The sequence below is a fragment of the Methylomonas sp. HW2-6 genome, assembly GCF_052474525.1.
In genome coordinates, this window is sequence record NZ_CP184122.1 from 114,115 (window position 1) to 171,785 (window position 57,671).

The window sequence follows — 57,671 nt, forward strand, 5'->3', positions numbered from 1 at the left end:
TGGTCGGCTTCAACGGTTGCCACGGAAGAAAGGATTACTATTGCCGCATCGCCTGATTGGAGTGCCGATTGCTGTAAATAGGGTTGAGCTTCCTGTATTAAGTGAACTGTGCTCATGAGATCTGTTGAATAGCCCATTTGCCAGTCCTGTTCGCTGAAGCCGATGGCAAACGCGCTGGGATTGGCAATGATGATATCAATGCCGCCCATGGTTTCGGCTGAGTCGGCGATCCATTGTTTGAGTGCTTTGGAATCCGATACATCCAAGCAGCTTGCGTCTACCGGATAGCCTTGCTGCTGAAAATCCGTAGCTACCTGCTTAAGGCGTTGCGGATTGCGGGCGCAGAGACAAACTGTTGCCCCTTCGGCAACCATTGCCTGCACAATCGCCAGTCCTATACCACGCGTTCCCCCCGTTACCAGTACTCTTTTATTTTTCAATTCAAGTTTCATGCTAAATTCCTAACCTCACTAAATCCCCTCGCTGTAGGGTGTGCGAAGTTTAAGACGGGGGAGTTTGTCAAACCATGCCTGAAAATCCTGAAGTTTTGTCCGATTGGCCGTATTGATGGATGCGCTGGAAGTCCTGCTGCCTAAGCTACAGATAGAAAAAGCTGTTTATACCCGAGTAGAGGGGCATTCGCCCTGGGGGATTGATTTAAAAGCCTACCCGCATACCAAGTTTGGCATTGTGATCCAGGGTTGCTGCTACATAGACCTTAAGGATGGTTCCTTGCCGGTAAAACTTGAACGGGGGTTCTGTTATTTATTGCCGCGTGGCAATGCGTTCCGGGTTCGTTCATCGGCAGACGGCACGACCGACAAATTCGAGGATTTGCTGGTGAATTTGCAAGGTAGAGTGTTGCGCTGTGGTCAGGATGGCGACCAAACCATCGTGCTGGGTGGACAATTCGTTTTTGCGCTTGAGCGTTATCCTTTAGCACTCGATTTACTGCCTCCGTTGATTTGTTTTCAGGTCACCGACTCGGAGTTGATTGCCCTACAGGCCACATTGTCATTGATGGAACAGGAAATCCGCTCGCAAACTCTTGGCACTCAGGCCATGCTGAATTCGCTGGCCGACATTTTTTTCGTGCAAACATTGCGCGCCTATTTGTCGGGGTCTAGCGACCGTCAAACCGGATGGGCAGGTTTGTTAAGTGATGAGCGATTGGGCAAGGCGTTGCGGTGCATGCATCAGCAGATTGGCAAGCCCTGGACGATAGCCGCGTTGGCAGCACAAAGCGGCATGTCCCGCTCGGTATTTACTCAGCAGTTTAAGCAAAAACTGAGCATTGCCCCCATGGCTTATCTCAAACTCATCCGGATGAATCTAGCAAAAGAGCTGCTGCAACAATCGTCTGCTTTGGGGATTGCTCAAATCGCCGTCAAAGTCGGCTACGAATCCGAAGTAGCTTTCAATAAGGCTTTCAAACGGGAAATCGGTACTCCACCTGCTGCCTGGCGAGCGAAAAATAGTGATCGTTGATTTACGCAATTAAGCACTAGCTTGCCTCTGCAAAGTGCTAGCTAAATCAGCTCTTATCAATCCATAGCAACATAGCAATTAGGTTTACCGTTTCATTGCGCCCAATCCACCATATTATCGAAGACCAAGGTATATGACTGGTAACGAATCAATCTCTGTCATAGAATCACATTAGGTGACAGACCGCAAAGGGTCGCCTTGTGACTGCCAGCTATTGAGATTGATCGGTCGAAAGCCGTTATTGAATTCCATTACCCGGAGGTTCCCTTTAGCGAAATTCCTAGCCTAGAATGCAAAAAGCCATTTTTTCCAAAGATATCGGAATTAACACTCCGAATCATTTTGGCGTGATTGAGATCGATATTTTCTCGAATTGGACCGGTAGCTTTTTACCCACTTCCTTACCAAGTTCAATAACAAGAAGTGGAATGTTGGGAAATCGATTCCGAAATCGGTTGATTGAGTATTCCGTGCAAGTCGAACAACAATTGATCTCCGTTACTAAGGTGACAGAAGCGAGGTCGTCAGGGCGCTTTAGGTGTTGCGAATGCCAAATAGCTCGTTCGCGCTGACTTTCGAGAACCGATTTATAGAAAGTGTTTATAGGGAGATTACCGCTAAATGCATTCTGGCGGATGCCGGGAGTTGCAAAGAGATAATTGAGCAGCTTCGGTTCGGTATGGAACTGCGCCATTCCATCGCAGCCAAAAAACTCTGTTTTCGGCATGAAAGCATACAAATTCGGTATCAAGTTCAATCCGAGCCTGATCGATTCTGGAATTGCGCTGTCATTAGAATATGCTGTAAGCACATCTATGGTGTTGTCTTTGAAACGTATTAGCGCTAGGCAGATGTTATGTCCCTCGGCGTCATAATTGACTTTATAGCTCAACGCGCGATTTAACTCGGCGCGTTTCAAAGCAATTGCCATCTCGGCATCTTTTCGACCCCATTCTGCCATTGCCAATTCTCCCCGTCCAAATTTCCGCTACTCTAGCATTATTGTCTCTGGTGCCGCTGACTTTGGCAAAATAAAGATGGTATGACCTTCCAGGTGGGGGGAGTGCTTAAAATCATGGGCGACCTCTTCAAACAAAAAACCTGTTTATCACAAGCCTGATCCCCAAACCCGCTGGCAAAGTGCATTTTAAAAGCATTTAGCCAGCGGGTTTTAATTTGCGTTTTGTGCACAATAGCCACCAACACAGGAGGCTAGCATGGAACCTACCAAGATCCCCCGCTTTATCGATGATCCACCTATTCTGTTGATTTGGACCGCCCACGACTTGGTCATTGTGGTGGCCATGATGCTGCTTGGCATCTTCATCGATCATCTGTTGTATTGCTTGATCGCATCGTACTTCGTGATCAAGTTCATCCGCCGATTCACCGATAACCGGCCGAACGGCTTTTTGGTACACGCAGCTTATTGGGTCGGTTTACTCCCAACCAACGCGATATCGGTCCCTAACCCCTATATCAGGAAGTACTACCAATGAAGCTGAGTGTATTTTTACAGTCGTGGGGTTTTGTCCAAGCGGAAAACCGCCTACACAGGATTTTGTTGATCGGTTTGCTCGCAACCAACGTCATCACGGCGTTCGCCGCGTTACGAACGGAACGGACAGTGATCATGATCCCACCCAATCTTACTGAGAAGGTCGAGATTTCCCGGCAGGAGGCGTCTGCCCAAACCAAGGAAGCGTGGGGTCTATTTCTAGCGCAATTACTTGGCAACGTAACCCCCAACACACTGGATTTCGTAGGCAACGCAATATCCCCATTACTGTCATCGGAGATCCATCGCGAAATAATCAATGCAATGAACGATCAGATCAGTGCTTTGAAGATTGACAAAATATCGACGTCTTTTACGCCGAATCAAGTTTATTTCGAAAAGGAAACCAACAAAGTGTTCGTGACCGGCCAGCTCATAACCAAAGGTCCAAACGATAAACCCGAATCATCCTTTCGCACTTACGAGTTTCAAATCGCGATTGTTAACTACAACCCGGTGGTGAACGACCTCGACGTCTATCAAGGGGAACCGAAAACCAAAGAGTTTTTAGAAATGCAAAAGCAAATGGAGGCTTCCACACATGCAAATCCGTAAATGCGCGTTAATGATTGGCCTGTTTGGGGCAGCTTGTTGTGTCGTCGCCGAACCTCAGTCGGTAGACTTGTTAGCGGTTCCAGCCGATGTATTGAAAACCGGTCAATCCCAGGAAACAGCGCCTACCGGTACCGGCGGCATCGCCCCGCAAACCATCAAAGTATCGGCTGGGATCAATGAGATTATCACGGTGGCGCAAAACCACCTGAATCGAATTGTGACGCCGTTTCCCAGTCCTAGGGTAAGAACGGTCAGTCGCGCCGAAACGCAAGTGGAGGGCAATGTGGTCTATGTCGCCAGCAATAGCGAAGATCCGGTCACTCTATACATAACGCCGGGCGAGAACGAATCGCTTGCCATATCGCTGACGCTGGCGCCGAAACTGATTCCGCCCCGTGAGATTCGGCTTGAACTCGCCGGCGTCGAATATTCTCGCCTGACTCAGACGCAACCGGCAGCCAAAAAAAGCGGTAACGTCGACGATACGGTTCAACAAGAGCATGTCGCGCAACTGAAAGCCACCCTGAGAGAACTGGCGTTAATGCAAAGCCCCAATGGATTCAGTGGCCGCCCGGTATCGGCGAACGAAACCGTTTATTGCGACCAGCAGGGCATTCAGACTACCGTCGGCCAAGCCTTTGATGGACGCAATACGACGATCTTAATTGCAAAAACGGTCAATACCACCCCTCAGCGCATCGAACTCGACGAGCGTTCTTGTATTGGTCAGGGAACCGGGCTTAGCGACATTGTGGCGGTGGCGGCCTGGCCAGATGTGTGGCTGGAACCCGGACAATCGACCGAGTTGTTTGTGGTAGTGAAGCAACGAGGCCTCGCCGAAGAACAGATCAGACCGTCGGTCTTGCGATAAGGGCGGATTATGAAGAACACGCTACTTGAAAAATGGGACGCGCTCAATCCTACGTATCAACGAGTAATTGTCGTCACTACGATTGTTGCGACGCTGATGGTGGCAATCAGTTTGATGTTGGGCGACGCCCCGCCGCCGGTACAAAATGCCTCCAAAAAGGACGTTGCCCGGCATATCTTCACCGATGCAGATCCCAGGTCTTTAGGAATCGACGGTCTTGGGGCGCAAATTCGCAAACTCCAGGAGGATCAACATGCAATACGCTCTCTGCTGGACGGCGTAGTCGCCCAAAATAATCAATATCAAGCGTCCGATCAGCAACGGATCAAACAATTGGCCGATCAAACTGGTCAAACCGCTCAAACGCAAATCGAAGCGCTGAAAGCGGAAATCGATCGCTTGAAAACCGAAAACAAAGCGGAACCCTCGGGGGCTCAGACAGTGTTGCCTCCCGATGCCGGCGCAAAGTCCCACTCAGCCAAGGAGCGCGTCACCAATGCCGACAATTTGTTTAATCCGCGGGCCTATCAAGACCCGGCGGCGATGCCTGTTGATCCGATTGCATCGAACCCGGCGCGGGACTCGGAGCGAAATGCTCTGCAAATCCGAGTGATCAAGCAAGCTGCCAGCACCGATCCTGAAACCAAGAAAAAGGTCGAAGTCGCGGAGACCAAAAAAGCCGAACAAGAAAGCGTCCTCATCCCGGCAGGCAGTATTTTATCGGGCAACCTGTTGAACGGTATGGATGCCCCAACCGGGAGTAGCGCACAGAAAAACCCATTTCCGGTGTTAGTGCGCTTAAAAGCCGACGCCATCCTGCCGAACCGGTATACGGCCGACGTCAAAGAGTGTTTCGTGGTCAGCTCAGGATTCGGCGACTTGAGTTCGGAACGCGCCTACATTCGGGCGGAATCCATTTCCTGTGTACGCCAGGATGGCGGTGTTATCGAAGTGCCCTTGGATGCGTATGCGGTGGGCGAAGACGGCAAGGTTGGTATTCGCGGCCGCTTCGTCAACAAGCAAGGCGCTTTACTGCGCAATGCGCTGTTGGCCGGCTTTCTGCGCGGATTCTCGGATATGTTTGGTCGGACGCAAACCCAGGTGCTGGCGTTAGCTGGACCCGCTGGCGTGGCGACAACCCCGTTTCAACGCTCCTTTAGCCAGGATTCGATAGAGGGAGGGGCTTTACGGGGAACCGGGTACGCCATGGAGCGCTTGGCAAATTATTACATCGACTATGCGGAGAACCTGTTCCCGGTGATCGAGATCGATGTGACCCGCAAGATCAATTTAGTCGTGCAACGCGGCACCAAGTTGCGGTTGCTCGAAAAAAGTTAATCAATGAATGGAGACCCCATGAAATTCCTCCCTGCAATTTTCCTCTTAGTGGTGTCCAGTCTGGCTGTCGCCGGTCAGCCACCAGTGGCAAGTCCTGAAGTCTCGACACCGACCGAGGCCGCATTGTTTGCGAAAGGGGCCATTAACGCGATGAAGGCCTTGCCGATCGATGGCTTCAATATGGTAGAAGCGGGCGGCGAGACCTACTTCATATCCCGCAACGGCCGATTTGCCTTCAAGGGCCAATTAATGGATACCTGGTCGAAAACACCGATTACCCGGATCGAACAAGTCGATTCCGTGATGAATCGGATTCCGCTAGCCGACATGAAACTCAACATCGACGAACTCGGCCCGGTGCTGGTGGGCAAGGGCAAAACCCCGGTTGTGGTATTCGTCGATCCGCAATGCCGCTACTGCAAAAAGTTGCAGCAGCAGCTACCGGCGCTCGCCGATCGTTACACCTTCAAGATTATCCCGATCGCGGTATTGGGACCGGAGTCGACGATTCTGGTCAACAAAATCGAATGTCTGCTCCAAACCAAGGACAAGGAAAAGGCGACTACCGCACTACTCAATCAGGACTACGCCGGGTTGCCGGAACAGCTTCCAGGCAGCTGTGACAAGGAGCCTATGCAGAAAGCGGTGATTACTTCCGCCATCTTGGGATTGACCGCGGTGCCGTTTGTAATTGCCCAGGACGGCCGTACCCACAAAGGCGCCCCGGACGATTTAGCCGGTTGGCTGAATAGCACTCAAAGCGTCTCAACTGCAAAACAATAAGGTGAAACGCATGTTCAGATCAGTTTTGTTGATCGTGTTGGTACCGCTACTCGGTGCTTGTACGCTGATTCCGGATTCGTATGGTTGTAAAGGGATGCCGGATGATCCGATTTGTATTTCCGCCGAACGCGCCTATCAAGTGACCGATAATGCGTTGCCTGCCGGTGAGGGAACTGCACCCAGCGAAGCGACCAAGCCGCAACCAGTGACCCTGACCGGCAGTGGCCGGGAACAATCGCCAATGCCGCATATCGAGGATCCCACCCCGATACGCACGCCATCCGAAGTCATGAGAATCTGGATCGCGCCCTGGGAGGACAAAGACGGCGACTTGAACGTATCCGGTTATGTGTTTACCGAGATAGAGCCGAGACGTTGGATGATCGGCAAGAAATCCGTAACGCAAAATCCGCAATTGCGCGCCCTGCAAGTGGAACAACGTGAACCGCCCAAAAAGGATAAATTCGATCTCGATGGACTGGTGGACGGTAAAAAAATGGGGGGAGGTGGTGGCAAAATGCCGGAAGGATTCGAGTCGCTGTTAAAAGCAAAATCGCCGTTTTAGCAATCGAATAAACCACCAGGCGGTGAGTTAGGCGTTAGGTCGCCAACCGGGCGTTGCCGCGCCCGAGATTTGGGTTTAACGCCTATTTACTCACTTTTCTGAAAGGTATAACCATGAAACAAATGAAAAATCTGGTAAAGATCAAATTGTTGGTCGCCCTTGTCGCCGTGGCGGGAATGTTTCTGTTTTCCTCCGAATCGTTTGCCGGTACCGGTAGTACCGAATTCAACGCCGTGTACACCTTGTTGACCAACTGGATGCAAGGATCGTTGGGCAAATTGATTGCGGCGGCGTTTATCGTCGTCGGGCTGATTGCCGGCGTATTGCGCAATTCCCTGATGGGTTTTGCGGTCGGTGTCGCCGCCGGTCTGGGTTTGTTTACCGCCCCTGGCATCATCAACGCCGTCGTTACCGCGACGTGGTAATCCTATCGATTCCGTAATCGATAGACCGTGATCTGGGTTTGGAATTGCAATCCTTTAAGTGATTGTGATCACACCTTGGATAACGAGGTCCGGCGGGAAACCGCCATCTGACTTTCAGGATGGGTCATGAAAGTGAGTCCTCGGAATAACCAGAATGGCCGGTTAAAGGTCCAGGTTTTTAGCAGCGATGGTACCGAGCTGGTGCCGTGTAATGCGGCAAGAGCCAGAAGGCTTGTCAAAAACAAGAAAGCGAAGGTTCGTACCGTTAACCCTTACTCGATAGAGTTAAACAGAAGCGTAAACCCCGATGCCTAAACAGAGTTACCACAGAATCGACAATTTATTCTCCGTGTTGGCGTTCGATCCCGATAACAATCTGTTCTTGGGAGAAGACGCCAGCTTGGGATTCGGTTTTTTGTGCGAGCCGCTTTTCGGAAACGATCCGTCGATCGCCGATCGCATCAACGTTTTGTTGAACCAGGAATGGCCGATCGACACCTTGCTTCAGGTTGGCCTATGGGCGTCTCCCGATATCGACACAGTGATGGCCACTTTGAAGACGCGCCGAATGGAGCAACAAAATCCGTTGTATCAAGCCTTGGTGGCGTCCAATGTGGACTATCTGCGTGGAGCCACTCAGCATCCGATCGATAAAGCCTTGCCGACACGAGTTAGGCGGTTTCATGTGCTGGTGACTGCGAAGATACCGTTGTCGGGGGCAAAACCCACTCAGAAAGAATTGAGACATGCGTCGGAATTGCGCTTGGCCGCGTTTCAAGCGTTAGCGACGAGTGGATTAAGGCCAAAGACATTGACGGCCGACGTGTATGTGCGTCTGTTGAACACGATGTTGAATTGGCACCCCGAAGCCAGCTGGCACGATCTAGTGGTGCCCGAGTGCGATCCGCGTAAATTGATCCGCGAACAATTATTCGATTTCGATAACGAACTGGCGGTCGATCAGACCGGCGTGACTCTTGGCAGCAAACGGGTGAAAACCTTATCGGTCAAACGGCTGCCGGATCAAGTGTATTTTGGCTCGGCCCTGAGCTATTTGGGGGATCTACTGAGCGGAGCCCGTGGTATTCGCGACAATGTGTTGATCTCCGTCACACTGCATTACCCGGATTCTGAAGCCACACGGATGAAATTGGAGACCAAACGTCAATTCACCGCCAATCAGGCGGTGGGACCGCTATTAAATATCGTCCCGCAGTTAGCGATCCGAAAACACAATTTCGACTTACTCTTCGACGCGCTGAACGATGGTGATCGCCCCATCCGCACTTATTTCGGCATGGTGTTGTTCTGCGATCCTTATGAAGAATCCCAAGCCGTGTCCAATGCGCGCACCTATTACCGGGAGCTGGGTTTTCAGCTGCTCGAAGACCGGTATTTTAGTTTGCCATATTTTCTGAATTGCCTGCCATTGGGCGCGGAACTCAGCCAAGTGCAAGTGAGTAACCGCTATATCACGATGGCAACCCGTCACGCGATTCCGCTGTTGCCGATGTTTGCCGATTGGTCGGGGACTGGCTCGCCGGTACTCAACTTTATTTCGCGCTCAGGACAACTGGTCAATGTCTCGTTATTTGATTCCGGATCGAATTTCAATTGTTGCATCGCCGCGCAATCGGGGTCCGGTAAATCTTTTCTGACCAATGAAATTATCGTCAATTATCTCACCGAAGGGGCGCAGATCTGGGTAATTGACGTCGGCCGTTCCTATCAGAATCTGGCCGATACGCTGGACGGCGAATTCATGGAATTTACGGCTGACAAACAGATTTGCCTGAATCCCTTCGAGTTGGTGCAAAACTGGGAAGACGAAGCCGATGTGGTGGCCGGATTGGTTACCGCGATGGCGGCGCCCACCGAAAAACTCAGCGACTTTCAGACCGCCGGATTAAAGCGGATCTTAAAAGGACTGTGGGATGAAATGGCGCAAAAGATGACCGTCGACGATATCGCTCAGCGGTTGCGGGCTGAATCCGACCAAAGACTGAAGGATGTCGGCGAACAGCTTTTTCCCTTCACGTCGACCGGCGAATATGGCCGGTTCTTCAACGGCGTCAACAATGTTCGGTTTCAGAATAGTTTTACCGTGTTGGAGTTGGAGGAATTGAAGGGGCGCAAACACTTACAACAAGTCGTGTTGCTGCAATTGATCTATCAGATCCAACAGGAAATGTATCTCGGAGAGCGCGATCGGCGCAAGATCGTGATCATCGACGAATCCTGGGATTTATTGAGTATGGGGGACGCAGCGACCTTCATTGAACATGGTTATCGACGGTTCCGAAAATACGGCGGTGCCGCGGTGACGATTACCCAGTCGGTCAACGATTTGTATCGCTCGCCGACCGGCCGAGCCATCGTCGAGAACTCGGCCAATATGTATCTGTTAGGCCAAAAACCGGAAGCGATCGACACCATTAAAAACGAGAATCGTCTGCCGCTCTCCGATGGCGGAATCCAATTGCTCAAATCGGTTCACACTATCCCCGGCGTCTACTCGGAAATTTTCTTTATCACCGAATACGGTCAAGGCATCGCCCGGCTGGTGGTCGATCCCTACAAACGCTTGCTGTATTCGACCAAGGCCGAACACGTCAACGCGATCAAAAATCTGAAACGGCAAGGCTATTCGACCGATGCCGCCATCCGCCATTTATTGCTACAACAGGAAACACGCCATGTCGCTTAAATCATTGATTGCCGTTGTTTTGGCCACCATTGCCGTCAGTGTGTCGTCCAGCTATTGGCTGGTAAGGCATTCGCTATCGACCGAGTTGGAAAAACTGAACTTATTGACGCCGGTGTTCGTGATAGACCGGACCGGGTGGACCCGAAATCTGTCGAAAGACGCCAGTCAAGATACCATCACGCACGCCATGAATGAATGGCAGGCCAAAATCTCGCATTTGGTGGATTCCGGTTTCGTGGTGGTCGATGCGAACATGGTGGTCGGTGCGCCGGAGGATGTCTATGTCGGTGAGTAACCCCCTCGATCAAAAGGTATTTTGGTTTAAAAAAGCCCTCCCGACGCTGATCGCGATTGTGATTTGCGGTGCTTATCTAGAAAATCGGTTTCGCATTGGTATCGACGATCAGAAAGATCGGTGTTTGCCCGGCAATCACCGCTGGTTCGTGGTCGACACCTACGCCAAAGACATTCGCCGAGACGATCTGGTGGCGTTTGCCGCGGATCAACGCATGGCCATGGCGCCCTGGTTTTCGTTTACCCACATTGTGATCAAGATCGCGACCGGTGTGGGTGGCGACACCGTAACGGTCGATACTCAAACCGCGCGAGTGAACGGTAGCGTGGTCTCCGAAGGGTTGGCGTTGGCGGGTAAATTAAAGCAACCGGCCGCCGCGTTTATTCGGACCGAGATTGTCACAGACGGCGAATTGTGGGTGACAGGCACAACCGAGAATAGCTTCGACTCCCGCTATTGGGGCGTGGTGCATCCCGATCAGATTATAGGCAAAGTCTATGCGTTGCCATTTTAAGCCCATAGCGGTGGCGGCGGTATTGATCGGTGGGTCGGTACCAATGGCCGGTGCCGATACCGATTGGTTAGAGCGTTCGAAGGCGTTGATGCAGCACGCTCAAAAAGGACCGCGTCCGGCCTGGTTGGATGCCAATCCGCACGCCGCGAATGCCAAGGCGCTGGCCTTGGAAACCTTAAAGCATGCGCCTTCACCGCAACCCTTCGCCAAGCCGAAGCGTGATCAACGCCGGCATTATGTCCTGTACGCTTCGACGTCCTTGGGTCGGGCCGGCCTGCTCAATCTATTCGAAGCGGCCGCCGGCCGAGACGATGTGTTAGTGGTTTTCAGGGGCATACGCGACGGTCAGCGGGTGCAGGAATTTATTCGCGAAATTCATGGTTTGGCGCAAACGCTGGATGCTCAGAGGGTTCCGTCTATCGAACTGGATCCGACCCGTTTTCAGAATGCCCATATTCAGGTGGTGCCGAGTTTGACGGTGGAGGAGGGCGACCGTGTTCTGGCCAAGGTGGAAGGGGTTACCGATATCGCCTGGTTGGAGGCACAGTTAAAATCGCGTCAGGCGCCGGATGATCGAGTCGTGGATCTGGGCGTACACGGCGATACGCAGGCTATCGCCGAGCTGGATTTGATCGAGGTGATGAAGACGCGAATGGCCGGCATCGATTGGGCAGCTAAGAAACGCGAAGCACAGGCCCATTTCTGGCAAAAAGCCGAACTATTATCGCTCGTGACGGCACGACAAGATCGCGAGCGGTTGATTGATATCACCGTGACGGCGCCAAGAGACGTCGTCACCCCGGCAGGACAGATCATCGTCCGACAAGGGCAGCGCATCAATCCGCTGAGTCAACTGCCTTTTACCCAGCGTCTGGTGGTCTTCGATGCCACGCAACCCGATCAAGTCGCGGCAGCTGAGCGCGAGGGAAAGGCGGTAACAGGCCGTCCGGTGACGTATTTGATTACCGGGTTGGAACGGGACCAAGGATGGCAGGCGTTCAATGCGCTCGAAGAACGGTTGGGACAATCGGTGTTCTTACTCACCGCCGACGTGCGGCAACGTTTTAATCTCGAAGCGGTTCCCAGCGTTGTCGAACAAGACGGCATGCACATCAAAGTTAGAGAAATCGCGGTGGCAGGCCATGACTAAACCAGCGACGTGGTTGCAACTTGTATTGCTGTGTGCGTGTTTGTGTTCTGGCCAGTCACGTGCTGCGGACGCCCTATGTCCGGACGCGGAACTCTGGTCAGGGAAATTGATTACCGATATCTGCTGGGGATGTTTGTTTCCGATTCGGCTGGCCGGCGGTGTGCTGGATTTTCGCGCGCCGCAATCAAAAGGTAGCGGCGATTCATCCGTGGGCGACGATTTGGTTCCGTCGTCCGCCGCCAGTAATGTCTACTGCGTTTGCGACGGCAAAGAGCTTATCCCGGAAGTGGGTATGACCATGGGCTATTGGGGTCCGGCCAGGGTCGTGGAGTTGGTGCCGAATCCTTGGTGCGCGCCGACGCTCGGCGGCACAAAAATCAATCAGTCGAATGTGCGATTGTGGGGTGGTTCGTCGCCTGTTGTATACGACACTGATGAAATAGTCTTCCTCAATTATCACTATTACGCATTCCCGATATACGTCATGCTCGATCTATTCTGGGAAGATCGGTGCTTTGCCGACGGATACAAAGATTTCGATTTGCTGTATGTCTCGGAACTGGATCCGACCTGGAACAATGATGAATTGGCATTCTTCACCAATCCGGAGGTCGTATTATTTGCGAATCCAGTGGCATTGGCGGCGTGTTCGTTCGATGCTATTGCGGCGTCCGCCGGCCGGCCGATTGACGAAATGTTCTGGTGCGCCGGGGCCTGGGGTGGCATCTATCCGTTGTCCGGTCACGCCCATCCCGGTGAAGGCATTGCGCCGCGTCAAAGCAGTTTATTGATGACAAGAGCTACGGCCGCACTGCATCGGCGCGGCCTGGCCCATAGAACCGTTGGCGATGATCACGTCTGCGGCGGGACGATTTCCCCGTTTATTCCGAAATCCCAATACGCTACCACCATGTTTTACCCAGTGGCCGATACCCAGAGCAAACATGCGATTGGCGAAAGTGATTTGCTATGGGGAGCAGGCCATTCTTATCCCGGTTCCGGCGAATACCACGTCTACATATTGTGGCGATGGACTGACTGTTGCATAGGATTTTAAGATGGCTATCGAATTTTCCGAGCGCACATCTACCCGAGCCATTTGCCATTTCTTGATGGTGTTGTTGATTTGGGTGCCGACCCATGCGGTGGTCGCTGACACTATGAGCGAATCAGCCAAAATTGGACAACAAACCGGTGAAAGCGCCGTCAGCGGGTTTGTAATGCCGACACTCAGCGCCGATCAAAAAAGCTTGGTCCTTTTTCCCAATACCGGTAAGGACGTATCGGTCCCAATCAGCGAATTGTATCCGGATTCAGAAACGGGTAACGCCACGACCTTCACCCAGTTGTACGGCAAAAACGCAGCGACCATCAAAGCCGGCAACGACATGCAAACGAGCATGGAAAGCCAAACTAGCCATACCGGCGAAGCGTACCGGACTCTAATCAAGTCGGCGAATCGGGCGCATCCCAATCTATTCGATGATCCCATCTGGGGAACGACGGATTATGTCATGCAGAACCACGATCTGTTCTCGCAATATTTCACCGACTGCAATAAGGAGGTCAAGGCGACACTCACCCCCGGTAAAGGCACGCAACCGGATTACAAAACCTGTCGGCGTAACCCTCCCATTACCAATACCTGCGTCGCCAGTCACGATGTACTGCTAGAGCCGGTCATTCTACCGGCCCAAGGGGAAACCAAAATTGCATCCTGTGGGGACGGATGCGTGGATCTTTGGGTGGGCATTGTGGGTGACAACTACTGGTGCGACGGCGGCTGCGCCCATCCCACTGTGTCCAGCCAATACATCGTGAAGCATCCGGAAGCGATCATTTCCGCGACCATTCTGTATGCCCAATGGGATGACTATATGCGGGTTCATATCAATGACCAGCTGGTCTGGACGGGTTACAACGGCTGGGCACCGTCGCCCAAGTGCGAAATGTCGACCAGTTGGCAGGCCTATCCCAACATCAATGTGACAGAACCTTTTGTCAACGCCCGGAAGAATTCCATCTTGAAATTCAATGCGGAGGCGTTGGTCTCAGGATGCGGCGAAGCCTTTGCGCAAATCCGACTGAAATACGATCCGATGAAAATTATTATTCGGGACGAATGGACCATGAACGACAAGTCCTGCCAGAACCTAATCAAGGCGGCGGACGACGGAATTTGCAAAAGCGTGAAAACCACATGTGATATCAACGCCGGGATCAAGATCGGCGACAAATATTGCATGGCCATCACCACCTCGGTGGGGCAAATGTGGGTGTGCGAACCGAATTTCAAAGACGCACCTTTCAAAAATATTCCGGAAACCTGCACCAAAGCGACCATGAGCGCGACGTGCAATTCCAACGATATTCCGTGTTGGACAAAGCCGGACGGAACCCGACAGTGTGTCAGCGATATTGAAGCGCAGGTGCCGGAGACCTGCGCAACCCTGGAAGCGCGCGGCTGTGCCTTCGTCCGATCCGAGTGCGTCGACGGGACGATTGGCGCTAGCGGAAAGTGCTGGCTGTATCAGGATACCTATGATTGCGGAAAGGAATTCGGCGTGATAAAGGCGACGGCGTCCGTGAAACCGGACTGCGGCGAAACGGTACGCTGTATGGGCGAAGATTGTGTTGATATTACCCGAACACAAAGCCAGGATTTTACCAATGCCTTGGCCGCGTTGAATTCGGCACAACAAGCGGCGATGGATAAAACCTGTAGCGACCCGAAAGATGTGACCACCTGCAAGGTCTTCGAGGGCAAGGGAGGGTCATGCAAAGTAGTCAATCTGACCAGTGAAATCGATTGCTGTAAATCGCCGACCTCCATCGGCATCGGCGAGTACATCGATCTGATGTACAAGGTCAGCAAAACCCACAACATTATCATGCGCTTGGATGATACCAACCCGATCCGCGGGGCATGGCAAAAATTAAGTGACCCTTTGATCGATGCCGGTGAGGCGGTTTATACCCCCATTAAAACGGCCTGGGACAACGTATTGGCCGAACTCGATTCCGTCGTCGATAACATTGGCTCCGAGTGCACGGCCAGCTTTACCAAAACCGCGTATTTGGATGTGGTCAGTTCATTGCGGAATACAGCCATGGAAAAAATGGTGTCCTGGACAGCCGATGTGTTCGGGCCGGAGGCCGCAAATGCTTTATTCAGCGCGGCCGGCAGTCAAGGGACTACCTCAGCGGTGGATGCGGCCGGTAATTTACAAGGTACCGGTGCTGAACTCCAGTTGGGGGGAGGGGCGGCTTATATCGGGACGATGCTCAACGTCATCATGATCGCCTATGCCATCTATCAAATTCTGAACATGGTCGTGCAAATGATCTACAAGTGCGAGCAGAAAGAATACGAATTGATGGCCAAAAACGCCGTGAAAGCCTGTAGTTTTGTCGGACAGTACTGCGGCTCCAAGATACTGGGGATGTGCGTTCAACAGAACTACGCCTATTGTTGTTTCAACTCGCCGTTGGCCAGAATACTGCAGGAACAAATCCGGCCGCAATTAGGCAAGGACTTCGGACCGCCTAAGTCGCCCCAGTGCGAAGGCATTGCAATCAGCGAACTGCAAAAAGTCGATTGGAGCAAGGTTCATCTGGACGAATGGATTGGTATTCTCACCAGTACCGGGCGCTTACCGACGGCGCAAACCCCGGAAAAACTCAATTTGGACGTGTTGACCGGCGCCAGTTCCGATTTGAATTATAAGGGCGACCGTCGCAATACGGCGGACCGCAATGTGCTGCGGTTGCAAGGCATCGACATGAACCAGACCCGGCAAGACGCGGAGGAACAAGGCTGGTCCATGGGTCCAGGTCTCGCTCCGTCTAAACCTTAAGGAAAACTGCCATGACATCAACCATCGTTCGCTCGCTAGCCGCCGCCATCGCGTTGTCCTTGACGGCGTGCGCTCCGGCCTCCCGACCCATTGCGATTTCGGAGGCGCACCGTAAAGTGCTGCCGACTGAGGAAGCGCATCAAATTTCGTTTTTAATTCGCGACGTACTCGGCAGTCGGAGTGAGCGGCTCGATGTGCAGAATTCGATGTATAGAGAATTCAGAGCGAAGCAGTTTAAGGCCCGTAAAGAGGCAATGGCTGCGATGCCAGCCGGTGCGACCAGTCCGATACGGAATGTGGCCGAAGACGCCAGTTTCGTCGGGGCGGTAGCCACTGGCGCACCGTTGTCCCCGGCCGGAATGGACGTCAGCACGGGCATCGGCATGGCGGGATTGGCACTGAGCCTGTTAACGCCGTCCGCAAAGCCGGCCGACTTGTACAAAGTGTATGGCCGCTTGTATATGGACGAGAGCTATGCCAATTCGCTCAGCATCCCGGTCACTGCTCGCTTGGATATGATTCGCCGCTTCGAAACCGCTGTGCGGCAAGCCGGATTGACGGCGACGTGCCAGGATAACTGCGGTGATGACAAAAGCGTACGCTGGCGGGTGTATAGCCTGACGGGTGGCGGCGAACCGTTGTGGGCAGTATTGCGTCTCGCCGATATGGAGCCGGCGCCCCGCGATCCCGCGCGCGACGAAATCTTAGGTTATCCGGTAATTTTGCAAAGCGCCACGGACAAAGACGATAGCGTGGCCACCGCCCACAGCCTGGTAATCCGCCGGGCGCCACCGGTACCGGCCACCTTCGATCCGGCGAATCAGTTTCAGGATGCGGGACAAACCGCGTGGGATAACCCGAAAGCTCGTCAAGTCTTGCGCGGCATGACGGCCGACGGCCATTGGTTATTCGCTTGGTGTCTCAGTGAAGGACAACACCTCGCAGCCTGGAAAGGGCGATTATTCGCGATATCGCAGCCGAGCTATTGGGTGGATATCCGAAATTCCATTGACTATGAAATTCTGGAGTGAAAACAATGACCGAAAACTCGACTACCGTAAACGCCTTGCTAGAAATCGTCAAAAGCAACGCGGATGTCATGCGCAAAACCCAGCGCATCAATACCGCATTTAGAACGCTATCGCTATTGGCAGTATTGAGTTTTTTAGGACTGTCCGTCTACTCCAATTGGTCGTCTCTGACTAACCGGAATCAACCCCATGTCGCGATGGTGCGTATTAGCGGCGAAATCGCCCCGGACGGCCAAACCAATGCCGATAGCGTGATTGCCAGCTTGCGCACCGCCTGCGAGCAGAATCAGGCGAAAGCTGTGATGCTGGAAATTAATAGTCCCGGCGGGACGCCGGTACAAGCCGGCATGATCTTCGATGAAGTGCTACGCCTGAAAACAAAATTTCCGGATAAGAAAGTAGTGTCCGTGATCAGCGACCTTGGCGCTTCCGGCGGATACTACGTAGCAGTGGCCGGCGATGAAATCTATGCCAATCGGGCCAGCATGGTCGGATCGATCGGCGTGCGAATGGACTCGTTCGGATTTACCGGCATCATGCAAAAACTGGGCGTTGAGCGCCGATTGTATACGGCTGGAAAATTCAAGGGCGTCGGCGATATGTTCTCCGACCCGGAACCCGAAGCCGTCGAACAGCTGCAAACCATGTTGTCTCACGTACACCACCAATTCATCGAGGTGGTGAAAACGCACCGCGGGAATCGGTTGAAAGACGATCCGAATCTCTTTACGGGAATGGTCTGGAGCGGAGAAGACGCGTTAGGACTTGGCTTGGTCGACGGGATGGGCGATCGCCGCAGCGTGGCGGAACACATCCTGAAGTTCCAGAAAATCGTCGATTACACTCAGCCGGCCGATGTGTTCAGTAAATTGAGCCAGATTCAGGCCACCGCGACTTCGGCGATATCCACCGTGATGGGTCTGGTGTCAATGCTTGCCGCTATGCCGATGACCTAGGGGATGACAGAGAGATTGCCCAAATATTACACAGTTTTCTAACTGGTTGAATTGTGGGGGCGTTTGCCGATGATTGACTGATTTGTCACAAGCTTGTCCACAGATTTTGTGGATAAGTCGGTGATTGCCGCGCTTAATTGATGTCGGATCGGCCTTTTGGGCTCACCACGTCGAATGCCGTCGGAGCGCGTAACTCTAAGCGGCTGAGGCCGTTCCGGAGCAATTCGTTACGCCATTCGAGGAGTTTTTCGGCCAGCTTGAACAGGCGCATTTCATCCAATTCGGTTTGTCCGGGTGAGCTTTGGGGTTGAGCAGGAATCGCGCCTAATTCGGCGTCGACGTCTCTTACCGCCAGAGCATGGGCGAGTTTCAACCAGAATTGATCCTCATTTAACGACTCGCTGAAGATTTTGTAAATGAGTTTTGATTCTAAGGAGTCGGACACCATTCGGTGAGGGAGTCCGGGGATATCGACGACCAAATCGGCACATTGGAACCGTTCGGCGTAGCTCAAAAGTTTTTCGATCAGCGCGCGATAAGGCTCGGTGGACTTGAGGTTCTTCCGTTCTGCACTGAGCACGCACCTGTCGGCCAAGAACAAAAACTCCAGTAATAACCTGTATTCATCTTTCGAAATAGAAATTTCCATGTCATCGATCATCAGGGTACTCGTTGAAAGGGGATTGAAACGGCCAGGGGGCCTGAGTAGGTGAATTTCAGAGGCATTTAGCCAGCGGGTTTGAATTTTTAAAAACGAGATAATGAAACCATGAATCCATGTCTGCTCCTATTGCTGTGCCTGCTGCTCCCGTTGACGGCTCGATCCGATGAGGGAGAGCCGTCTTTTTTTCTGGACAAACAGCGGGGATGGTTTTGGCGTGAAACAACTCCTGACACTAGTATAGAGCAAACTGCCAGTCCGCCTCAGACAGAGGAAAAGATTTCATCAAATCCTAATCCTCCCTCTGAACCCCCTCGGCCGCCCGAATACCTCTCTGCTGAATGGTTTAGAAAAAATCTCGAACACTACAAGGACGCCGCCGTCGATAACCCCACTGAAAAGAACGTGGCGGCTTACTACTACTTGCAACGGGTAATGATGGATAAAGCCCAGAAGTTTGCCACTGTGGCGCAACGAGTAGTTATGAGCGATCCGCGGCTGGACGAGAATAACCGCCGGCCGATGGCCACGTTTGCATCCAATGCCGCCAATCAAATGGCGACACAGGCGAATGAACGGGCCATGTCGACGATATCCAGACAAGCTGCCCTTTTGTTTTTTTTTCGTTCGGATTGCCATTTTTGCGAAGCGCAAGCGCCCTTGTTAACGGTGTTGGAGCAGCGTTTCGGTTTCAAAATTTATCCGGTGTCTTTGGATGGCAAGCCGATGCCGTCGGGATTCTATAAGCAATTCAGATCGGATACTGGACAGGCAAAGGCGTTAGGCGTGATGTCTACTCCGGCTTTGTTCTTAATGAAGCCCCCAAACGAAATCTTGCCGATTGCTCAAGGCGTGGTCTCGCTTGACGACTTGACCACTCGGGTATTGGTGTCGGCCAAAAACGCCGGGTGGGTATCGGATCAACTGTTTAGCACGGCGCGCGGTGTTACGGATTCGAGTTATTTGATTCCGGAGGCAGGATCATTGACCGAGCCGGTAATGAACGATCCTGGCCGATTGGTCGAGGCATTGCGAGGGCAACCAGTACTGCCTTAACTGTTTTGTTAACTTGCCTACTGGGAGCTGCTATGAGGCACTTGCGTATTTCTCGAATGATCTTTCTGGCGTGGATGCTTGCGCTACCGGCCAGTGGGTTTGCCGACTTGCAAGAGGAATTGGATGCGATGTTCGGCACAATGACTAATGTCACAACACCTACCGCACACCTAGGTCAAAGGCGAGGAGTAATTACCGGTGGATCAATCGTCTCCCGTAATAAGATTGTGGAAACCAAGATGATCTCCTTGCAACCCCCTTCGTTTAGCGCCGGTTGCGGCGGGATTGATTTATTTGGTGGCAGTTTCTCGTTCATCAATAAAGACCAGTTCATCACCTTGATGCGAGCGGTCGCTGCTAACGCAACCGGTTATGCCTTTCAACTGGCGATTGATGCGATGTGTAATCAGTGCGGGGTTCTGATGTCCGGCTTGCAAAAACGGATCCAGGATCTCAATCAGATGTTCTCGAATTCCTGTCAATTGGCTCAAGGTATTGTGAATGATACCACCAGCCTGTTACCGGCATGGGCTACCGAGAACATGAAAAAGTCGGAACTCTCGTTTACCAGAGGAATTACCGACGTTTTTGGATCGAGAACAAATACCAGCACCCAAGGAGACCCGACACAACAAGTCAAAAACAATGCCGCTTCCGCAATGAAAACCAAAATTCAAGGCAATTTGGTTTGGCGGGCGCTGAACGAAAAGCAAGCGAGCAACTGGTTTCAATTTGGGGGGAATAGTTTACTGGAAGCGATGATGAGTATCAGCGGTACTGTCATTGTCAACGAACCGACTTCAGCACCGGACGGCAATGGCGAAAGCAATCCGGTTCAGACATTCAAAGGCATTCTTGGTCTTAAAGAACTCTTGAATGGCACCGGCACTGGCAATTACGCGAAAGTCAATATTTACGAATGCGATACCGACGATGCTGATGGTTGTTTAAATCCCACTCCCAAACCGGTGACTCTGGTCGGCTTGCGAAAAAGAGTTTCAGATTTACTAGTCGGCAATAATGTAAAGCCAGGCCTTGTATACAAATTCGGGACCAATAGTGGCGAGTTAACAGCGGAAGAAAAAGCCTTCATGGAACTAGTGCCAGGTGCCGTCTCAGCGATGATTCGCAACATGGCGAGGCAAGATTACGGCATGGCCCGTTTGTTTGCTGAGGACGCGTCACCGGCAATCGCCCTTGAACTGGCGCAACTGATTGTACAGGGACTTTATGATGCCGTCCGGCAAGCGGCTTCGCTTCAAGATGGCGCCTATGCCAGCAAGCTGGCCGAAACCCTAAATGCTGCTCGGCAACAAATTGAAGCGGAATCCACGGAATTGGCGATGCGATACGGCAATATCAAAGCTGTGGTCGACTTTTACTCGAATATCATGAAAGCCACCCCAACCCGTAACTACGCGTCATTCGATCAAACCGGCGCTAGCGCCGCCAATTATCCCACTCAGGAGGAAACCAGGTGATTTACGAAATATTTTCGATTGGAGACTCCCAGTTCCTCGCAGCGATACTGAATGCGATCGCGATGATTTCTTTAACCGACGATTACAAAGGAGCTGCTGCAGTCGGCGCATCACTGGGAGTGACGATGGTGATGCTGCGAGGTTTGACCCAATTCAATGCGAGTGGCATTCGCTATCAGGATGTCTTTGCCTCTATGCTGATTTATACCGCGCTCTTTGCGCCGGGTGTAGTCGTCAAGGTTGAAGACGCCTACTCGGGTAACGTGGTTGTGGTCAACAATGTGCCGTTTGGGCCGGCGGTAGCGGGTTCCATCCTGTCCAATATGGGTTATCGCATGACGCGCTTGTTCGAACAGGCGTTCGCGGTACCGAGTATGACCGAACACGGGTTCGCGGATCCGCTCAATACCTTAATTGCTGTCCGAAAAAACCTGTTATCGCGGATAACTCTGGGAAAAGCCAATTCACCGAGGGCCAAGGTCGATCTGGAAGCTTCGTTCGTCAATTACATAAAAGAATGTACGTTAACCGGGGTCGATTTAAATCAGACCACGTTAGATGCGATCATGCGTACGGCGAGCGTGATGGCGGCTATACGTTTCAATTCCAAAATCTACACCACAGAAGTCTACTTGGGCGCCGGTCCGACGGTATTGACCTGTACCGATGCCTATGTCGCGCTGGATGATTACATTACCAACAATGGCAGCACAGGTTTAGAAGATTTACTGAAACAAACCTTGAATCTCGAAAGCTCGGAGGACGTGTCCACGCGGATCAGCGATGCGTTAACGGCCTTGTCCAATAGCACGATCAGTGCGAACGATTACATGCTGGCGAGCCTGATCGTGCCAATGTTCGAAAAAGGTATCGTCGGGCGCTATGAAGATGGCTTGAAGTGGAACAAAGCGGCCATGGTCCATCAATCCATCCAGCAACGCAACATGCAATGGGCCGCAGAACAGACGCTGTTTACCCGGATCGTCCGGCCGATGATGACCTGGATAGAGGGTCTCAGTTACGCCGTTACCCCGCTCATGGTCTTCGCCGTCATGCTGGGGTCTGCCGGGATTTCGATGGTTGGCCAGTACTTCAAAATGCTGTTATGGATCCAACTGTGGATGCCGATCATGGCGGTCATCAATTTGTACATCACCATGTCGGCTCTCGGAAAAATGGACGCTCTGGATGCGCAAGGCTTCAATATTCCCTCGATCGAAGGGATTTACCAAATGGATATGGTGTTGCAAGATTGGGTGGCAATCGGCGGCATGCTGGCGTCTTCGACGCCTGCGATCGCCTTGATGCTGGTCTACGGCGGCTCGGTCACCGCCACGCATTTCATGGGCCGCATGCAGAGCGGAGATTATATCGACGAGCGCGCTGGATCGCCTGCCGTGTTGGCGACGGCCCCGGTGTTTGCCAATCAGTCGGCCTATCAACACTCTCCGCTGAAAGGCACCCACCGAACCGGCGCGGAAAATGTGCTGCCGACCTTCAATGTGTCTCGCGAGGCTTCCGAAGCCGTCTTGTCGTCATCGAACTATATGCGCCAGGCCGGTGCTCAATTTATGAGTTCACTGGCGAATTCTGCGGGCAACAGTTTTGCATCGAATCGAGAGGCCTCTACCGGTTCGTCCTTTTCTCGGCGGCTGAACAGCAGTTCGTCGGAAACAGATAAGCTGATGCGCAGCGAAGGGTCATCATACGCACAGCGCTACAGTGATACCAATATCACCTCGGATCAATTTGCGTCGGTGCTGTCCGGCGGGCTGGCCGCGGGCGACAGCTGGTTTCCTAGAAAAGACGAGGAGAACGGGGAGAGCGAGAGCAGCGGACGTTCCACTCGAAATGACAAACAAACCCGAAAAGACCGGCTTCGTGGCGACATCAGCGACCGGTTGCAAAGTCAATTCGGCTTGAACAGCCAACGTTCGAACGACATCGCACTCGATATGGCGACGCGGCTCACCGAAGATGCGGGATTTCAGACTGACTTAGCGCGCAGCGTGGCAACCGATGCGCAGTCCGGTACCCGCGAAGTTGTGTCGCTGGGTCTTAACAATCAAACGCTCCAAAGTTTGCAATCGTCGGCCAATGACGTGCTGTCCGCATCGGAAGCCTATAGCGCCACGGCGTCGATGCAAAGCCGCCTGGGCACGAATGCACAATTCGGCGCATTGGAATCCGGACAGACGATCAGTACAAAACCCGGTTTAATGAGCCGCCTAAACAATGAGTTAATGCGCTTTGGTCTCAGTGGCGATGCTCAGACGCTGGCCAGCGACTGGCGAGCGTCAGGCTTAATTACGGATAAAGATCAAGCGTACGCGGCGGCCGGCATGTCATTACTCACCGGACATTCGCCGGCGAGATTCAGAACTATGAATCCAAGCGAATCCAAACAGGCAAAAACTGCAGGGTTTGAATTGCTTCGCGACTCGTTCGCAGCTGAAACCGGTCAGCATGCCGATCCGAACAGAAATGCCGGTCTTCGAGCAGATGCGCCGGCTTACGGAGCAGCGCACTCGGAATTCGATCGAGCCGGCGTGGTCAGTCCGCGTGGTGCCGCCGGCAATTTGCCGCAGCAGGTGGATGGACGGATGGCTGAAATTGGGGATCAAGTGCGAAACGGCGACGCAAACGTCAACCGATTTCACGATAAAGAAACAAGCGAACTCGATGCCGGTACCCGATCTGAATTTTCAGAAATGGCGGGGGCTAAGGCTCAATACTTTGCCAAAGAGATAAACCATCTGGCCAGAGGCGAAAAATCGGCTGGAGAAATGAATTACGATGGTGTAGCTGGGGCGCTGTATAGTACGAGACTGCAATTAGAATCATTGGGAAATGAGGCCTACGGTATTGCAGGTCCATTCTACGATGCAATGTCAAAACATCTTGCGGAGGGTGATGGTTATGCGGATGCGGCACAAAAAGCCTTTAGTGAAGCAGGTGAAGGCGGAAAAAAAGCCGTTGAAGCTTGGAGGAACACAAAGGGCAACGAAGTGGCTAATCAATTAACACCGGCCCAGCTCGAATACTACAAAGCGGCGCTCACGGAAACAGGCATGGGAATAAGGCCAGCTGATTTTGGTTTTGGAGATGGCGCTGGAACCGCAATAGCGCGTGAAAAATTAGTGACCGAACACGGCGAGGGTATCGGCGGTGATATCGCCGAATTGTTGAATCGGGCTGCAACGCAAAATCGACCTGATTTAGTAAGATCGATCGGCAACTATAACGACGCCGTAAAAAAAAACAGTGAAGCCGGATCAATAGATTCACCGACAGATTATCATCCGAAAGCTGATCACGCCGTGCCCAGCCACTTGAAACCAATTTTCGATCGGGTGGAAAGTCAATACGGTCTTCCATCGGGTCTATTGGCCCGAATGGGCGCAGTGGAATCGACGTTCAACTCACACGCCGAATCGGAAAAAGGAGCGAAAGGCATTATGCAGTTAATGCCTGAAACTGCAGATAGGTTTGGTGTTACAAACCGCGAAGATCCGGATCAAGCGATTGACGGGGCGGGGCAGTATATGCGATTTTTGATTGATCATTACCACGGTAATTTACAATTAGCAGTGGCGGCTTATAACGCAGGCGAAGGAAATGTTGACAAATATCAAGGCATTCCGCCGTTTAAAGAAACGCAGATGTATGTTAGAAAAGTAATGGGATTATCTTAATGGTAATAAGTTGTAATTCATCAAATTCAACCATGATAGGCAACCATCAAGAACAAGAAAACGAAAAAAAGAAGGACGCGGAAAAGCAATCCTAATAAAGTCATATGCTTTTTTGCTTCCCGGAAAACCTGAACTGTCCCGCCACATAATCTGCAACTTGAGTGCATGGCGACGCCGTACTCAAAATACACGTACGGCACAATTCTGCGCCGGCAATGCGGGCAAGCAATGCGACCATCATCGATATGGTTGGGGCGGATCGGCAGATAGCGAATTTTTTGACTGTTGAGTTTTAGCATTAGTGCGAAGCGTTACAGTAAGGGCATCGTTTTGCTAAGCGGCTGTCATCACAAGCCAAATATTGTTTTTCGCATTTAGGGCAGGTTTCAAAATAATTTGTCTCACATCGAAAGTCCCTTGTCAATGTCCACGCCTCATTGATCGATTTAGGATGTATATCGAGATCATTATATTGTGGCACCAGCGTTTTAAAAATATCCCAGGAGTCGATCACAATCCGCACGTCCACAGAGTTTTTTTGTTGTCCATTCAATTCTGAGTATATTCGCATAAATAAGGTAGCGTAGAGCTGGTTCCTGCGACTGGACAGGACATAGGCAGATGATGACAGCAACCCAGAGCTTGGTGATTTCAAATGCAATTCTTTGTAAAGTCTTCGCAGCAACAGTTTTGATAATTGTGTATGAATAAATACGATAGACGTCCGAAAACCCGCTCTAATCATTGTGAGAGCTAATTCATGTCTATTGAAAACCGTAATCGCCTTGTCGTTGTGGCTCATAAATAACTATCCATTTCTATTTATAATTTCTATTAGTGTTTTTGGATCAGGCTCTTTTGCATCCAATATTTTTCTAAATTCGTCACAGTTTATTCGAGGAGAGAACAACAAAAATCCTGATTTAGATAAAGTAATTACTTCTCCAATACTGATACTGCGTATTAGCCGTGCTGTTTCATTGTCTAATCCAAGTAAAATCTTCAATTTGTTAGATTGATCATCAGTCATGGACTCTCGAATGAACAATAAAAGCTTTAGGTTGAACGCCTCGATTTCCTCCGTCATTTTTAGTCTCCAAAATACTTCCTAAGCTTATTTGCAATTAACGATATCCTTCTTCCATAGGCATATGCGCGTGCCAGTCGATCGGGCTCGTTGCCGTAACCTGCATGATAACGACCTAATCCGAGAGTTTTATCATGCGGTTCTGAGCGAATGGCTTCGGCAAGTATGTCGGCGCCGACCCGAAGGTTAACTTCTGGATCGAATAGATTTCTTATATCGCTGACACGATAGCCGTTCCATTTAATATTTATCTGCATCAATCCGACATCAATCGATGTAATTCCTTTTTCGAGTTCACGTGCTAAGGCATTTAAAGCATCCCCACGGTTTTGCGGGAAAATAGCCGTTCCCGCTGCGTTGATGGCCAATGGCCATGGTGTTATGGTGTTATTTGCACTGTATTTCGATGACTCCATTAATGATACGGCATACAATTCAAAGGGGTCTAGCCCTTTTTCTGCGGCAATTTTTCCCCAATTCGAGTTTATCAGTGCATTCGAGTAAGCATTAGCTGACAAAGAAACTAGGTACAAGATAAGTAACAATTTCCGCATATGTTTGGCTTACTTATTAAGAAATCACAAGAATATAAAAATGCAATAGCAGTAGTTCTCAATCTTCGGCGGCTAAGCTCGATTTGAGTTTTGTTAAGGTTGACTCTGACGCAAAGTCACTAGCTGGTATATAAGAAACGGCGGACGTGTTCTGTAATCCGAGTTGTTAGATGACAACAGCCATGGTTGCTAGCGTCCGTACTCGTTCCGCCCGATCTCGGGAGTTTATTCTTTCGATATCGGCGTAAAGCTCTGGGTTGGCATTCGGATTGATTGTCACCAATACTTTCACCGTCACCCCCTCCCGAAATAGAAAAAGCCTAACGCGTTGGCAAGTGTTGGCTGCGATGGCGTAAAGATGGGGTTCAAGGGGAAAAATTCTTTAGTTGCGTTCTGATAAAGGGATGCGCCACCACCGGCCAGTAAGACGATATCAACAGAACCCTTCTCTCGGCGGAGAGATTGTTTCATGGCTTCTAATGCGATCATCGAGATCGATTGTGCAGCAGCGGCCAAATAATCCTGGAGAATGACCTCTTGGCCTAGCAAGAGCACATTGCTGCTTCCGGATCTTAAAGCATCCTCAATTTTTTCAGGGGTCAATTTGCCGCCATGGTCGTCGCAAATCAATTCACTTGTCTTGTCTAGCAACACTGACATAGCTTCCAAGCTGGTTCCGGACGACGCAGAAACAATTTCACCTTCGTTCAATAGCACCCAATCCACCGAAAAATAACCTGGGTCGATCACTAATACCCGGCCATTGCTTAAACGTCTGTCTTGCGTGGTAAATAGTTGTTCGACGAAGGCGCCGGTTGGCTGCGGAACGACGTGGACCTGTTCTACAGCGACTTGCCGTTTCGGGGTAATTTGGTGAACACCTTTGAGCTGATTGGTCAATGCTTGCCGAGCTGACCTTTCTTGCCATTGTGATACCGGGAGACCTGTAACCAAGACGTCGATAACAGAACGTTCGGATGCTAGTAATGCGGCATAAAGCAGCGCTCTGTAAGAGGAGGTGTTTGTATAGTCCTGATGTAGAGCGCGGTTCCAATTGCTCAGTTTGCTGACACTTATGCCAGCGCCCCACGCGACGCCGTCGAGGGTGACACGTAAAGTATCGCTCGCCCGATCGATTGCTTGGGGCAAGTGTTCAATAGGTGCAGCCCCGGCGGGAAATAATTTTGTGGTTGGTGGCGCAAGATGATCACCGAAAGCGAGCTTAACGTTCGAATAACCAATATCTAAACCGAGTACAAACATGAAAATAGTCCTGATTAGGTAATGGAAAGGTTTGGCGACTGATGATAGACGCATGTCGATCTTACCAATTTCTGTTGCGAGAACCCGCTGGCTAAATGCATCTGAAATGCACTTTGCCAGCGGGTTTATAGCGTTAGATCCGCTAGCATGGCGGCTTTTCAAATCATGTTAGGAAGGTGAATGCCATGGCTACGCCGGGAGACTGTAATTTGACACATACAGATGGAGACCATCGCTATCAAGCTCCTCCAGAAGTATGCGCATGGATATTCAAGCAGCTTGATCAGCTGCGTGAACAGGCCAGTTTAGTCATTGAACAATATACGGAAAGCTATTCTGGATTGATTAGAACAATTGTTGGCGTCGATCGTTATCCATTGGGTATTAAACTAGAGCCAATGACAAACGATAGATTCGCTATTATTTGGGGAATAGGTAAATGGGAGGAATACAAATTTGTTCAAACGAAAAAATTCAATCTACAAAGAAATAGATTTCGTATCTATTATATAGATGATTATTTAGTCGAAGCCCCCATGGAATTGAAAATATTGGCGTATGAAACTGAAAACAAAATCGAGCGCATCAGGAAGTTGCAGCATTATTTGCTAAAAATCATTGCTCATTTTGTTAGCTATGAGTCAACTTCTTATTACGGTAATAATGATATAACCCATTCGACCTTAAAAGAGAGGGGGCAGGGTTATGAAAATATAAGCGATCCATTGAGTCAAAGCGACAGGCAATCATGTAATCAAGTTAATCAATGGATTATCAATCAGAGAGCAATTCTTCATAAAGAGGCAGAATATTACGTGACTTATTATTGGAGCAACAATCGAAAGAGTGTCGCCTTAGAATATCCGTCAATTTCGCTTGGACTCAGGATTAAAATCAATCGCAGCAACTCAATCAGCATAGAGTGGTTTGAGGCCAAATTTGTTGGGAAAAAGGTATTTGAAAAAAAACGCTTCAAAAAGCCGAGAAACATTAATACTTATACAATTTTAGAAAAACTAACTATGTCTGAGCCGAAGTGGTTTGCGCAACTTGTTCGAGATACAGAAGATGAACTGGTCCGAATCAGGAAAATGATTTGTATTTTATTCAGTATTAAAGAAACATTATTGGCTTACCAAAATACTGACTGCTCGTAAGCGGGAATTTCTTAAAAATGTGCCACCAGTTCACGTTCACCAGTTACCGACTCGTACGCGACTTCGTGTAACCCTGCGGTGCTTCTATCGGATCTATTGTGGCGTGTCTAAAGCAGACAAAAGCGGAATTATGTGGCAGCCGCACAAAGTCCTTGGCCTCGCTCGCGGGTAGGATGTTCCACTTCTTAGCCTCACCCACTCACGCGAAGAACTTGAAATCAGATTCAGGCGTCACTTTCATGTCTTGTTGATTCATCGAGTCGACTGGCGAACGACTGATACCCAGCAGTGCCCGTCGACAGTACGTGAATTTCCAAAAATAACGAGCAGTGTCGATCATCAGTCTATCTTCAGGCTTATCGAGTTGTGGAAAGGGGTGTATTCGGGAAAGTTCTCCGCCATTTTGAATCTTTCCAGAGGAAGAAAAGGCATTGCGGTTACTTTGAGTCCGTCTGCCGGATGACGCTAGGCATTAGCAAAGCACATCACATGAATGGTTTGTTAAACGGCCCCGTTTAACGTCATTGCGTAGTGGAAAAATATAATGTGGTATCGCCGATAACCAATTGAATACAAAGCTTAAAAAACGCCAGACGTAAAAGAGTCAACACGCAAAAAGCATTAAACAGTTAACCGCGATGCCACATTAATTGGTACACAAGCGCGCACCATTAATAAATCTATCGATATATCAATCACTAAGCAAGAAATGACACCGACTTTGTGCCAATAATCTGGTGTTCTCCAAGACAGAACCATCGCAAATTTGATCTAAACCACCACGCTGCACCATTATAGTTTTCCACCATGAAGACCCATATTTATAAAATGGGGCAAGCTCGTGGAAAAAAACAATGTGTCAATACCGCGGACAAATTGATAATGTGTATAGCCGGCTGAATTATGCCGGCGAGAATGGACCGCAACAGAAAATGTGGGCGCACTCCGTGCAATGGGTAGTGAGAACACCCGCTGGCAAAGTGCATTTCAGATGCATTTAGCCAGCGGGTTCAAAATTCGGAATGCGATATGCTGACCTGACCCTAACCAGAGGACAGGCCAATGCGGACATCCATAATCTTACTTTTACCTTTCATGGCCGGTTGCGCCCAGGCGCCGATCGATCCGGCCACTTCGCAGCAAGTCATCACATCGATTGCCGGCGCCGGACCTCGCCACGACTGGCAGCTTGGAATGGACGCTTTTGCCTCCGAGACTGGCGGGGCGGCGGTACGACAATCGTCGGTGGAGCATGTGGTCACCCGTAAACCGCATGCCCCAGCCGGCACGGTGGCAGATGCGAGTGGATTCGTAACGCTGCCATTGGCCCAAGCGGACGCGGCCTCAGCCCAATCCGGTACTCAGCCGAGCGCAGACGAGATCGAAAGAGCTTGGCGGAAATACTGCCGGCATAAGCTGGACATGACTGATCGCGATCACGAGATTATTCGCACCACCACCATGCCGGCCAGACTGAAAGCGTCATGCAATCCAAAAAGCTTGAAGAAATAAACGGGTTTATCGGCGATGTTAGCGAAATTGCTCAATACGATATTGCGGATTACTGAACCTGATGAAGAGGTACCTCGATATCCACCATTCGCCAAAGGGCTTCCGGCCATCCCCGCAATTAAAATCCTAGAGTCTCAAGACGAATTAATTAAAAAAATCAAACACTATTTAGGTGTCACCGACCAGGAATATCAAGGGCGGGTATACCCCTTAATATTCAATTACGCGCGATTTGTGCATTTGTTACCTGCGTCGGAAAAGCATCACCACCGCGGCGCCGGCGGGTTATTCCGTCATGGCCTAGAGGTCGGTTTTGAAGCTGTTTATAAATCCCATGGCGTGCTGTACGGCATGGATGAAAACCCAGGTAGACGAAAACAACTGACGCCACGCTGGCGATTGGCGATATTCATTGCCGGTATGTTGCATGATTTAGGCAAGCCGGTCACCGACGTTGAAATTAAATCCGAGGATGGCGCTCATACCTGCAATATAGTGGGGGACGATATTGAAACCTGGGCGAGGAAGCGCAAAATCCAACGGTATTATCTGAGTTGGCGAGTCAACCGGAATGGCGACCATGAAATTGTTTCACCGACTTTAATCAATAAGGTCATCACACCCGAAGTTCAGGAGTATTTAAATGAATACGGGCCGGCTATCTACAAAGAAATGCTGCTCACAATTGCCGGCACCTCACACTACTCAAAGATGTACTCACTGGTAATGGATGCCGACTACCTCAGCGTAGAGAAAGACCTTAAAAATAACTGCATACCCATTGACCCCTCGATAGGCGCACCGATTGAATGGTTCATATTAGACGCCATGCGGCAACAGATTAAAAACGGAGCGTGGACCGATAATGCCAAAGGGGCGGTGGTTTGGAGAATAAAAGAAGGCACCTTTATCGTGTGGAATGAAGCGGCCGATGATATTAGCCGCTTGATCACAAAAAGCAACATTCCTGGAATACCAAGACACCCGGATACGCTAGCCGATATTCTGATCGATCGCAAGCTTGCAGTCCCATACCGCTTGAATCCGCAAACCGTCAGGCGCTACTGGACCATAAAGCCTGGCAGCATGGACCGGCCGCTTAGGGTGCTCAAGTTGGCGGATCCGATGAACGTGTATACCGACGCACTGCCTTTGATCGTCGACGGACATGTGATTCACATCGAGACCGAGACCGACGGTCAATCCGATGCGGTAGCACAGGATGGTGAAGCGGCCGTAACCCCAACAAATCACGATAGCGCGAATTCAACCGACGCGGATCGGGCGAACGCGGAATCTGAACCGGATATACCGTCTGGAGGCGTCGTGGAAATAGAGACATCGATAAAGGCTCAACCAGCAACGCCGCCCTCGGCGCCAACAAATCATTCCCAACCGAGTGCGGCTAGTCCTGCCCCGAACGCAGAGGACAATAGCAAGGCCAATAATCCCGCGGAAACCCAAGCCGCCAGACAGTGGTTGGCCTCAAAACACGCGGCCGGCGCCTTGTTGATGCAAAGTCTTGACGCGATATCCGCGGAATATTTTCAAATTCAACCGAATGGTCGGGTCTTGATGTTGCATCTCAATATCGCAGCGGCATTGGACCAAAAGCCCATCAATATCATCACGACAATAGACGGTGCCGGCATGATCGAAGTCGATCCGCGCAAACCCATGGTCAAGGTTACCGAACTGGGCGGCGTCAAGGGCGTATTGCTGAACAAAGAAACCAGCCGATACCTAACGGTATTGATCCAAAACGCCGAAACGCCGTCTGCTCCCCCAGCACCACCTCAACTCGCTGTCACCGCTCCGGATGCCAGCCGCCCAACACCAAGTCACGGACAATCCCAGGGAGCGCATACAGCGCAACGCAATGCGACCCATGAGATTGAGCAACTCATAAAAGCGATTAAAGCATTCGAACTGCCGCTTGCAGTCGATCAAACGGATGATAGCTTGATCGTCGATATGGTGTTACTGAGAGCATATATCGAGGAACGGCAGTTATTCGAAATTAAACAGTTATTGCGATATGCCTTCGACCGACCGGATATTTCGATCGATAGCACCAATAAAAAATTCATCGTTAAAAAGTAATGAAAGACGAATACGACTATCAATTACCCTGGCGGCCCAATTACGAAATTACGGCCATTGTGGTCTGGATCGCGTTTGGTCTTGTGGCGTATTTGATGTATCGGTTTTCGGGATTACCGAGCGAGCCTTTTACAGGTCTTATGGTGGTGTGCGTCTTCATGGCGGTCAAGCGCGTGCCGGCATCGGCCGGGGTGTGGTATCGAAAACACCGGCTGAATTACTTCAAATTTCAGCGGTTCAATGTCGCCAGTCTGGCCGGTATTGTTCGGCGCCACCCGGATCAATGGTGGTTGGGCTGGGGATTCGAGTGGAACCAAAAGCACGCCCAATTGGCTTACGACATCCAAAAGCGCGATTTAACCGGGTTAATCCCGGTCAATCATGATCGGATGGGGGCGACATGGATCCATGGGCTAGGGTTAACCGAGGATTACATTCGGCAAGCGATCTCGCACAGTGCCGGCCACACCTTGATCGTTGGTACCACTGGTGCCGGAAAGACCCGCTTGTTCGACATCTTGGTGACACAGGCGGTGCTGCGCAACGAAGCCGTGATTATCATCGATCCCAAAGGCGACAAAGATCTGAAATGGTGCGCCGAACGCGCGTGCCGACTTTCGCGGAACCCGGACCGGTTTGTCTATTTCCACCCGGCTTTTCCGGACGAAAGCGTCCGTATCGATCCGTTAAAGAATTTCAACCGCTCGTCCGAGTTGGCCAGCCGAATTGCCGCGGTCAGTCCTGGTGAATCCGGTTCGGATCCGTTCAAGGCCTTTGGGCAAAAAGCCTTGGATAACATCGTCCAAGGCCTGTTTGCGGCCGAAGAACAACCGTCCCTGGTGAAGTTACGGACTTACCTGGAAGGCGGTCCGGTGCCGTTGGTGATTAAGGCCTTGGTGCGATATTTCGACAAGGTGCTCCAATTCGATTGGCGCAGTAGTATCGGAATGAAAAGAATGGATCTGAACGACAAAACTGCGCAGTTGCTGGTCAAATTTTACCGGGAGCGAGTCCAGCAGGAACGGCAGAACACCGACCTGGAGGGGCTGATTTCCATGTTCGAACACGACCGCACGCATTTCAGCAAAATGATCGCCTCCTTATTGCCGCTGATGAATATGCTGACCTCCGGCAGCTTGGGCGCATTGTTGTCGCCGGACCAAAGCGACTCGAACGATACACGGGCAATTACCGACGCGGCCGAAATCATTAAAGGCGCTAAAGTCGCATACATCGGTCTGGATTCCTTATCGGACAGCATGGTCGGCAGTGCTATAGGCTCCATTCTGTTGGCCGATCTGGCGGCTGTCGCCGGCGACCGGTACAACCACGGCGTCGATAACCGGCCGGTCAATATTTTTGTCGACGAAGCGGCCGAAGTGATTAACGACCCGTGCATCCAGCTCTTGAATAAAGGCCGCGGCGCCCAATTCCGGTTGTTTATTGCCACCCAAACCTTTGCGGACTTTTCGGCCCGACTGGGTTCCGAAGCCAAGGCCAGACAAATACTGGCCAACCTCAACAACTTGATCGCGCTCCGGGTGATGGACGCCGAGACCCAGACCTATATCACCGACAACCTGCCCAAAACCCGATTGAAGTACATCATGAGAACTCAGGGAGTTTCTACCCATTCAGCGAATCCAGCGGTATTTTCCGGAAATATCGGCGAGCGATTAATGGAGGAAGAGGGCGACTTATTCGCCCCGCAGTTATTAGGCCAATTGCCTGATCTACATTACATCGCCAAATTGTCTGGCGGCCGCATCGTCAAGGGCCGTCTGCCAATACTGATCTCTGACCTGGACAAGGAAAAAACCCATGCCTCGCAAAAAAATGCGTAAACCAAAACAAACCGCGGAAGAAATCATGCTGAATCGATGGCGCAAATTAAACCCAACCGAGAATCGAGATTTGCAAATACTGGAATTGGATTGGCCGGTTGCGATCGACATTCTCCAAGCGGCGATCAAGATCATGACCGATCATCACCATAAGGCAGATCAGTTGGAGGACGTGATCACGCAACTAATGTCTCAGGTACTGATCGCTTACGCGCAGGCATCCAGGCAGCATCATACGGACGATGCATATCGTCTGCTCCGGACGGTCGAATCGATTCAGCGCTTTTTGCTCCACAGGTATGCAATGGACGTATCGATTGAGGCCTTGGTGACCAACCCCAGGGTTGTCGCCTTGATCCAGCGAGCAGCGGCGTAATTATGACCAAGAGCCTCATTGTCACCTTGATCTTGTGGGCGGCCGAAGTATTTTTGATTGCGGTATTGGTGTCTGACCAATGGTTAACCAATATGCAAGATGCCGAAGACCGGATGATCATCGAATATCTGGGCGCTGACAACGATCGGCGGATTCGGGATGAAGCCAATGCGGTATTCAACTCCATGCTGGTGGAAACCGGGATTCAACGTAACGTGTACCATTTTTTCATCCCCACCGTTGCCGAGCGCGAGAAATCGGTTGGGTTTGAACATTTCGGGCAGACCGATTATTTCCCCCTGGTCCAAAGCAAATTGGACGTGCTATTCGGGACGTTTTACCAATCGTTGCGGCGTTTTTTCTTACTGTTGTCCTGGTGGCCGTTTTTAATCGCCGTCGCCATACCCAGTGCGGTGGACGGCTTGGTGCAACGCAAAATCAAGCAATCCAACTTCGATTATTCCAGCCCGTTGGCGCACCGGTATAGCTTCTACACCGTCATCGGCATTATCTACTTGCTGCTGCTCGGCTTGACCTTCCCATTTCCGATCCCGCCGCAGGCGATGCCGATGGCCTGTGTCGGCATCGCCTTTGCGATGAACGTCTATTTTGCTCACACCCAGAAACGGGTATAACCAGGAGAACCTGTATGAATCCATCCGGACAGACCGGCCGCTTAGTAGTCCTGTTAAGTCTGTTTCTTCTAGCAGGTACCGCTCAGGCACAGAGACTGGTTGGTGTCGTAATAGGCGTGCACGACGGCGACACGCTGACCTTGCTCACCGACGACCGGCAGACCTTAAAAGTGCGCTTGGCCAAGATCGATGCGCCTGAACTCAGTCAAGCCTATGGTCAGGCCGCCAAACACGGACTATCCGACACCACCTACCGCCGCCGAGTTACGGTCGAATATACCCAGCAAGACCGCTACGGCCGCCTTATTGGCCACGTCGACGTGGGCGGTCAGGACGTTAACTTGGCACAAGTAGCCAAGGGCTTGGCCTGGGTGTATCGGCAATACAGCAATGATCCGGTATTTCTTCAAGCCGAGCGCACCGCTCAAGCTAGTCACCTCGGGTTATGGCAAGATCCAAATCCTATTGCCCCTTGGGAATTTAGACACGCCGAGGATGCAAGATGAAGATGGCGAAAGCGAATCCGGCAGACCTCGATATGGCCCTTGAACTGGTGTACGCGTTGGAGGCCATCAGTAGCCGATACGGCGCCACCATGCCCGAGAAAATCGCCAAGCCGCAAGGCGATGAAGACGACACCGAACCCTTTTCTGTTGATGACAGTGAGAATTGCCGGCGTGTGTGCGAATACCTGATTCGCGTGGCACGCAGCGCGTCCTTGTTCCGCGTCGTCATGGGAATGACCGTGTTGCTGGATCCGACAAACAAGGTCGTGGACCCCACCGCCAGCACATTGGAGCATCACCCCGACATGCTAGCCGCACTGGCGGCAATGGCCAAGTCTGCGTCGGACGGTACGGAATAACAGAGGAGACGTCGGCATGCTGTTTACTGCCCCTGAATTCATGTACCTGTTTCTGCCGGCGACCGTGCTGTTGTGGTGGTGGCTCATGTCGCGACACTACGGAGAGATCGCACAATGGTTCATCGTCGGCTGCTCGGTGCTGTTCTATGCAGCATGGAGCGCCGAGTACGCCTTGCTCTTGGTCGTCAACGCCTTACTGAATTTCTATTGGGGCAAACGGATTGCCGTCACTCACTCCAAAATCAGGTTAGTCTTGGGCGTTGTGTACAACCTGGGGCTTCTGGCCTACTTCAAATACGCCGATTTTCTGATCGAGACCAGCAACGCGCTGACCGGTAGCCAATGGCCATTGCTGCAGGTGATCCTGCCGCTCGGAATCTCGTTTTTCACCTTTCAGGCGATTGCCTATTTAGTCGATTGTGCCAAAGGCCGGGTCGACGATTTCGATCTTGGCCGTTTTGCGTTTTCCATTTCGTTTTTTCCGCATCTGATTGCCGGCCCGATCCTGCATTATTCCGACATCATGCCGCAGCTCCGGCAAGGCATCCGCTTCGATCCGGAACGCATGACCAAAGGCTTGTTCCTGTTTGCGGCCGGACTGTCCAAAAAGACCGTGATCGCCGATCGCCTGGCGGCCGTGGTGGATCCCTTGTTTGGACTCAGCGATCAGCTCACCGTGTGCGAGGCCTGGGTAGCGGCCGTGGGGTATGGCTTGCAAATCTACTTCGACTTCTCGGGCTACTGCGACATGGCCATTGGCGTCGGATTGATGTTCGGACTCGTGCTCCCGCAAAACTTCGCTTCGCCGTATCAAGCCGGTACGATCGCCGACTTCTGGAAGCGCTGGCATATCACGCTCTCGCGGTTTCTGCGCGACTATCTGTACATCACGTTAGGCGGTAACAGGCTAGGCTTTTATCGTGGATTGTGGGCCGCGACCATCACGATGCTACTAGGCGGCTTATGGCACGGTGCCGCCTGGACCTTCGTCGCCTGGGGAGCAATGCACGGCGCCATGATCGCGCTTTATCGGCTATGGACCAGGACCGGTTATACGATGCCGGGTTATCTGGCCAAAACCTTGACCTTGCTTGGAGTGTTTTTCGCCTGGGTGCTATTCCGGGCGGCGAGTATTGACCAGGCACTAGACATCTGGCAGGCGATGTTGGGACTCAACGGGATATTGGTGCCGGTCATGTTCGCCGGCTGGTTCGGGTCCGAGACGGTTCCGATATCGGGGCTGGTCAACGGCCTGGACCTGCTCGCCATCGGCTTCCTACTGGCGATTTGTCTACGCTACCGCAATGCACAAGCGCAACTCGACACTTTCACCCCGGATCTGAAGGCACTCGCGACTTTTGCCGGTTTATTCTTCGCCGGCACCTGGCTATCGGCAGCTCATGAAAGCTTCATCTACTGGTCGTTCTAATTTCGGCCATTTCTGGTGTGCCGCTTTGGCCGTGAGCGTGTTGATTGGCGGGGCGATGCCGGTGTGGAATTGGCTGGTGAATCCCTACCAAGTGTTCGATGTCGACCAAGGCATCGGCGAACCTTACACATCCCCGGCGACCAACGAGCGTTACCGCAAAGTGAGCCATCTGTTGAATCAGATATCGGCGCCGGATCCGGAGCAGCCGATTGATTGCCTTCTGGTCGGGTCATCGGTGATGGGCTTGCTCGACCCACGGCTCTTGGCGCAGTATTTCCCTCAAGGCCGGTGTTACAACCTGGCATTCTTGGCGGGGCGGCCGGGTGAGATCCTAGCCACGTTAAAAGCGCTGATCGCGCAAGGACTGCCGCTTAAGCACATCGTCTACGGATTGGAGCCGTTCGCCTTTTCCGACCCGGTAAACGACGGCCCAGCCAATCGATTGCATCCGGTCGTGACCGGCGAATCGCGCTGGAAATTCTATTTGAATTACCTGTTCGAACCCAGCCTTGGCGATGGAATAGGGTATCTGTTCGACGCCTTAAACCACGCCATTTCCGTTAGATACGATATAGACCATACCGGCCGGTATCAGTTGGTCCGGTACGAGACGGAAATACAGAGAAACGAAACTAAATTCGTCAACAGACAATTCGAGCAGGGTAGGGGACCCAAGTCTGTTTCGCCTTGGATAATGACGCGATTCGACGAGTTTAAATCGCTGGTGGAGTTTCTAAATAGCCAACAGATCGAAGCTCATTATTATTTGAACCCGCTACATCCGAGTATTGCGAAAGTCTACGGGACATCGGAATTGGAGGAGTTCAAAACCCGGATTTCGAGTAGAACAGGTGGCCGGAATATTCCCGACTGCTCACTCTTGCTGAGTGAAAACGCGAATATCCGATTTTACGATTACAAGCATTTTCGGGCGACGGAATCGACAACGGTGTTGATTTGTGCGTTAGGAAATGGCTCAAGTCAAAGTCGACAGCAAAGTGGCAGGTGATCGACAGACGTATTTGCACAGTTGAAAAGATAACAGTAAATATCGACTGGACCACGACAGACCAACGGCCCGAAAAACGCGTCATTCGGAGCTGGTAGCTTTTACAGAAACTTCGCTTGCGGCTGAAGCGTCGGTCTAGGAACCCACCGAATCATCTTCCTTTGGGGGAGGCTGCGAAAGCTCTTTAGTTAGGAAGAGAAGATAAAAACGGATTGTTAATGACTAACGAGCCAATAGCTTGACCATGTTGCATGTCTTCCGAATACAATATTGAGCACCCGGCGTCCAGCGCCGCGCTGACAATCATGCTGTCATATAACGAAAAACCAAATTGTTCGGCAATCGCCAAACCTTGTTCGTGGATGCTGACGCTCAAAGCTTGAGTTTCACAGATACTTCGGATAATCGACAAGGTTTCGCGGATTTCGACAAACGTCATCTTCAGCTTGCGCGACGCTACCGACGCAAATTCATTCAGCACCTGCACATTGATTATGCCGCCGAAGGCGATAATCTCTTCGGCGCGGTCTGCTTTTTGATTGTCCTCAGACAGTAAATACAGCAAGACGTTGGTATCGAGAAACGGCTTAGCGGTTTTCATTCGCTTCCAGGCGGTCAAACTTAAAATCAGCGGGTAGGCGCCCACGAAATTGATGCAATTTGGCTAACAACGTCTTTGCCGAAGGTTTTTTCTCTAGTTCAAACACCCGTTCGCCAGCGATATGTACTTCAATGTCATCGCCTTCCTTTAACTCTAACGCTTCTACCACCGTGGCGGGCAAACGAATAGCTAAACTATTACCCCATTTTGCGACTTGCATGTGCCTCTCTCGACTCATTAAAAGATATACATAGCACATTGTATATCCATGAGGCGATGAATGCTATTGCCTCTCATGTTTAACCCTAAGCCGATCATCGAAGTCTGCGGAAACCCCGCCGTTCTGGCGCAAACCAGCCACACATTCCGATTAAAACCGCCAACGGTGTTAACCGGCGTGTAAATTATTCCAATTTTTGATCAAAATGAGCGTCCAACTCTTTCTAGGATGACAAAGGCTTTGGTTTCATTGAACAAATCGCGGTAGAGATGACTTTGCACTCTTTGGTGTGATTCACGGCAGCGGTCGGAAAAGCCTGAAGGAAGGCCAGCGCGCGGCCATGGAAGTGACTTCGAGGCCCAAAGGTCCGCAAGCCGAAAACGTGACCCCTTTATAGTTGTCGAAGCAATGGCTCGGCAAGACGTGAAACCAAATCCTAACTAAGCTATCGTTTTTATTATAGGAAATGCCTAGAAATTGCAATAATTTAACATAATCATTGTTATGCGAAGTCACACTTGTTAGTGCAATTAACGGAACTGGTATTGTCCCGGTGAAAAAATTCAACGCCTCTCCTGCTTCCTCGGCGCCCCTTCTAACGTCCTATAATGTATTTTATAGGACTGGTAACTCAGTCCGATCCGTTTACACCTATTTCTAACAGACTGAATTGCCCGTTCCTGATATAGCTGGCAGCGCGCTCAAAAATATCTGACTCTTCCAACCGTCGTTGGCCACGTAGTGCACATTCCCATATTATAAGTACTCGCCACCCATCGGTTTGCAGAGCTTCTATTGCCCTATGATCGCGCGCACGGTTTGTTTCCAGTTTTTTCTGCCAGAACTCCGGCCTCGTTGCCGGTATCTTCGACAGGCTGCATCCATGTGCGTGCCAGAAGCAGCCATGGACAAAAACCACAGTTCGATGACAAGCCAGCACAAGATCTGGTCGACCGGGTAGTTTCCTGTCATGCAGGCGGAACCTCAACCCTTTTGCATGCAAACCGCGTCGCACAAGCAGTTCCGGGGCAGTATCCCTGCCCCGGATACGACTCATGTTAAGATGCCGTTGTTCTGGGGTAAGGACATCTGCCATACGCTTTTCCTAGACAACTGCGTCGGCTACGATTGTTTTCAGACATACCCTCAGGTCATCCAGGCTCATTCCGGGGCGTAATGTTACGGCACCAAAGCGGAATTTCTCACGATACTGTGGATGGAAAAGCCGTCCAGGCAGTTGTGTGGACTGAAAGTCAGCTCCAAGCTCAGGGATATACGGAGTCAGAAGATATGCCGCCGTAACAATGCCTTCAGTACGGCCGCTTTCGGCCTCCTGTACCAGAGCATCGCGATATGTGTGTATTGAATTCAGGGCATCGTTGAGCCCCTGATTTATCCGGTATTTTGCATCCAGTACAATGAGCCGCGCTCCTGTAATGTCTGTGGCCGGCCGGGTGAAAACAATATCAGGTACCATTGTCCTGCTGAATGATCCCAGATTGCCTGGCTCGATCCAGTATTCCCGATATTTCTTCTGGAAGCACAACATATTACCGCCGCCAACCGGGACCATCACGGCTCCTGCGGCTATCGTTACACTACCTGTATCATCGCTGATAAACAGATTGCTGACATCAATATCTTCTGGCCCATACTCTTCTGCTGCGGCCCTCACCAGACGCAGGAAACACCATAACTCATATAATTCATAAGTTCGCGCAAGGGGCATTTGCAGAAAATCACCAAAGAGAGCGGCCAGTCCAAGATTCATGTCCTGCCATAGACGGTAGAAACGTTGATAGGCAGGATCACGCCGGAAAAGCGATGACATCCTCAATGTTGCCGGCCCCTCTCCTACATCTTTCAAAAACGGTGATGCTGAGGCATTACTGATCTTCCGTGCGATATGGCGCGTTCGAACAGCCCATGTTGCGGCAGTGGTTCTGTTCTCAGGATCGTCAGCCACTGCTGTACGATCTAATATATCAGCAACGTTCATCAGCCATGCAGCCCAGGACCGAAGGCATGCCTTGATCTGGCGATGCTCTGGGATGTCAACGCTGTTGCGTCGCTTCCGGAGCGAAATTTTTGCCGGCAATCTTCCACACAATGCCACAGGCAACCGGGATGGACTTGATGTTTCGGAAAGAATATGTCCGGAACGAAAAGATTTAATTATTTCCGGTCCTGTGGCCCTGGTAGCTTTGTGGGCCAGCACCGTAACTTCCTCGGCGCGCAGAAAATGTCGTGGTGACCGATCGATTGCAGCCACAGTTTCGGTGATTTCATTCGCTCTTGATCTGAGAAATTCAAGCCGTGCAAGTGCTGGTGGCCGGCTGCCGGACTGACGCGCAATGCTCTTGCGGAACGCGCTCAGTGAGAACAATGCAAAAGTATCCTCCAGCAGTTCACGCACCATTCTGTCGAAACTGGTTCGTGTGAGCTTGCGAAGATCGGGATCAGTTATGATCTCAAAACGACGGGATGACACAGCCGGAATACGGAGTACAGCCTCCACTGTCCCTGCATGAAATCCAGGAGTCCAGCGCCACCTGGCTACACGTGGTTGACGTGATCGCAGCGCTTCCGCTGGTATGTCATCAATCAGAAGGTCGGCGTCCAGGGTGTTATCACTGTCACGCAGCTCGAAAAGATAGGAACGGGTTTCTTGGATAATGCCAGGCGGGATTGCGTCCTGTTCAGGCCAGACCTGCCAGGATGGTCCGCCGGCTTCCGCCTGAATAAAGAGAGCCTCCATGGCTCACCGCATCGCCTGGAATGAGCCGAACTCATCAAGATCGCTCAGCAGTCGCAGTATAAGCGCATTTGCACGCGGCAGATGTTTACAGGCCTTTTCGATACCGGTCAGCAGCGGCCGCTGACGCTCAGCGCCACGTAGTTTTACTAGGACCTTCTGCATCAGAAGGTCATCGGTCACAGTGTCGGCATCCTGTTCCAGATGTCTGGCATTGAATGCGTGATAGTGAATGAACTCTTCCACTACCCGATAACCGAAGCCAACACCATATTGCGCCATAATGCCATGAATTTCCGTGAGCTTTGCTTCGCAAATGTCACTTGCTTCCTTCAGTTCCGGTGCTCTTGCAACAAGATCGGCCAGAAACCCTGGCACGTCAACTGCCGACATGTCGATTACTGACGCGCGGTCAAGTACCTTATCGCTAACAGGGTTTGTCGTTTCATCAATATTGATCGTGCCGACAATGAACAGATTGGATGGTAGCGGCAGTTCGGCACGGATACTGGTTCCGGTAGTGCCTTCAAGTGGAACACTGTTTGAATGAAGCTGAAGTGCACTACCAGTTTCAATGCAGGACAGAACGTCAGACAGGTAATATTCGACCCGTGCGAGATTCAATTCATCAAGAATTACAAAGACCGGCGAATCCCGATGCGCTGTTGCGACCAGGACCGCTTCAAGAAATGTTGGGACGACATAACGGTTCGAAAGCACATCGTAATATCCTGTAAGCCCTGTCGGATCGGTCCACTCTGGCCTGACCGGGCACACAAACAGGAACGGGTCAGCAGCCTCTGATGACGTAATGCCATGAACGGCACGTGCATATTTCAGCGCTAGCTGCGTCTTGCCTGTCCCGGACAGACCGGAAAGGATAACAAAATGTTTATGACTTAGAAAATTCAGTGCCGCATGCAGGCGGCGTACTTCGCCATTCGTATAGTAGCCACCCAGTCCTGCAACACCGGATTCCAGTTCGCTGATTTCAATTGTATGCGGCATGCGCCGCATCTCTGGTCTGACTATTGCCGTATCGGTCCATACGGCCAGCTCATGAATTTTCTCCCGACCGATCAGACTTCCCAGCCAGCCGATAAACTCACGAGCAAGAAGACTTCGCCTTGCGGATGCCGTTGGAGGATATAACGCAACAACGATTTCATCAGGCTCTGCTGCTGGACCAAACGGAGTAAGATCAATCGCCAGGCTGTTCCAGAATCCTTTATTTCTTAACCACAGACGGCCATCACTGGCTATATAAATAGGTGTCAGATTATTGCGGGCACTGTACTTCATCACTGATTCAGCCTCTGTGTCCTCTTCGCCAGATTCGGCTCCAGAGTCTACAGTCTCACTGGCCGTTTTGGCAGCGGCGCCTAGTTTTTTCATCTCAGCGAGACGCGCCAATAGCGTGGCTTTGTCTTTCCGCACCAGAACTGCAAAATACACTTCATCTTCTGGTGGGAATTTCATTACGCATGCGAATATAAAAGCCTCTGCATCGTCTCTCGCACTTTCGAGATTGACAACGCCGATCTGCATGCCTCCTTCGACAATTTTAGCGCTATTGGAAACGCCGAACAGCTTGTTGGGACGCGTTGCTTTCGAGGTTCCGAAGTATTTCTGAATCTCTTCAATAAACTGCTGTTGTCTCTCGACGAGTTTCATCCATCCTCTCTTTTGATTCTTTTGTGAGTGCCTTCATGATCTGAAGGCCAATTGCTTTTGCCATGAGTGGCGGAACCGCATTTCCGATCTGACGGAATGCCGGATTCATCGTGCCACAGAACATAAATCCATCAGGGAATGACTGTAGCCGCGCCGCCTCACGAACTGATATTGTGCGAGCCTGGCTGCTGTCATAATGAATATGACTATAGCTGTCTTTACCCAGATGAGCCATCAAGGTACGAGCCGGCTGGTCACGCCACATCTTTCGCCACTTATTCGGAAACTTCCCGACGTCGTAGGGCGGAACAATCGATGCTTTAATACGCTGATACTCAGAGGAACCGTTTCGAACTTTTATTCCTTGATTAATAAGTTCTGCTATACGTTCTTCAAACATATCAAGAGCATGTCTGTAGGCTTCAGGATACTGGTCACCAGCATTCATTCTGGCAAACAGATCGTAATCACGAGGAAGATAGCGAATCACATGATCGGTAAGGAATTCCGGAGCCTTAAAGCCTGGCCATCTGCGCATTAGCCTGGTATAAGCATTGGAAGGTGCCGCACTATAAGGCATCGGATCATCGAAGCGCCTGGCACCGCGTCGCAAGGCACCTGATTTTATCAGTTCCCTGGCATATATCGGAGGAAGGTCACCAAGGGCATCTCCGGCTGTTACCGCCGGTTTCAGACTGCGATTCGGTCTGGGAGGCTCAACATATGAATGAGCATCACCTGGCTGACGATCATCAAGAAATTTAAGCGCGACGGACCGCGATCCTTCATAGCCTGGTGGCAGATCGATCCAGTGTGTTGGCTCAGGAAAATTTACCTCTGTCGCAATCTCCTGATGATACGCAATCAGAAACATACGTTCGCGCATCTGCGGCACACCATAGAACGCAGCATTCAACAGTGTGTAGCCGCACACATATCCTCTCTGTTGCAATGCCTCGCATATTTCTTCGGCGATATTTTGTCCGCCGTGGTTCAGTACATCAGGAACGTTTTCTACCAGTACCGCCAATGGCGCACAGGCTTCAACGTAACGCAGATAATCGATATAAAGTCGCGCACGTGGATCATGTTTGAAGGCTTCCGGATGTTCGTCAATCTCACGCAATTTGGAACGACCGACACGTGCAAATGCCTGGCACGGAGGCCCACCAATAAGGACATCAAAGGCATCCGAGCTTTTGCATCCAAGATCAAGCTCACGCACTAATTCGTCAGGGCTGGTACTGGTTATGTCCCGCGCCATAGAATGAGCTGCATCTTTTCCGTGAAAATTGAGGCCATGTGATGCAGCAGCATAAGGATCGTTTTCAATGGCGGCAGCAATTACAAATCCTGCTGCATTGAATCCTACAGAAAGGCCTCCACAACCAGAAAAGAGATCAAGGACACGCGGCTTACCGCCTGTATTAATGCGGGTGATTTTCTGCCGGATCGCCCGGATATTCACAGATGTCATTTTCTCGAATCCGTGTTGTGTGACAAAGCCATAATTTTTATACAATTCATTGCTGATTCAGGATTATTCTATATTTCCAAAAATATCGTTGAAGTCCATCGTTCCCCGCGCCCTCCTCGCTATAAAGACCCCGATAATACGAACTCCAGGGAATGTTTTCTGTATCAGAGATTGAGCTGCTTTGAAATGCGAGCCAGTTGTCAGTACGTCATCGAATACAGCAATGAGCTGTGGTTGCGGGGTGACAAGGGACTGATCAATCTCGTAAAGATTTTCAAGGTCTTCTGGCCTGGGTCTGCTATCACTGTCATGCGCGGCCAGCGTGCTTGTGTTTTGAACAATCAATTCGCGGATATCGAGGGGCGGCAAGGGTCTGATCAATTTCAGCATCCGAAGCAGACGATCATCATAGAGAGGATCATCTTTTGCCTTGGAAGGTGGGATTGGAACCAGTGTTACGTTGTTCAAGGCTTCGGGATTGATGGAATTCCTTAATGCTATCGCGCTCTGTTGGATAGCGAGGTCTTTATATCGCCATTGGGTTGTACCGCGTTTATCAACCGATTTTTTGAAATTGATGATCAGGCTGTTAGTGGCACTGAACGCATACCCTTCCCTTGCCGTATATTCACCAAGAAAATAACAGGTGTCGTCAGCAGTAAGGTAATAGTGATCCGGCCGCGTCAGATCATCGATTTCAGTCAGTCTTTGTGGAAAGGTGCTGTTTGATGTCATTGTAATCCTTTACCCGAATAGCACCTTGTTCAGCGTATTTTTGCGGCCATGTCAGCGTCTTGTTCTGAAAACAGCTATCGAGAATGAATAGTTTTCTGCCTTGTTTCAACGCGGCCCGCGCCTGAATCAAGGTTCCGGATGTTTCTCCCGCTTCGACAATGATGGTAGCTTCTGTCAGCGCCGACATCGTGATGTTTCGTTCCGGGAAAAATGTCCTGTTAGAGCGATAATCCTGATTTTCATAGCGCCGCAAAGGTACCTGGCTGATGAGGAGAAACTTCTCAGCAATAAGACGTTGCAGATCAGCATTCTCTTTCGGGTAATTGTGTGTCAGTGGCGTTCCGATCACGGCTATAGTGCGGCCGTTAGCATTTATAGCTGTGGTGTGAGCCTCGGTATCAATGCCCATTGCCAGGCCGGACACGATTGTGAATTCGTCTTCTACCAGATGGCGGACCAGCTTACGGGTTCTTGCCAAGCCTTCTTTTGTTGGTTTGCGGGTACCAACAACTGCAACGCTGCGGGATTGTACTAAATCCCACCAGCCCTGGTAATACAACAATTCAATCGGATAGACGGCATCACGAAGTTTTTCAGGGTATTCTCCAGCACCATGAACGCGAACCCCAAAGCTCTTGATCATGGCATTCTGAAAACGCTTCATGACAAAATCAGCATATTCAATGGCCTTGGGTGCAGGGACAAAATCTGAAGGCACAGCGCCGGGAGCTGCTGAGAATTTCTCAGAAATAGTTTTGAAGGTTGCGCCTTTCTCATCCCACAGCGCTTCATAAGCGCCCATTTCCCTGAGTGGTGAAATTGCGCCTGCTCCAAAATCTGTGAAGTTCAGAGCCATCCCTGAAATCATGACTGCTTCATTGTGTTGTTTTCCCCTTTTTTTCCCAGTCTTCCAACATTTCCGATAAAAGCTCTATCAGTTTCATATCAGCATTCAATGCTGCCTGCTGGTATCTTTTTTTGAATTCTTTCGTTACTTTGAAACTGAGTGGTACAAGCGGTTGGCGTCCGTCTGTATTTTCAGAATCCACCAATGCCTGAGTTGGACTGTTTTCCGGTGTATCCGAGCTTTCGTCAGTTGAAACTTTATTCAACAAGGTCGTCTCCTGGTATTCGATATGGCGGCGCATCAATTTGTAAAAATCCTGAAATATAGAATAGCGGAATTACGGGAATCCATCAACAGAGTCCTTTGAAATTTCTCTGTTCTGAAAGGCTATAGCAAAGCAAGCCTTCGGTTAAGGGTCGCCTAGGTGGTCGAGTAGAGCGTGGGAATCACACGCTCTCACGCAACGACATGTGAATCTCTCGACTCATACCGCTCCTATCGTTCGGTCGTAGCTTGAAGGGTCATGCGCCAATGAACAAAAAGCTGAGTCTGATGCCGAGCTTGCAAAACAGCTTACAACTTTTCCACTGTGAGCCTGTGTTTTGCCAGCCACAATACAGAATAACGCGTGCCAGCTATTCATACGCAATGCTAACACTGGCAAACATGGCCGATTTTAATGGTAAATTTTTTATGCCGTTTTGCAGAATGGTTGTTATTTAAATAAAGTAGGCTACGAATTGCATACCCTACTTGGCTACCGCATGTAGATTTTCTGCCTCACGATTGAGGCCGAGAAAATTAACATTTTGATACTTACGATTCACAATGTTGTTTAGCTTTTCCAGCTATTTGGCCAAAAAGATTAACAACGTTCTCCGCACTCACCGTTTCCTGTACGCCTAACAATTGATCAAGCAATTTCGGTTTTATGAACATTTCCCGTGCAATGGCGCTACGCGGCATACCACATTGCTGTTCAAGCACTAGTAAACCATCGTAAACAATCTCAGGTACCTCCGGAACAATTGCATCATCTTCATCTTCCTTAATTGCCTGACTGTGCCGGCGTAAATAAATAACACCAGACCTGTATTGATCTTCGGAAAACACACCCAATTGCCGACCTCGGTACAAAATGGCAGCTTTGGAAACCTTCCACTTTAGCTTGATATCGGACATCGCAGACCAGCTAAAACGACTGCCCCTAAACGCCTGCTGACATTCTTTAATGAAGTAAGCTCTTGGCATTAAAAAAGCACTCGCAAACCGGTTAGCTTGGCTTTCTGTCAAACGGTCGCCGGTTTGAACACCGACATGCATCGTTAAATGCCCAATCTCGTGAGCGATGCCGAACCGGATTCTGCAAGCCGATTTGCCTTCCGCATTCAGCGTAATCACCGGCCTTCGCGTTGCAAAAGAAATCGCATCGATTTCGTTGGACAACCCGTCCATATGCATCAACACTGCGCCGGCATTCTCAGCCACCCTGATCATATTAGCAATGGGCCCTAGCCCTAATCCCCACTTGGCACGGCACGCATCGGCAACTTTCTCGATGTCTTCCGGAGTAGCAGGCTCCTCATGCAGAAAGCCGTAGGTCGGAAAATCCAGATTCCGGTCCAAGACAGATACCAGCCGCTTAAACATCTCGCCTTTTGCACGGGCAACCTGCCGTAAAGCCACCTTCGTTGTCAGTTGCTTACGAAAATGGCACTGTTCGTCGGCAATCGGCATTGCATCCAACGCCGTAAAAAAGCCCGGCAATACATCCAAAGCTTCCGCTAAGCTCAGTGCCAGACCTTCAGTCGGCTGTTCAATTCCGGACTCTAACCGACTCAAATATTGTCGGGATTTACCGACCGCATCAGCCAATTCCTGTAACGAAAGTTCATTGAATAGCCTGGCCAGCCGAAGGTTTTGAGACAAAAACTCCGCGCTCATTTCTCCCCGGCCTGATCGACATCGCCATCGGTCGATGGACGTTTAGGCGTAACGGCAGGCTTGCCGATTTCAACCGCATTCGGCGTAACAACCGGAGCAACGCTATGCAACGTAGTGACAGTATCAGATTTCCATTCACATTTAATGACATCGGCCGCATCGAAACCCAAAAAGACCACTCTGGGTTCCTGGTCGTCGTTATAACCTTTGTCTAAAATAAAACAGAACCGGCACGGCTCGTCGTTTGCCGTTTCATCAATCATCGATTGTTGATAACGGTTAGGAATCAGCGTTGCGTTCTTTTTGGGATTATTAGGATTATCAGTGCTAAAGCGGCACGGAACAGAGCCGATCTTAAAAACCAGATCGTTTGCGCTGTTTGAAAGCTCCAACCAAGGATATTTCTGCGATATAACTAAATCGATAATTCTCTTCCTCTGACGGCCAAATGCAGTGCAGCCCCAGGTATAAGGACCATCATAGTCGGAATTAAGATCGTCCAGCGTTTTGTTGTATTCCTCTAACAGAATGCCGGCAATGATATTAAGGCGTTCGTTGGTTAAGTCGGGTTTATAGTGTATAGGAAGTTTCATCGGGCACCTTTTGTGCAAATTTCCAATTTTGTCAACCTAATGATTGTGCAAAATCGCGCTTTTGTCAACTAGGTGTGTTTCGAAGGATAAGATGTGGTACGAATCGCATCTTTCTCGTTTAATGCTTATCGCTTTCGCTCAACGCGTTCTACGCCCCTAAGAGGCTGTTTGGAAATTATCAAACCAAGTCGCGTCTGGCGTGGCCTCTGACCATAAACGCAATTTAACAACTAAAAAACCCCAAAGCCTTGCCCTATATGGCCTGGCTTCGGAGTTTCCAAACAGCCTCTAAGATATGCGCATACTTCTTTACTTGGGTAGCCGATAACGCTGGTTTGATCTTATGCAGATCCTCCTGCGACATTTGATGAAGCTCTCTTTGCTCAGAATAAGAACGCAAGGAGACTTTATACCGCTTGGCTGTGTAAGGAATGTTATAGAACTCCATGCGCCGAAAGAGAAACAGGAGTTCTCGCGGCGAAATACCGCTTCCGGCCTTCAGGTACCTTGCCTTCGACTCAATATTCCCGCGGTACTCCTTATCCTTGAGCCAAAGCTCTCGCAGCGGTTCAAGCATGATTTCCGTCAACTTTTTTCGAAGCGCATCCTCCAAATAGAACTTACGTTCGTCAGGGTCCGTAACTTCTTGCCCAAGAGCGTCGTGAATATTGATTTCCGAAAACTTGAGAATGCAGCTCGAACCGACAAGCAGACGATTGTCGTTCAAAGTATTACGAATCTCGAAGTGGTGTGAAAGATCGGGATGCTCGCAAAGCTCGCACTCGATGTCTTCGTCATCGTAGTCAAACACGTTTCCGGTAAAGAGCCACTCCCGTAACGCCTCAGTAAACGACGTAGACTTACTCAGCGGAACGAGGTTACGTTGCGATGCATCCAGCCAGTGGTTCATGAAATCTAATTAAAATTCAGACATCTTACGCGGGCTGGGCGTTTAGCGCTCGGGGTCGATATAAATCCCGACATTTGATGGGACACTCAGGGATAGATTAAATTCAGACTTCTCCCATGGCGTAGGAATACAGTCCTTCGGAGCCGAGATTTCCAAATAAACTGGCAGTTGTTGATGCCTTAACGACCCTATGTTTCGATTCGGTCCGCCTAGCTCGCCCCAGAATGCGACCATATTATTTGAAGAGGTTCGGCATTTCAGCCATACCACCTCTTTATCGATAGAATATCCATCATCAACAATTTCAGTGATGCACAGTTCCATTCTTGTTTACCAATTTGCCTTGATCCAATCTTTAACACCTTTTTGTGTTTGAATATCAGAAGGAAGTTCGTTTTTAATCATTTTTTCCATTTTGTGTGCAGAAGCCAATTTTTTAAAGCCCCATATTTCGGCAAGTTTATTAATTAAATAAAGTACTTCGTATCCCTCATTACGGCTAAATCGTGTACTGTCAGGTTCACCAGTAACTTTAGGGTTGTCACCAGGAATAGCAGTCCAGCTATATCTGTAATTGAGTTCAGATTTATTTATAAGTGGCATTTTTCTTTCTCTTTTTGCTGATAATTAAATTCTGATATTACAAGTACCATAAAAGGTACGCGATAGCGCATTCTATGATCCTAATGCATCTATGCTGGCTACACAATTTCCGCATCAGGAACATCATAAATGGTTTCGGTTACTTCGCTTAACAAACGGTGATCTAACAGCACTTGCATAAGAACCCTTGCCGTTTGATTGCAAACAACAATTTTTCCATTTCCATCGAAATTGATGCCCCAATTGCGTCCTGTGTTTACTCTCCTTAGGCTTTCAGGGAAATCTGGACGAGTATACAGTGCCTTTTGTTGGATAACCGTCATTCTCCTGAGTTGTATCGCATTTTGACCCACAAATTGTTTCAGGGGCTCAATGTCGCTGAACAGTGAAAGAAATTGTGGATCCACAGTTAGATCGTCAAAGCTCTTTTTGTACACAGCCTTATCTGAAACGGTGCTTTCATATGCTTTTTTTGAGGCTACAAAAATCGTCTCGTTTAAACAGTAAAAGTCAAAATACGAATCGAAAGTAAAAGTTTCCTCGGGTACAACAGACAGCTCGCCGTTTACAAAAATGGCGTTAATCATCGTGTTGCGAACACGGGGTCGCCATGTCGGAGCAGTTTTTCTAATGGCGTAAACTGTATCATCACCATTCTGGAATTTGACCAAATAGCCAACTGCTCCTTTCAGTTGCTTAAGTGCCGCGTCGGTGTTTTCGGCTTCGGGAACATCTACAACTTGCAGTAACGCGATTAATCCATCGCTTTCTTCTAGTGCATGCGTCAAGCAACTGTTTTCGTTATTTTGCGATAAGTGGGTGTAAGTCACGGTTTCAGAAATTCTCGAAGTTGCCGATTTAATCGCGCTACGAAAAAGGTCTTCAACCTGCTCGTCGGTTCTTACGTGCCAAGCCCGAAACTTCACTGCTGTCGAGCTTTTCTTAAAAACCCAAAGCTGAACGGTCGAGTTGTCGTAATCGAACTGCTTCCAATCTAAAAAATCAGTCATTCCTTTCTTTTCCCCATACTTATGTAACTCCCCTGAACCTCTTGACAAAAATATGTGCCTGGAGTCGGAGACTCCGTGCTTAACAGCTTTATTATCCTTTCGTGATGATTAATCGAAACTTTGGCTTCATATAAATTCCACCCCATGACCAAAAGGATAGGATTCATTATGATTTGGCCCGCCCGATAAGTAATCAGAAAAAGCCAAATCAAAAAAACCGCCAATCCTGCAATCTTTCCTGCCGATCCATAATCGACACCCATGAAGGAAACAATGTAAGGAAAGCTATAGCTTATAAGCTCACTTGGAATAGGCTTGGATTCAATGACGGTAAGCGGATACTTGTACCGTAAACGGCGCAATATCATGATCGTAAGAGCAAGGCATAGCAGTGTTACTGCAATAGTCGATAACGACAAATAAGGGTGATTGCTAGAGGGAAGAACGCAGTTACGCCAGCTATGGCAAAGCTCTTTTTCCCAAAACTCTTGCTTTATGTCCTGCAAACCAAGAATGATGGCCAGCGGAAAGTAAGAGCCCAGAAAGACAAGAAATGCAGGGATTAATCGAAATTGCAATGGATTTCCTTGTCTGGCATCTGTTCAAAGTTAACTAGTAGCTCCGATTATAAAAGCGGAGAATCTAGACATTCGAAATGTGCTATTAAGCAAGCTATACATGGGCAGAGACATCTAGAGACTCCTGTGAAGGTGAATCAGTCAAGCGTGTAGTTTAAGCTGCTTTGTCAGAACGCGCGACCAATATTGCTGAGTCGATTTGGATGATTGCAGGTTATAACAGGTATCGAACCATTTCTTCCTCACCGTACCCGGAGAACCACCCCGCCCCACTCATTGATCAGCGACTAATCGTCAAATAGACCGGGTGCCACAAATATCTGATAAAAACGATGCAGGTTGTCTTTGTCATCATGCCGTTCCAAATACACATGATTCATTACTTACTCCCCAGGCGAGTGGACCGTATTTTCAGATTGCGGTGATTTCAAAGCCGCTTCCCGGATACGCATAATGGTTTGCCGAGTGGTTTTGAATTCCCGAGCCAATTCCGAAATGTTAATGCCAGCAGCCAATCGTTTGACTACTTCAGCGCGGGCATCCGCACTGAGTGCCGGTGGCCTGCCAAACTGTTTACCCGCCGCCTTTGCGCGACTAATGCCGGCTTGGGTTCGCTCAATCAACAGGTCACGCTCAAATTCAGCGACCGCTGCGATCACCTGCATGGTCATCTTGCCGGCTGAGCTGGTCAGATCAACGCCACCTAACGCCAGACAATGGACACGCACTCCGGAATCAGAAAGATGCTCGACCGTGGCTCTGACATCCATGGCGTTGCGGCCGAGGCGATCCAGTTTGGTGACTACCAACACATCGCCCGATTCCATCCGGTCGATCAATTTATTAAAGCCAGGTCGCTCTTTCGCCGCGACTGAACCGCTGATGCTTTCTTCAATCAAACGATGCGGCTGAATGGCGAAGCCGGCAGATTGAATTTCCAGGTTTTGATTTTGAGTAGTCTGGTCTGTGGTCGACACTCGACAGTAAGCAAAGACGCGTGACATGCGCTAATTCCGTCCGAAAGGGATGTACGAATAATAACACATGTCCGTAATTGAATTAGCCTACTTTAGTACATGTCTTTTAAAGACTGTCCGAAACCGGTGTCAATGTCAGAAGACGACTGCACGAATATCAGAAGACGACTGCACTACTTTAATAGGGTGGATTGGTTAGAAATATCTTACGGGGAGATTGCGAATGTGGCATTTCGACCCAAAGCGGGCATTGGCCTACATCAATACCTGATCTTGGCTTTAAGGTAAGATGCCTTTGGCTTGCAGAGCATCTTTGGCAATCTGTATTCGCAAGGGCAAGTCTTTAGCATCTCGAGTATCGAGATTTAGGGCAAATAGCCAAATGTCTTCTGGTGTTTCCACGTAGCCAACATACCAGCCAACATTCGGTGCCGTCAGGGTCGCCCACCCCGTTTTTGCATACAACCGATACCTTGGGGTTTCTTCAGCTAGCATAATCTCCTTCAACGTGTCATAGCTGCTTGCCTTATATGGCAAGCTGCGCTCGACGATCTGTCGTAAAAACGTTACCTGCAGCGCTGCGCTGATCGTGAGAGAACCATCCAGCCAGAACTCCGTTTCATTGAATGGTTCATCTAAATGACCATAGTGTGCTTGCCGTATATATGCTGGATACCTCGCTGATCCAACTCGCCTAGCCAACTGTTGATAGCACCACACACAGCTGACCCTGAATGCGCTCTTCAAAGTCTGATTATGATTCCAGTCAGTGAATTCGTACTGGGTTCCATCCCAGTGGAATTGAGCATCCGTACCGGAGATCGCACCTTCCTCCAGACCGACTATGGAATTAAGAATCTTGAACGTAGAAGCGGCCGCGTATGGCTGTTCTGAGCGCGGATTGTTATGAATGAAACGCTGTCCTGTGTGGAGCGATTCGATGACGATAGTACCGTTGACTCCAGTATTGCGAAACAGCTGCGCAATTGCTGCATCTTCGGCGCAAGCAACGAATGAAAGGCAAAAACCATAAACAAGAAGGAGAATGTTCCGCATGCCAAGCATTGTAAAGGAGAACGGTAATTTCGTGCGTGGATCTTGTCAGTTCAGACGCAACCTCGGCTGACCGCATTTGGCCGATTTTGCCGGTAAGAGAAGTCACCACCCATTTTCTAACCATTAGATAAGAGTTTCACGCCATCTGGTCGCAGTTCCCCCTTGGGTGAAACATGTCTATATAAAGTTTGCCGGGCAATACCCAATTCCTTACATAGATTTCCGATCACAGTCTCCGGCTGCCCCATAGCCGCCATGGCTAACCTCAGTTTGGCGGCTGTCATTTTAAAGGGGCGTCCTCCCTTTCGCCCGCGGGCACGAGCCGAAGCCAAACCGGCGACTGTTCGCTCTGAGATCAGCTCCCGTTCAAACTCGGAAAGTGCTGCAAAAATTCCGAAGACTAATTTCCCAGCGGCGGTCGTGGTATCGATGGCTGCCCCTTGACCTGTTAAAACTTTTAGACCGACGTCTCGGCCTGTTAGATCATGCACGGTATTAATCAAATGCCGCAAATCACGACCTAACCGATCCAGCTTCCAGACCAGCAGCGTATCCCCTTCGCGTAATGCTTTGATGCAAGCGGCTAGACCTGGGCGATCTTCCCGTTTTCCAGAAGCCTGGTCTTCATAAATGTGTGCGGGGTCAACGCCGGCGGCTAAGAGTGCATCGCGCTGCAAATCGCATGCCTGAGAACCATCCGCTTTTGATACCCGCATGTATCCAATTAGCATTTCTTCACCTGTCACTTATACGGTCGTTTATGTGACAGTTTAGAAGACTTCGCCAGTACCGTCAAAAAATGTCATATAACCCGTAATATTATCTATGTGTTATAAAGGGTAAGAATTTGGTTTATTGTGACACCATTTCGCAGGAATTCCAAAAGCGGATAGATGTGTTCGGATTGTTCGCATGGCCTTGGCATCTCGACGACCAAACAGCAGAACCGTAAACAACGCTTTTGCGACTACTGGGTTTTTTCGAGCCTCGTCAATAGTCTTTGCTAACGATCTTTCGGCTATCTGCCAATAGTGAATTTCTTTTTCAGTCGGTTCGGGAAGCACAGGCAGCGGATCACCAGCGTCAACGATTTGATCCGGTTCAGGCCAAAATAAGGAGGCTAGACTACCCCGAGCCTTTATTTCTTGGTTTTCTATCATGCTCATTGCCACCGCAGAGGCTTCCAAAAACTGCAATTGCTCCGTAAGGTCTAACATTTCGAATGGATACTGGCGAGTTTGCCCTGCTCGAACAGGGTGGCCACATGTTGCCCATATCCTTGCAAGGTCTTTCGATTGCAGTCTGCTGATATAAATTGGCATACTCAATTCTTCAATTAACGCCCGTAACAGCCGGAACCAAATGCCGGCATGTACAGGTCGTCTAGGCAAGTCAACTTGCCCACACGTCAATGCTTGCTCGGTTCGCCTATCCATTGTCTTGATCGCGCCACTAGCTTCACGTATTAATACCGCATCCGGTTGATGCCAGGAACTCAGCTGGCCATCACCAATATAAGATTGCAGCCAGCATCCGTGAATGGGACAGCTGATAAATAAAGGGAACTGCCACATCAGCTTAAATGTTTCGTGACCCACTGATTCATTCAAACAGCTAGGACAGGCTCGCTGTAGGGTTTGCTTGGGCAACCAAGCTCGCCATCTCGGTATCAATCTGTGCTGATGCTTTGGGTGGGGAAATAAAACCGACATTTGATGAACATAACTGTCGAATGAATCAGGATCAGGGTCCAGACTGTCAAATAACCAAGGCACCCAGCCCGACATCGTCATCAAACGTAGTCTCTCCAATGCTACACCACTACGTTGGGCAATGAGTTCAAGAAAACCTATGGGGGGAAGAATATCGATATCCAGCAATTGCCCCTGTCCCCATTCATAAACCAATAAATGTTCCAAGTCCATTTGGTAACACCTGGCAACTCGATACAGCCAGGACGATAAGGCTTCGTTTTCGACGGGGATCGGATGTATCGGCCATCGTTGAGCCGATTTCAATTGAGCTCTCTTTCAAATTTCCGGCGGCGTTCGCTCGGGCCGGCGTAATCAGCTAATGCTAATGTCCTTTGGTTGATGGCCTCATCACCCGTTTCGATACCGGCAATAGCAGCTTTGGTCAGCAACAATGCCAGCTCACCTATCGTGCCCTCACAGCGAGCTAAAAGATACTGGGCCATGTCGTCGGTCGCAATATTGGACGGGCGGCGCAAGGGGAATGCCGCCACAAAACTTGCCAGCAGCGAACAGGTATCCTTGTCAACTTGCCATAACGGTAATATCAAGGGCTCGAAACGATTTTCCAGTTGATCGTCGGAACGAATAGCCAAATAGGCGTCACGAGTGCCGACGCCCACTAAGGGAATTCGAAGTTCGTTCCCTAAAAACCGCAGCAAGTTAAGAAATTCCCGCCGGCTGTTGCTGTTACCAGCCAAAATATTATGCAGTTCATCAATCACTAGCATCTTGACGCCGATACGGCGCATTAAGCTCAGTGCTTGTTGTTCTAAGATTGCGATAGGTTGACGCGACCTTAGTGGCGCCCCCATCGCGGCAAGCAATGCTATATGAAAGCGAAGTATCGAGGGTTCGGATGGCATTTGCACACAAAGAACAGGAATATGCTCAGAGTCCGGGCTCGAACTGGGTAGATGTTGACGCCGAAACTTTTCAACAATCATGGATTTTCCATTATTGGTCGTCCCGATAATGAGGAGATTCGGCATGCGTTGTTTCGCTGGCCATTGATACAGCGTCTCCAGCTGATTGACTGCCTCCACCGCACGCGGGTAACCGATCCATCGTTCAGCACGTATATGCGTGATCCGTTCGGGAGACTGGAGATGAGCCAAGC

At 50.3% G+C, this 57,671-nt stretch carries 58 protein-coding genes and 1 pseudogene (2 of these 59 only partly in view); 31 read left to right on the top strand and 28 right to left on the bottom strand.

What is annotated here, in order from left to right:
• On the bottom strand, nt 1-452 hold the 5' portion of the coding sequence (locus ACH518_RS00615; protein ID WP_140912934.1) for an SDR family NAD(P)-dependent oxidoreductase. It extends 319 nt beyond the left edge of the window; only the first 452 of its 771 coding nucleotides appear in the window; it begins with the start codon at nt 450-452; its stop codon lies off the left edge, out of view.
• A 115-nt stretch (nt 453-567) separates the two neighbouring features.
• On the opposite strand from ACH518_RS00615, the gene ACH518_RS00620 reads away from it, so the two are divergent.
• On the top strand, nt 568-1,488 hold the full coding sequence (locus tag ACH518_RS00620; RefSeq protein WP_445369984.1) for a cupin domain-containing protein: 921 nt from the start codon (nt 568-570) through the stop codon (nt 1,486-1,488).
• 337 nt (nt 1,489-1,825) lie between these two features.
• On the opposite strand, the gene ACH518_RS00625 is transcribed toward ACH518_RS00620, so the two are convergent.
• On the bottom strand, nt 1,826-2,449 hold the full coding sequence (locus ACH518_RS00625; RefSeq protein ID WP_445369985.1) for a hypothetical protein: 624 nt from the start codon (nt 2,447-2,449) through the stop codon (nt 1,826-1,828).
• A 256-nt stretch (nt 2,450-2,705) separates the two neighbouring features.
• Here ACH518_RS00625 and traL point away from each other — a divergent pair, with 256 nt between their 5' ends.
• The 16 genes from traL to ACH518_RS00705 all read left to right on the top strand — a co-directional run bounded on the left by traL (nt 2,706) and on the right by ACH518_RS00705 (nt 18,093).
• The gene (gene traL / locus ACH518_RS00630) at nt 2,706-2,987 is read left to right on the top strand and encodes a type IV conjugative transfer system protein TraL (protein ID WP_054759564.1); all 282 of its coding nucleotides are present in this window, start codon (nt 2,706-2,708) and stop codon (nt 2,985-2,987) included.
• Complete coding sequence (locus ACH518_RS00635; RefSeq protein ID WP_445369986.1) at nt 2,984-3,601, top strand: TraE/TraK family type IV conjugative transfer system protein; 618 nt, start codon at nt 2,984-2,986, stop codon at nt 3,599-3,601. Before traL ends, ACH518_RS00635 begins: the two co-directional genes overlap by 4 nt.
• Entirely contained in the window at nt 3,588-4,472 is an 885-nt protein-coding gene (locus ACH518_RS00640) for a TraK domain-containing protein (protein ID WP_319960994.1), read from the top strand. Before ACH518_RS00635 ends, ACH518_RS00640 begins: the two co-directional genes overlap by 14 nt.
• A gap of 9 nt (nt 4,473-4,481) precedes the next feature.
• The gene (locus ACH518_RS00645) at nt 4,482-5,810 is read left to right on the top strand and encodes a TraB/VirB10 family protein (protein ID WP_445369987.1); all 1,329 of its coding nucleotides are present in this window, start codon (nt 4,482-4,484) and stop codon (nt 5,808-5,810) included.
• Between the two features lie 18 nt (nt 5,811-5,828).
• On the top strand, nt 5,829-6,593 hold the full coding sequence (locus ACH518_RS00650; RefSeq protein WP_445369988.1) for a DsbC family protein: 765 nt from the start codon (nt 5,829-5,831) through the stop codon (nt 6,591-6,593).
• Nucleotides 6,594-6,603: 10 nt separating this feature from the next.
• On the top strand, nt 6,604-7,158 hold the full coding sequence (locus tag ACH518_RS00655) for a TraV family lipoprotein (protein WP_082881147.1): 555 nt from the start codon (nt 6,604-6,606) through the stop codon (nt 7,156-7,158).
• Nucleotides 7,159-7,271: 113 nt separating this feature from the next.
• The gene (gene traA / locus ACH518_RS00660) at nt 7,272-7,583 is read left to right on the top strand and encodes a TraA family conjugative transfer protein (protein WP_231879341.1); all 312 of its coding nucleotides are present in this window, start codon (nt 7,272-7,274) and stop codon (nt 7,581-7,583) included.
• Between the two features lie 126 nt (nt 7,584-7,709).
• Nucleotides 7,710-7,898 carry an RRXRR domain-containing protein gene (locus ACH518_RS00665; protein WP_064023754.1) on the top strand — a complete coding sequence of 63 codons (189 nt, stop codon included), beginning with the start codon at nt 7,710-7,712 and terminating at the stop codon, nt 7,896-7,898.
• Nucleotides 7,891-10,290, top strand: coding sequence for a type IV secretion system protein TraC (gene traC / locus ACH518_RS00670; protein ID WP_445369989.1), 2,400 nt, complete (start codon nt 7,891-7,893; stop codon nt 10,288-10,290). The genes ACH518_RS00665 and traC overlap by 8 nt, the downstream gene beginning before the upstream one ends.
• Complete coding sequence (locus tag ACH518_RS00675) at nt 10,280-10,585, top strand: hypothetical protein (RefSeq protein ID WP_096876892.1); 306 nt, start codon at nt 10,280-10,282, stop codon at nt 10,583-10,585. Before traC ends, ACH518_RS00675 begins: the two co-directional genes overlap by 11 nt.
• On the top strand, nt 10,578-11,099 hold the full coding sequence (locus ACH518_RS00680) for a S26 family signal peptidase (protein ID WP_445369990.1): 522 nt from the start codon (nt 10,578-10,580) through the stop codon (nt 11,097-11,099). The genes ACH518_RS00675 and ACH518_RS00680 overlap by 8 nt, the downstream gene beginning before the upstream one ends.
• 43 nt (nt 11,100-11,142) lie before the next feature.
• Nucleotides 11,143-12,249: a TrbC family F-type conjugative pilus assembly protein gene (locus ACH518_RS00685; protein WP_445369991.1), complete on the top strand. Its 1,107-nt coding sequence runs from the start codon at nt 11,143-11,145 to the stop codon at nt 12,247-12,249.
• A complete protein-coding gene (locus ACH518_RS00690) occupies nt 12,242-13,306 on the top strand; it encodes a TraU family protein (RefSeq protein WP_064023749.1) in 1,065 nt (354 codons plus the stop codon). The genes ACH518_RS00685 and ACH518_RS00690 overlap by 8 nt, the downstream gene beginning before the upstream one ends.
• Nucleotide 13,307: 1 nt before the next feature.
• Complete coding sequence (traN, locus tag ACH518_RS00695) at nt 13,308-16,106, top strand: conjugal transfer mating pair stabilization protein TraN (RefSeq protein ID WP_445369992.1); 2,799 nt, start codon at nt 13,308-13,310, stop codon at nt 16,104-16,106.
• An 11-nt stretch (nt 16,107-16,117) separates the two neighbouring features.
• Nucleotides 16,118-17,137, top strand: a complete 1,020-nt coding sequence (locus ACH518_RS00700) for a hypothetical protein (protein ID WP_445369993.1) — start codon at nt 16,118-16,120, stop codon at nt 17,135-17,137.
• A 5-nt stretch (nt 17,138-17,142) separates the two neighbouring features.
• Nucleotides 17,143-18,093 carry a S49 family peptidase gene (locus ACH518_RS00705; protein WP_445369994.1) on the top strand — a complete coding sequence of 317 codons (951 nt, stop codon included), beginning with the start codon at nt 17,143-17,145 and terminating at the stop codon, nt 18,091-18,093.
• A gap of 133 nt (nt 18,094-18,226) precedes the next feature.
• On the opposite strand, the gene ACH518_RS00710 is transcribed toward ACH518_RS00705, so the two are convergent.
• Nucleotides 18,227-18,754, bottom strand: a complete 528-nt coding sequence (locus ACH518_RS00710) for a hypothetical protein (protein WP_319961004.1) — start codon at nt 18,752-18,754, stop codon at nt 18,227-18,229.
• 108 nt (nt 18,755-18,862) lie between these two features.
• Here ACH518_RS00710 and traF point away from each other — a divergent pair, with 108 nt between their 5' ends.
• From traF to ACH518_RS00725, 3 genes are read left to right on the top strand one after another with little or no spacing between them, the layout of a single operon-like run.
• Nucleotides 18,863-19,810, top strand: a complete 948-nt coding sequence (traF, locus tag ACH518_RS00715) for a conjugal transfer protein TraF (RefSeq protein WP_445369995.1) — start codon at nt 18,863-18,865, stop codon at nt 19,808-19,810.
• Between the two features lie 32 nt (nt 19,811-19,842).
• Nucleotides 19,843-21,291, top strand: coding sequence for a conjugal transfer protein TraH (locus ACH518_RS00720; protein ID WP_445369996.1), 1,449 nt, complete (start codon nt 19,843-19,845; stop codon nt 21,289-21,291).
• Nucleotides 21,288-24,986 carry a conjugal transfer protein TraG N-terminal domain-containing protein gene (locus ACH518_RS00725; protein ID WP_445369997.1) on the top strand — a complete coding sequence of 1,233 codons (3,699 nt, stop codon included), beginning with the start codon at nt 21,288-21,290 and terminating at the stop codon, nt 24,984-24,986. Before ACH518_RS00720 ends, ACH518_RS00725 begins: the two co-directional genes overlap by 4 nt.
• Nucleotides 24,987-25,284: 298 nt before the next feature.
• On the opposite strand, the gene ACH518_RS00730 is transcribed toward ACH518_RS00725, so the two are convergent.
• The 4 genes from ACH518_RS00730 to ACH518_RS00745 all read right to left on the bottom strand — a co-directional run bounded on the left by ACH518_RS00730 (nt 25,285) and on the right by ACH518_RS00745 (nt 27,890).
• Nucleotides 25,285-25,788: a FlhC family transcriptional regulator gene (locus ACH518_RS00730; RefSeq protein WP_445369998.1), complete on the bottom strand. Its 504-nt coding sequence runs from the start codon at nt 25,786-25,788 to the stop codon at nt 25,285-25,287.
• 6 nt (nt 25,789-25,794) lie between these two features.
• A complete protein-coding gene (locus tag ACH518_RS00735) occupies nt 25,795-26,073 on the bottom strand; it encodes a flagellar transcriptional regulator FlhD (protein ID WP_445369999.1) in 279 nt (92 codons plus the stop codon).
• A gap of 2 nt (nt 26,074-26,075) precedes the next feature.
• Nucleotides 26,076-26,627, bottom strand: a complete 552-nt coding sequence (locus ACH518_RS00740) for a transglycosylase SLT domain-containing protein (protein ID WP_445370000.1) — start codon at nt 26,625-26,627, stop codon at nt 26,076-26,078.
• A 294-nt stretch (nt 26,628-26,921) separates the two neighbouring features.
• The gene (locus tag ACH518_RS00745) at nt 26,922-27,890 is read right to left on the bottom strand and encodes a ParM/StbA family protein (protein ID WP_445370001.1); all 969 of its coding nucleotides are present in this window, start codon (nt 27,888-27,890) and stop codon (nt 26,922-26,924) included.
• 185 nt (nt 27,891-28,075) lie between these two features.
• Between ACH518_RS00745 and mobI the strand changes: the two genes are divergently transcribed.
• The 10 genes from mobI (at nt 28,076) to ACH518_RS00795 (ending at nt 38,820) form a co-directional block, all read left to right on the top strand.
• Complete coding sequence (mobI, locus tag ACH518_RS00750) at nt 28,076-29,047, top strand: conjugative transfer protein MobI(A/C) (protein ID WP_445370002.1); 972 nt, start codon at nt 28,076-28,078, stop codon at nt 29,045-29,047.
• Between the two features lie 1,062 nt (nt 29,048-30,109).
• On the top strand, nt 30,110-30,559 hold the full coding sequence (locus ACH518_RS00755) for a hypothetical protein (RefSeq protein ID WP_445370003.1): 450 nt from the start codon (nt 30,110-30,112) through the stop codon (nt 30,557-30,559).
• A gap of 15 nt (nt 30,560-30,574) precedes the next feature.
• Nucleotides 30,575-32,662: a MobH family relaxase gene (gene mobH / locus ACH518_RS00760; RefSeq protein WP_445370004.1), complete on the top strand. Its 2,088-nt coding sequence runs from the start codon at nt 30,575-30,577 to the stop codon at nt 32,660-32,662.
• Nucleotides 32,662-34,506 (top strand): conjugative transfer system coupling protein TraD, encoded by a 1,845-nt coding sequence (gene traD / locus ACH518_RS00765; RefSeq protein WP_445370005.1) that lies wholly within the window; start codon nt 32,662-32,664, stop codon nt 34,504-34,506. Before mobH ends, traD begins: the two co-directional genes overlap by 1 nt.
• The gene (locus ACH518_RS00770) at nt 34,484-34,882 is read left to right on the top strand and encodes a hypothetical protein (RefSeq protein ID WP_445370006.1); all 399 of its coding nucleotides are present in this window, start codon (nt 34,484-34,486) and stop codon (nt 34,880-34,882) included. The genes traD and ACH518_RS00770 overlap by 23 nt, the downstream gene beginning before the upstream one ends.
• Nucleotides 34,883-34,884: 2 nt before the next feature.
• Entirely contained in the window at nt 34,885-35,517 is a 633-nt protein-coding gene (locus ACH518_RS00775) for a DUF4400 domain-containing protein (protein WP_445370007.1), read from the top strand.
• A gap of 14 nt (nt 35,518-35,531) precedes the next feature.
• Nucleotides 35,532-36,023 (top strand): thermonuclease family protein, encoded by a 492-nt coding sequence (locus ACH518_RS00780; RefSeq protein ID WP_445370008.1) that lies wholly within the window; start codon nt 35,532-35,534, stop codon nt 36,021-36,023.
• Nucleotides 36,020-36,382: a hypothetical protein gene (locus tag ACH518_RS00785; RefSeq protein ID WP_445370009.1), complete on the top strand. Its 363-nt coding sequence runs from the start codon at nt 36,020-36,022 to the stop codon at nt 36,380-36,382. The genes ACH518_RS00780 and ACH518_RS00785 overlap by 4 nt, the downstream gene beginning before the upstream one ends.
• Nucleotides 36,383-36,398: 16 nt before the next feature.
• Complete coding sequence (locus ACH518_RS00790) at nt 36,399-37,811, top strand: MBOAT family O-acyltransferase (protein WP_445370010.1); 1,413 nt, start codon at nt 36,399-36,401, stop codon at nt 37,809-37,811.
• A complete protein-coding gene (locus ACH518_RS00795) occupies nt 37,783-38,820 on the top strand; it encodes a hypothetical protein (RefSeq protein ID WP_445370011.1) in 1,038 nt (345 codons plus the stop codon). Before ACH518_RS00790 ends, ACH518_RS00795 begins: the two co-directional genes overlap by 29 nt.
• A 184-nt stretch (nt 38,821-39,004) precedes the next feature.
• Here the strand turns inward: ACH518_RS00795 and ACH518_RS00800 are convergent, their stop codons facing one another.
• Together ACH518_RS00800 and ACH518_RS00805 are read right to left on the bottom strand one after the other, a co-directional pair.
• A complete protein-coding gene (locus ACH518_RS00800) occupies nt 39,005-39,421 on the bottom strand; it encodes a PIN domain-containing protein (protein WP_445370012.1) in 417 nt (138 codons plus the stop codon).
• Complete coding sequence (locus ACH518_RS00805; RefSeq protein WP_064023836.1) at nt 39,408-39,641, bottom strand: AbrB/MazE/SpoVT family DNA-binding domain-containing protein; 234 nt, start codon at nt 39,639-39,641, stop codon at nt 39,408-39,410. Before ACH518_RS00805 ends, ACH518_RS00800 begins: the two co-directional genes overlap by 14 nt.
• A gap of 248 nt (nt 39,642-39,889) precedes the next feature.
• Here ACH518_RS00805 and ACH518_RS00810 point away from each other — a divergent pair.
• A pseudogene (locus ACH518_RS00810) lies at nt 39,890-40,038 on the top strand (cold shock domain-containing protein).
• Nucleotides 40,039-40,272: 234 nt separating this feature from the next.
• Here ACH518_RS00810 and ACH518_RS00815 read toward each other — a convergent pair.
• From ACH518_RS00815 to ACH518_RS00905, 19 genes are all read right to left on the bottom strand, one after another.
• Nucleotides 40,273-40,737, bottom strand: a complete 465-nt coding sequence (locus ACH518_RS00815; RefSeq protein ID WP_371928886.1) for a very short patch repair endonuclease — start codon at nt 40,735-40,737, stop codon at nt 40,273-40,275.
• Nucleotides 40,738-40,746: 9 nt separating this feature from the next.
• The gene (locus tag ACH518_RS00820) at nt 40,747-42,399 is read right to left on the bottom strand and encodes a DUF2357 domain-containing protein (protein WP_445370013.1); all 1,653 of its coding nucleotides are present in this window, start codon (nt 42,397-42,399) and stop codon (nt 40,747-40,749) included.
• Between the two features lie 3 nt (nt 42,400-42,402).
• A complete protein-coding gene (locus ACH518_RS00825) occupies nt 42,403-44,070 on the bottom strand; it encodes an McrB family protein (protein WP_445370014.1) in 1,668 nt (555 codons plus the stop codon).
• Nucleotides 44,036-45,547, bottom strand: a complete 1,512-nt coding sequence (locus ACH518_RS00830; RefSeq protein WP_256611966.1) for a DNA cytosine methyltransferase — start codon at nt 45,545-45,547, stop codon at nt 44,036-44,038. The genes ACH518_RS00825 and ACH518_RS00830 overlap by 35 nt, the downstream gene beginning before the upstream one ends.
• A gap of 63 nt (nt 45,548-45,610) precedes the next feature.
• The gene (locus tag ACH518_RS00835; protein WP_445370015.1) at nt 45,611-46,282 is read right to left on the bottom strand and encodes a hypothetical protein; all 672 of its coding nucleotides are present in this window, start codon (nt 46,280-46,282) and stop codon (nt 45,611-45,613) included.
• A complete protein-coding gene (locus ACH518_RS00840; protein WP_445370016.1) occupies nt 46,245-47,150 on the bottom strand; it encodes a DNA-processing protein DprA in 906 nt (301 codons plus the stop codon). The genes ACH518_RS00835 and ACH518_RS00840 overlap by 38 nt, the downstream gene beginning before the upstream one ends.
• A 7-nt stretch (nt 47,151-47,157) precedes the next feature.
• Complete coding sequence (locus tag ACH518_RS00845; protein WP_445370017.1) at nt 47,158-47,397, bottom strand: hypothetical protein; 240 nt, start codon at nt 47,395-47,397, stop codon at nt 47,158-47,160.
• A gap of 548 nt (nt 47,398-47,945) precedes the next feature.
• Nucleotides 47,946-49,073, bottom strand: coding sequence for an ImmA/IrrE family metallo-endopeptidase (locus ACH518_RS00850; RefSeq protein WP_445370018.1), 1,128 nt, complete (start codon nt 49,071-49,073; stop codon nt 47,946-47,948).
• Entirely contained in the window at nt 49,070-49,666 is a 597-nt protein-coding gene (locus ACH518_RS00855; RefSeq protein ID WP_445370019.1) for a hypothetical protein, read from the bottom strand. Before ACH518_RS00855 ends, ACH518_RS00850 begins: the two co-directional genes overlap by 4 nt.
• A gap of 253 nt (nt 49,667-49,919) precedes the next feature.
• Nucleotides 49,920-50,576: a hypothetical protein gene (locus ACH518_RS00860; protein WP_445370020.1), complete on the bottom strand. Its 657-nt coding sequence runs from the start codon at nt 50,574-50,576 to the stop codon at nt 49,920-49,922.
• 42 nt (nt 50,577-50,618) lie between these two features.
• Nucleotides 50,619-50,900: a hypothetical protein gene (locus ACH518_RS00865; protein ID WP_445370021.1), complete on the bottom strand. Its 282-nt coding sequence runs from the start codon at nt 50,898-50,900 to the stop codon at nt 50,619-50,621.
• A gap of 6 nt (nt 50,901-50,906) precedes the next feature.
• Nucleotides 50,907-51,179 (bottom strand): hypothetical protein, encoded by a 273-nt coding sequence (locus tag ACH518_RS00870; RefSeq protein ID WP_445370022.1) that lies wholly within the window; start codon nt 51,177-51,179, stop codon nt 50,907-50,909.
• Nucleotides 51,180-51,277: 98 nt separating this feature from the next.
• Complete coding sequence (locus ACH518_RS00875; protein WP_256611975.1) at nt 51,278-52,189, bottom strand: Kiwa anti-phage protein KwaB-like domain-containing protein; 912 nt, start codon at nt 52,187-52,189, stop codon at nt 51,278-51,280.
• Nucleotides 52,186-52,767, bottom strand: coding sequence for a hypothetical protein (locus tag ACH518_RS00880; RefSeq protein ID WP_256611976.1), 582 nt, complete (start codon nt 52,765-52,767; stop codon nt 52,186-52,188). The genes ACH518_RS00875 and ACH518_RS00880 overlap by 4 nt, the downstream gene beginning before the upstream one ends.
• A gap of 383 nt (nt 52,768-53,150) precedes the next feature.
• Nucleotides 53,151-53,771, bottom strand: coding sequence for a recombinase family protein (locus ACH518_RS00885; protein WP_445370023.1), 621 nt, complete (start codon nt 53,769-53,771; stop codon nt 53,151-53,153).
• 252 nt (nt 53,772-54,023) lie between these two features.
• Complete coding sequence (gene blaOXA / locus ACH518_RS00890) at nt 54,024-54,800, bottom strand: class D beta-lactamase (protein WP_445370024.1); 777 nt, start codon at nt 54,798-54,800, stop codon at nt 54,024-54,026.
• A 116-nt stretch (nt 54,801-54,916) separates the two neighbouring features.
• Nucleotides 54,917-55,531 carry a recombinase family protein gene (locus ACH518_RS00895; RefSeq protein ID WP_319961012.1) on the bottom strand — a complete coding sequence of 205 codons (615 nt, stop codon included), beginning with the start codon at nt 55,529-55,531 and terminating at the stop codon, nt 54,917-54,919.
• A gap of 99 nt (nt 55,532-55,630) precedes the next feature.
• Nucleotides 55,631-56,818, bottom strand: coding sequence for a TniQ family protein (locus ACH518_RS00900; RefSeq protein WP_445370025.1), 1,188 nt, complete (start codon nt 56,816-56,818; stop codon nt 55,631-55,633).
• A protein-coding gene (locus tag ACH518_RS00905) for a TniB family NTP-binding protein (protein ID WP_445370026.1) crosses the window boundary here: on the bottom strand, nt 56,815-57,671 show its 3' portion. It continues 52 nt past the right edge of the window; 857 of the gene's 909 nt are visible here — the last part of the coding sequence; its start codon lies off the right edge, out of view; the stop codon is at nt 56,815-56,817. The genes ACH518_RS00900 and ACH518_RS00905 overlap by 4 nt, the downstream gene beginning before the upstream one ends.

What these genes read in the sequence shown, in the direction of transcription:
- ACH518_RS00645 (WP_445369987.1), top strand. Translation starts at nt 4,482, where the DNA reads ATGAAGAACACGCTACTTGAAAAATGGGACGCGCTCAATCCTACGTAT.
- ACH518_RS00895 (WP_319961012.1), bottom strand. Translation starts at nt 55,531, where the DNA reads ATGCTAATTGGATACATGCGGGTATCAAAAGCGGATGGTTCTCAGGCA.
- ACH518_RS00755 (WP_445370003.1), top strand. Translation starts at nt 30,110, where the DNA reads ATGCGGACATCCATAATCTTACTTTTACCTTTCATGGCCGGTTGCGCC.
- ACH518_RS00835 (WP_445370015.1), bottom strand. Translation starts at nt 46,282, where the DNA reads ATGACATCAAACAGCACCTTTCCACAAAGACTGACTGAAATCGATGAT.
- ACH518_RS00830 (WP_256611966.1), bottom strand. Translation starts at nt 45,547, where the DNA reads ATGACATCTGTGAATATCCGGGCGATCCGGCAGAAAATCACCCGCATT.
- ACH518_RS00875 (WP_256611975.1), bottom strand. Translation starts at nt 52,189, where the DNA reads ATGACTGATTTTTTAGATTGGAAGCAGTTCGATTACGACAACTCGACC.
- traD (WP_445370005.1), top strand. Translation starts at nt 32,662, where the DNA reads ATGAAAGACGAATACGACTATCAATTACCCTGGCGGCCCAATTACGAA.
- ACH518_RS00640 (WP_319960994.1), top strand. Translation starts at nt 3,588, where the DNA reads ATGCAAATCCGTAAATGCGCGTTAATGATTGGCCTGTTTGGGGCAGCT.
- ACH518_RS00745 (WP_445370001.1), bottom strand. Translation starts at nt 27,890, where the DNA reads ATGTTTGTACTCGGTTTAGATATTGGTTATTCGAACGTTAAGCTCGCT.
- ACH518_RS00790 (WP_445370010.1), top strand. Translation starts at nt 36,399, where the DNA reads ATGCTGTTTACTGCCCCTGAATTCATGTACCTGTTTCTGCCGGCGACC.
- ACH518_RS00885 (WP_445370023.1), bottom strand. Translation starts at nt 53,771, where the DNA reads ATGTCACGCGTCTTTGCTTACTGTCGAGTGTCGACCACAGACCAGACT.
- ACH518_RS00665 (WP_064023754.1), top strand. Translation starts at nt 7,710, where the DNA reads ATGAAAGTGAGTCCTCGGAATAACCAGAATGGCCGGTTAAAGGTCCAG.
- traL (WP_054759564.1), top strand. Translation starts at nt 2,706, where the DNA reads ATGGAACCTACCAAGATCCCCCGCTTTATCGATGATCCACCTATTCTG.
- mobI (WP_445370002.1), top strand. Translation starts at nt 28,076, where the DNA reads ATGGCTACGCCGGGAGACTGTAATTTGACACATACAGATGGAGACCAT.
- traA (WP_231879341.1), top strand. Translation starts at nt 7,272, where the DNA reads ATGAAACAAATGAAAAATCTGGTAAAGATCAAATTGTTGGTCGCCCTT.
- ACH518_RS00870 (WP_445370022.1), bottom strand. Translation starts at nt 51,179, where the DNA reads ATGCCACTTATAAATAAATCTGAACTCAATTACAGATATAGCTGGACT.
- traN (WP_445369992.1), top strand. Translation starts at nt 13,308, where the DNA reads ATGGCTATCGAATTTTCCGAGCGCACATCTACCCGAGCCATTTGCCAT.
- ACH518_RS00720 (WP_445369996.1), top strand. Translation starts at nt 19,843, where the DNA reads ATGAGGCACTTGCGTATTTCTCGAATGATCTTTCTGGCGTGGATGCTT.
- ACH518_RS00785 (WP_445370009.1), top strand. Translation starts at nt 36,020, where the DNA reads ATGAAGATGGCGAAAGCGAATCCGGCAGACCTCGATATGGCCCTTGAA.
- ACH518_RS00710 (WP_319961004.1), bottom strand. Translation starts at nt 18,754, where the DNA reads ATGATCGATGACATGGAAATTTCTATTTCGAAAGATGAATACAGGTTA.
- ACH518_RS00700 (WP_445369993.1), top strand. Translation starts at nt 16,118, where the DNA reads ATGACATCAACCATCGTTCGCTCGCTAGCCGCCGCCATCGCGTTGTCC.
- ACH518_RS00625 (WP_445369985.1), bottom strand. Translation starts at nt 2,449, where the DNA reads ATGGCAGAATGGGGTCGAAAAGATGCCGAGATGGCAATTGCTTTGAAA.
- ACH518_RS00855 (WP_445370019.1), bottom strand. Translation starts at nt 49,666, where the DNA reads ATGAAACTTCCTATACACTATAAACCCGACTTAACCAACGAACGCCTT.
- ACH518_RS00675 (WP_096876892.1), top strand. Translation starts at nt 10,280, where the DNA reads ATGTCGCTTAAATCATTGATTGCCGTTGTTTTGGCCACCATTGCCGTC.
- ACH518_RS00860 (WP_445370020.1), bottom strand. Translation starts at nt 50,576, where the DNA reads ATGAACCACTGGCTGGATGCATCGCAACGTAACCTCGTTCCGCTGAGT.
- traC (WP_445369989.1), top strand. Translation starts at nt 7,891, where the DNA reads ATGCCTAAACAGAGTTACCACAGAATCGACAATTTATTCTCCGTGTTG.
- ACH518_RS00795 (WP_445370011.1), top strand. Translation starts at nt 37,783, where the DNA reads ATGAAAGCTTCATCTACTGGTCGTTCTAATTTCGGCCATTTCTGGTGT.
- ACH518_RS00655 (WP_082881147.1), top strand. Translation starts at nt 6,604, where the DNA reads ATGTTCAGATCAGTTTTGTTGATCGTGTTGGTACCGCTACTCGGTGCT.
- ACH518_RS00770 (WP_445370006.1), top strand. Translation starts at nt 34,484, where the DNA reads ATGCCTCGCAAAAAAATGCGTAAACCAAAACAAACCGCGGAAGAAATC.
- ACH518_RS00620 (WP_445369984.1), top strand. Translation starts at nt 568, where the DNA reads ATGGATGCGCTGGAAGTCCTGCTGCCTAAGCTACAGATAGAAAAAGCT.
- ACH518_RS00805 (WP_064023836.1), bottom strand. Translation starts at nt 39,641, where the DNA reads ATGCAAGTCGCAAAATGGGGTAATAGTTTAGCTATTCGTTTGCCCGCC.
- ACH518_RS00685 (WP_445369991.1), top strand. Translation starts at nt 11,143, where the DNA reads ATGGCCGGTGCCGATACCGATTGGTTAGAGCGTTCGAAGGCGTTGATG.
- ACH518_RS00635 (WP_445369986.1), top strand. Translation starts at nt 2,984, where the DNA reads ATGAAGCTGAGTGTATTTTTACAGTCGTGGGGTTTTGTCCAAGCGGAA.
- mobH (WP_445370004.1), top strand. Translation starts at nt 30,575, where the DNA reads ATGTTAGCGAAATTGCTCAATACGATATTGCGGATTACTGAACCTGAT.
- ACH518_RS00820 (WP_445370013.1), bottom strand. Translation starts at nt 42,399, where the DNA reads ATGGAGGCTCTCTTTATTCAGGCGGAAGCCGGCGGACCATCCTGGCAG.
- ACH518_RS00780 (WP_445370008.1), top strand. Translation starts at nt 35,532, where the DNA reads ATGAATCCATCCGGACAGACCGGCCGCTTAGTAGTCCTGTTAAGTCTG.
- ACH518_RS00730 (WP_445369998.1), bottom strand. Translation starts at nt 25,788, where the DNA reads ATGAGCCACAACGACAAGGCGATTACGGTTTTCAATAGACATGAATTA.
- ACH518_RS00800 (WP_445370012.1), bottom strand. Translation starts at nt 39,421, where the DNA reads ATGAAAACCGCTAAGCCGTTTCTCGATACCAACGTCTTGCTGTATTTA.
- ACH518_RS00825 (WP_445370014.1), bottom strand. Translation starts at nt 44,070, where the DNA reads ATGAAACTCGTCGAGAGACAACAGCAGTTTATTGAAGAGATTCAGAAA.
- blaOXA (WP_445370024.1), bottom strand. Translation starts at nt 54,800, where the DNA reads ATGCGGAACATTCTCCTTCTTGTTTATGGTTTTTGCCTTTCATTCGTT.
- ACH518_RS00850 (WP_445370018.1), bottom strand. Translation starts at nt 49,073, where the DNA reads ATGAGCGCGGAGTTTTTGTCTCAAAACCTTCGGCTGGCCAGGCTATTC.
- ACH518_RS00775 (WP_445370007.1), top strand. Translation starts at nt 34,885, where the DNA reads ATGACCAAGAGCCTCATTGTCACCTTGATCTTGTGGGCGGCCGAAGTA.
- ACH518_RS00815 (WP_371928886.1), bottom strand. Translation starts at nt 40,737, where the DNA reads ATGGCAGATGTCCTTACCCCAGAACAACGGCATCTTAACATGAGTCGT.
- ACH518_RS00650 (WP_445369988.1), top strand. Translation starts at nt 5,829, where the DNA reads ATGAAATTCCTCCCTGCAATTTTCCTCTTAGTGGTGTCCAGTCTGGCT.
- ACH518_RS00690 (WP_064023749.1), top strand. Translation starts at nt 12,242, where the DNA reads ATGACTAAACCAGCGACGTGGTTGCAACTTGTATTGCTGTGTGCGTGT.
- traF (WP_445369995.1), top strand. Translation starts at nt 18,863, where the DNA reads ATGAATCCATGTCTGCTCCTATTGCTGTGCCTGCTGCTCCCGTTGACG.
- ACH518_RS00705 (WP_445369994.1), top strand. Translation starts at nt 17,143, where the DNA reads ATGACCGAAAACTCGACTACCGTAAACGCCTTGCTAGAAATCGTCAAA.
- ACH518_RS00740 (WP_445370000.1), bottom strand. Translation starts at nt 26,627, where the DNA reads ATGCGGAAATTGTTACTTATCTTGTACCTAGTTTCTTTGTCAGCTAAT.
- ACH518_RS00840 (WP_445370016.1), bottom strand. Translation starts at nt 47,150, where the DNA reads ATGATTTCAGGGATGGCTCTGAACTTCACAGATTTTGGAGCAGGCGCA.
- ACH518_RS00735 (WP_445369999.1), bottom strand. Translation starts at nt 26,073, where the DNA reads ATGACGGAGGAAATCGAGGCGTTCAACCTAAAGCTTTTATTGTTCATT.
- ACH518_RS00865 (WP_445370021.1), bottom strand. Translation starts at nt 50,900, where the DNA reads ATGGAACTGTGCATCACTGAAATTGTTGATGATGGATATTCTATCGAT.